The following is a 57,671-nucleotide window of genomic DNA, read 5'->3' on the forward strand; positions in this document are numbered from 1 at the left end:
TAGAAATTACTTTCAAAAATCAAAAAGGAAATTTTAATTTAGTTGGTAAAGCGATAGAAAGCAAAACGAGAACTGCTTTTAATGACGTGTTTGAAGTCAATGAAACTTTCTTTGAAAAGAAAGGTCAAGTCCGACAAGAAATTTCGATAACAAATCCGAAATTAACTGAAATTAAAGTTGATTTTAATTATCAGGTTTGTAAGGAGGTTTGTATAAATATAGAAAAAAATTTCACTTTCAAAGTTCCAGCTTTAACAATTACAGCTGCTGAAACGGTTGCTCCAACTGATGTTGCAGCTGCAAAAGTAGATTCCCTAGAAACAGATACTGTAGCTGTTTCAACTGAAGTTAGTCCTCAATCAGTTGATCCAAAAACAGTTGCTCCACTTGACAATAAACAAGCAGAGAAAAAAGGATTATGGTCTATCTTTTTTATTGCTTTTCTATCTGGATTTGCAGCATTGCTAACGCCATGTGTATTCCCGATGATTCCTATGACAGTTAGTTTTTTTACAAAACAAAGCAAAACAAAAGCCAAAGGAATTCGTAATGCTATTATTTACGGAATTTCGATAATAGCAATATACCTTATTTTAGGACTTGTTGTGACTGGTATTTTTGGGGCCGATGCGTTGAATGCGTTATCTACTAATGTTTGGTTTAATATTATTTTCTTTATCATATTAGTAACTTTCGCAGCGTCGTTTTTAGGAGCTTTCGAAATTATGTTACCTAATTCTTGGGCAAATAAAGTAGATAGTCAGGCTGATAGAGGAGGAATGATTGGTATTCTATTCATGGCCTTAGCTTTAGCTATTGTATCTTTTTCTTGTACGGGACCTATCGTAGGAACGCTTTTAGTTGAAGCTGCTTCTAAAGGAGGAATTGCACCTATTGTTGGTATGTTTGGATTTTCTTTAGCTTTAGCACTTCCATTTATGTTGTTTGCAATGTTCCCAGGTTGGTTGAATTCATTACCAAAATCAGGTGGTTGGTTAAATACTGTGAAAGTAGTTTTAGGATTTTTAGAATTAGCTTTGGCATTCAAATTTTTGTCGAATGCGGATCTAGTTTTACAACTGCATTTCTTAGAAAGAGAAATTTTTCTAGCCATTTGGATTGCAATTTTCGGAACATTAGCATTTTATTTATTTGGGAAAATTACACTTCCTCATGATAGTCCACTGACTCATATTTCAGTGGGTAGATTGTCATTTGGATTAGTCGTTTTATCTTTTACCATATATTTAATTCCGGGTCTTTGGGGAGCACCACTAAAATTAATTTCTGGTTTTCCACCACCAATGACTTATAGCGAAAGCCCGTACGGTGTTTCTGGCTACAAAGGAGGTTCAAATGCAGTAGCACAAGTTTTACCAGATGGAGCTCATTTAGGTCCTCATGATTTGATTGCTTTTGACGATTATGAAAAAGGTGTAGCGTATGCTAAATCTATAAATAAGCCTATTTTACTTGATTTTACAGGTTATGCTTGTGTAAATTGTAGAAAAATGGAAGACTACGTTTGGTCAGAAGCTACTATTCTTAAAATCTTGCAAAACGAAATTGTTTTGATTTCTCTTTATGTAGATGATAAAAAAGAATTACCTAAAAATGAACAATATGTATCTAAAGAAACGGGTAAAGAAATTACAAGTATTGGAAATAAATGGAGTGATTTCCAAATCACAAAATTTAAAGCAAATGCACAACCATATTACATTATTTTAGATACTGATGGCAATATGCTGTCAGACAAGCCAGAAAGTTATAATTCAAATATTGAATCATATAAAGGATGGCTGAGAGAAGGAATTGATCGTTATAAAAAGGCCGAATAAGTAGAACGATTAGATATCACTTATAAAAGAATTGCACTAAAATCCACTTATTTATTTGTGGTGTTTAGTGCAATTTTTCTTTTTATCGAATACTGTATTAAGAGTTACAAATTTCTTTATTCAATTATTTTTTCAATATAATCAGAGCTTAGAAGATATAAAGCGCCCATGTATCTTATTTTGAAAGCCACAAGATCACCAATTTTGTAATTCTTTTTAGAATCGGATATATCAATTACTAGCATGTCTGAACTGGCGTCAACAATTGTAATATCAACATCATCGGATTCTATATATTGAGGTTGCATATCTAATAAACCAATATCTAAAATTGCTCTTAATGAAGTAAGTCCTAAATCCTCTACATCATTCATAGAAAAGGAATTTCCTGCCACATTTTCGCCTAATTCACCTGTTGGTGTATTGGGTTTTTCTGTAATTTCTATTATCTCTGCAAATAATTTGAAAACATCATTGTGCATTCCTTCAATAGTGTGTCCAGTAAATAGATCTTTTCCAAAAAAGAGTGCTTCTCCTATTCGAAAATGATTTACAGCCAATGGATTTGCATTTTTAAGTATTAGCGGAATGGCTACGGAAGTTCCACCAGAGACGAATGGAATACTAATGTTAAACTTAGATTCAATTAATTGTTTGTATAAACTCAATTGAATTAGTTTATCCTGAGTTGGCATTACACCACTAAGGCAATTTAAATTAGTTCCAATTCCTGAAATTTCTATGTTTGGCATCTGTAATATTGTACCATAAAAAGCAATTAATTCTTCGCCCATGACGCCTTCACGAAGATCACCCATTTCAATCATTATGATGATTTTATGAACTTTATTTTGTTTAACAGCTTCGTCAGAAAGTAGTTGTATGGTGTAAACTTCAGTGTTGAAACTAATGTCTGCATAACGTACAATGCTTTCGATACTTCTTTTTGCGGGTGGTTTGATATAAACCGTTTGAATATCAGGATCGAGCGCTTTTATCTTTTTTAAGTTGCTTACTCTGGAGTCATGAATTTCACGAACTCCTAACGCGATAATTTCTTTTAAATAGATTTTATTACCACATAAAAGTTTTGAGACAACGCCCCATTCAATATTTCTTGATTTAAAGATATGATCTAAAAAAGTATAATTCTCCTCAAGCTTTTTTCGATATAATTTTATAAATGCCATTAGTTGCTGATTAAAAAAAGTTATTAAATGAGATTTTTATTTGATCAATCTCATTTCCAGATATTTATTGGTAAAGCCTAAACTTTCATATAATTTTTTAGCTGGATTATCAGGTTCTACATGTAATGCAATGTTCCCTTCTGCAATTGATATGGCTTTTTGCATTAGTTGTTTTCCATAGCCTTTTCCACGCATGCTGTTATCTACCGCGATATAGACTAGAATGTTTTCAGGAATAAAATCTTTCATTCCCGTGTTGTTTAAGATTACAACTCCTACTACTTTTTGTTCATCAATTCCCACAATTATATTTCCTCCTTTGTTAGGATTCATTACATAGTCCATACATTTTGTAATATCTTCAATAGTATCACCATATTGCTCTAAATGGGTATAAAGAAATTGAGCTATAATTTTGTTAGTATAAAGTGTATCTTCTCCAGTAGTGCTGTTAATTTGTTTGAATTCCATTTTTATGTGATTTATTTTTAAAATATAAGTAACATTTAAACGATGACTTTCAGTAATTGAATGTCAAGTGATATTACTTATTTTTGATTATTTATTAGCCTATATATGGAATTTTTCCAAAGGCAAAAGGTGCGGTAAAACGCAAAAATTATAAGATTTTTTTTTAGGAATTATTCCGAAATAAGAAATCTTAGTTTTGAATTAAAAATTTCGTAAAAGGAACGTAATTTAATTGCAAAACATAATTAGGTGTTTTACAAAGATAGGCTAATTATCTGCTTTTTGGTCTATTAGCATGTTTTGTTACTCTTTTTTTGTGCCATTGAGATTATTTTTTAGGGCTGCTATGTTTTGAAGTAACTATGTATTGTGTTGTTGTTGAATGGTTTATGTTTCGTTTCTGGTTTTTAAATTTTAAAATAAAGTCGCTGATTAAAAAAGGCAATAAAAAAAGATAATTTTCTTTAAAAGGAATATATGAGTGTCTTTTTAATTATAATTTGCCACTAAAGTTTTATTCGAGAGTAAGTTTTTTTTGTATTAAAATAATGACTTTTAGGAGCTGTTCTATTTTTGTTTTTGCTTTGAAATGTAATTTTTCGATTTCAAAAAAACAAAAACAATTCTCAGTATATTCGAACAGTTTTTTTATCTTTAAAAACTATTTTAACTCAAAAAACTTTATGAAAAAACTACTAAGTATTCTTCTACTATTTGTAGGAGTTATCCTTTTTGCACAAGAAAAAGCTGCTAATTACGTAGCTGAAAATTATACTAAAAAAGAAGTTCATATTAAGATGCGTGATGGTGCAGAATTATTTACTGCCATTTATACACCTAAAGATATTTCTAAAAAATATCCAATTATAATGCAAAGAACGCCTTATAATTCAGGTCCTTATGGTGAAGGACAATTAAAAAGAAGTATCTCTCCAAGTGAAACCATGATGGAAGAAGGTTATATTGTGGTATATCAAGATGTTCGAGGTCGGTTCATGAGTGATGGTTTGTACGACAATATGCGTGCTTTTGTTCCAAATAAAAAAGGAAAGAATGCTACTGATGAAGCTTCAGATTCTTATGATACTATCGATTGGTTGGTGAAAAACGTTGCGAATAATAATGGTAATGTGGGAACTTGGGGAATTTCTTATCCTGGATTTTATGCCACTTATTCTCTATTGAGTAACCATCCGGCTTTGAAAGCAGTTTCTCCACAAGCGAGTATTGCTGATTTCTTTTTTGATGATTTTCACCACAATGGCGCTTATTTATTAAGTTATTGGAAATTAACACCATTATTTGGTCCTCAAAAAGCAGAACGTACTACAAAAGATTGGTATAAATTTCCAACGATTGGTACAAATGATGATTATCAATTTTTCCTAGATGCGGGGCCATTGTCTAATTTAGATAAATATTTTACAAAAGACAATGAATTTTGGCAACAGCTAAAAGATCATTCAAGTTATGATGATTTCTGGCAAAAACGTGGCATTTTACAACATTTGAAAAATATAAAACCAGCTGTAATGACTGTAGGAGGCTGGTTTGATGCTGAAGATCTATACGGACCATTGAACACTTATTCAACAATTGAAAAAAGTAGCAAAAACTATAATACACTTGTTATGGGGCCATGGAGTCACGGTGATTGGGCTCGAAATTCGGCTAAGCAAGTAATTGGTAATATTAATTTTGGAGATAGTATTTCTGGATTTTATCAGAAGAATATTGAGGCTAATTTCTTTCGTCACTTTTTGAAAAATAATGGAAAGGGAGAAAATAAACTACCAGAAGCCTATGTTTTTGATTCGGGTTCTAAAGAATGGAAAACCTACGATGCTTGGCCTCCAAAAAATGCTGTGAAGCAAGATTTCTTTTTGCAAGAAAATCAATTGACTATAATGGCAAAGAAAAACATCGCTTTTGAAGAGTTTGTAAGTGATCCTAAGAAACCAGTTCCTTATTCAGAAGATATTAAGCAACAAGGCTTGACACCAAGAAAATACATGACAGATGATCAGCGTTTTGCGGCGAGACGTCCAGATGTAATCGTTTTTGAAACTGATGTTTTACAAGACGATACTACTTTAGCAGGTGAGATTTTAGCTAAACTGCAAGTGTCTACTACTGGAACTGATGCCGATTGGATTGTAAAAGTGATTGATGTTTTTCCAAATGATGAACCAGAGACTAAAGAAGTTGCTCCGTATTTAAAGATGAGTAATTACCATATGATGGTAAGGAGTGAAGTAATGAGAGGTCGTTTTAGAAATAGTTTCTCAAAACCAGAGCCATTTGTAGCTAATGAGAAAACTGCAGTAAATATCAAATTGCAAGATGTTTTTCATACTTTCAAAAAAGGACATAAAATCCAAATTCAAGTGCAGAGCACCTGGTTTCCTTTGATCGATTTGAATCCGCAAACATTTGTCGATAATATTTTCTACGCTAAGTCAGAAGATTTCCAGAAACAAACACACAGAATTTACAATGATTCGAAAATTGAGTTTACAATTTTAAAATAATAGTTAGGTTCATTTTAAGTTGAAAAAAGCGTTCTAAATTGAAATTTAGAACGCTTTTTTTGTTTTAATAATTGAATTATAAAAATTCACCATGTTGAGAAATATCTAAACCTAAAACTTCTTTCTCTTCACTAACTCGAAGTGGAGTTATTTTGTTGACTATGAAAAAAAGGAAATAGGAAGCAGAAAAAGCAAATATTGAAACAATAATTAAGGCAGTTAACTGAGTTAAAAATAATGTTGCATCACCAAAAATAAGTCCTTGATTTTCTCCAACCGCTGGATTTACGGTGTTTGAAGCAAAAACACCTGTTAACAACATACCAACCATTCCGCCTATGCCGTGGCATGCAAAAACATCTAAAGCATCATCAATTTTGCTTTTATGAAAACATCTAACCATAATGTTACTCACAATACTGGCAAAAACGCCAATAAACATTGCGTGTGGAATGCTTACAAAACCAGCAGAAGGTGTTATTGCAACTAATCCTACTACGACTCCAATACAAGCTCCCATAGCAGATAATTTATGCCCGAGAATTTTATCAAGAAATACCCATGCCATTCCAGCGGCTGCGGCTGCAATAGTTGTAGTGCCAAGTGCTTGTACTGCAATTCCGTTAGCGCCCAATGCAGAACCTGAGTTAAAGCCAAACCAGCCAAACCACAATAAACCAGTACCTAGTAATACATAAGTGATTCGTGCTGGATTGGGTTTTTCTGCTTTTCTTTTGCCTAAAAAAATTGCTCCAGCTAATGCAGCCCAGCCCGCACTCATATGAACTACCGTTCCTCCAGCAAAATCTAGTACTCCCATTTTAAAAAAGATTCCTTCTGGATGCCAAGTCATGTGTGCTAGTGGTGTGTATATGAAAAGTATAAAAAGAACCATAAATAGTAAGTAGGCCCAAAATCGAATTCTTTCAGCAAAAGCTCCTGTAATTAGGGCAGGGGTAATAATTGCAAATTTAGCCTGAAATAAAGCAAACAACATAAAAGGAATTGTAGGAGCAAAAGGCCAAGCCGTATTTGTATCAACACCTCTAAAAAATAGATTAGGCATGGGGTTGCCTATTATTCCACCTATTGATGGGCCAAAACACAGTCCGAAAGCAATAATAATCCATAACACTGTAACAATTATCATAGCCATATAACTCTGTAACATGGTGCTTATCACATTTTTCTTTCCTACCATTCCTCCATAAAAGAAGCCTAAACCTGGTGTCATGATAAGTACAAATGCTGTTGCCACTATCATCCACGCGGTATCGCCGGTGTCAAATTTGATAATTTCATCTGGAGCAGGGCTTTCAATAAAGAAATAATTTGAAAAAAGGCTTAATACTAGAATGGTAATTAACAGTACACTTAAAATAACTTTTCGCATCGTTTTTAGAGTTTAATTTTTTATAAAAATATAAAAATCACAAATACACCCTATAAAAAAAGTGTGTTTGATGGTTAATTTTGCAAATTATTGTTAATTACCCCTTATTTTTTATAGGTGCATCCGTAATTCAAGTTAAATTTTATCAATTTGTAAAATGTGTTGACTATAAATTCATTTGAAAGCGAGCAATTATTTCTGGAAATAACTGAATTTAATACTGCTTTAAGTCTGGAATAAAATAGTATTTTAAAAAAAAATGCACCAATTGAATGGTTCAATTGGTGCAATGATTAGAATATTGTAGAAAAGTCTTATTTCAAAGTGTGTTGACTTAAAATTTTATACACTTCATTAATATTGTTTCCGCCTTTGCCAAATTGTTTGACAATTGGAGCATTATCATGGTTCAGCCAAATCTTTAGTTCGGCATCCATATCTAGTATTCCGGCACTTTCTTTTGAGAATTTCTTTATACTCGAATACGGAATTGTCATGTACTCTACTTTAGTTCCTACCAATTGTTTTTCGGCAAGAATTAGCCTTTTATTAGTGAAAATGAACATATCTCTAATTAGCTTATAAGCCTTTTCAATTGTTTCCCCATCGATTAAAAGAGGCTCAAATTCTTTAGCAACATTTTCAATTGTAACTTCAGAGGCGTTGCCTAATATGGCATTAAATAGTCCCATTTTATTGTTTTATTTTTGATTGTATTTTGTTTTATATCTATCGTTCAGCTTTGTTTGATGTGTTTCTAAACTAATCATTCTGCCTTGAATAAAGGCGTTAGTTAATTTATTTGTTCTCATGTCTAGCGCATCCCCTTCGGAAATAAATAGTGTGGCATCTTTTCCTTGCTCTAAGGTACCACATTGCGCATCAATTCCTAGTAATTTAGCCGTATTTGATGTGATTAATTTCAAAGCTTCTTCTTTATCAAGACCGTAAGCGGCACATGTTCCAGCTAAGAAAGGTAAGTTTCTAGTATTCATTCTTTCGTGCGCACCGCTATTTTCTAAACCTACTATAACGCCTTTATCAGTCAATAATTTAGCAGATTTATATGGTAAATCAATATCGTCATCGTCATTTTCTGGCATTTCATGTACACGTCTAAGCATCACACCTATATTATTTTTTTGCAATAGCTCACCAACTTTATAGGCTTCATAGCCACCTACAATTACCATTTTTTTAATGCCGTTTTCTTTTGCAAATTGTACTGCATCTGTGATTTGCTTTTCCTCATTGGCATTGATAAATAGAGTTTGACTTCCGTCGAATAAACCTTTAGTAGATTCTAAGATTAAATTTCTTTCTTTCGAAGCAGCTCCTAAATATGCTTTTGCATCGGATAGAAAAGAAGTTAATTCAGCAATTTGTTTAGTATAATCCTTATTTGCTTCAATTCCTCCTGGTTCAAACCATGAACCACTTCTTTTAAAAGTAGAAGGGAAGTTTAAGTGAATGCCATCATTTTCTTTTATTAAAGCATCTTTCCAATTCCATGCATCAAGCTGAACAATTGATGAGGTACCTGAAATTCTGCCTTCACGAGGTGTAATTTGCGCCATCAAAATACCGTTTGGTCGCACTGTTTCTATTACTTTTGAATCCGCTGTATAGGCAATGATACTTCTGACATGTGGTTTCATTTGGCCTATTTCTCCTTCATCATCGGATGATTTTACGGCATCAATTTCGACTAAACCTAATGTGGAATTAGGGGCTATAAATCCAGGGTAAACGTGTTTGCCACTTGCGTCAATTGTAATGTCGTAAGCATCTTTAGGTAAACGAATTAAAGTTGCATCAGCTACTAAATTAATTTTTCCGTTTACAAATCCTATAGCGCTATTTTCAATTACTTTTCCATTTCCTAAATGGGCAGTAGCGTTGATAATCAATACTGATTTTGATTGAGCGCTGGCTGGTGTTTGTTGGGCTTTAATTAGTGTTGATATACTAAACACCAATAGTAAAAGATATATTTTTTTATTCATCATATTTGTTTTTTTACAATTGCTTCATTGTTTTTTTAAAGGGCTAATTCTGAAATTTAGTTCAGTATTTACTCTTCCATCGTATCACAATGATATTCTACTTTTTGTGTTTTTTTAGGTTGCTGAGTAATCATGCCTTTGTTCTTTTCTTGCAATAATTGACCTATTAATTCATTTCGTTCTTTTGCAATAGCGACTCTGTTTTCCTCATCCTTCTTGATGTCGTAATATACAACGCCTTCGATCATAGTTTTTTCAGCTTTTGCATAAATTGATAACGGATTAGTATTCCACAATACTACATCGGCATCTTTACCTACTTTTATACTTCCTACTTTATTATCAATATGCAATAATTTAGCTGGATTTAGCGTGACAAATTTCCATGCTTCTTCTTCAGATATATTACCGTATTTTACCGCTTTGGCTGCTTCTTGGTTCAATCTTCTTGACATTTCAGCATCATCAGAGTTGTATGCAACTACAAGTCCAGCATTGTGCATTATTGGACCATTAAAAGGAATTGCATCGTTTACTTCAAACTTATAAGCCCACCAGTCTGAGAAAGTAGAAGCTCCTACGCCATGCTCTTTCATTTTATCAGCTACTTTATACCCTTCTAGAATGTGGGTAAAAGTGTTTACTCTAAAGTTGAATTTTTCCGCTACATTCATCAACATCAAAATCTCCGATTGTACATAGGAGTGACATGAAATAAAGCGCTCACTATTTATAATTTCGGCTATTGTCTGTAATTCTAAATCAACTCTTGGCGCTTTATCTTTTCCTTTTTTACCACCTGAATTGTATTTTTTCCAAGCTAAGTCATATTCTTTTGCACGTTGGAAATAATCTGTAAAAACTTGTTCGACTCCCATTCTGGTTTGCGGAAAACGAGTTGGATTTGTAATTCCCCAATTCGCTTGTTTTACATTTTCACCTAAAGCAAATTTGATAAATCCAGGTTGGTCTTTATAAAGCATTTCTTCTGCAGAAGCACCCCATTTCCATTTTACAATGGCAGAACGACCACCAATAGGGTTTGCTGAACCATGCAATAACTGCGAAGTAGTAACTCCACCAGCTAGATCGCGGTATATGTTAATGTCTTCAGAGTTAACTACATCTTGAATAGTCACTTCTGCACTTGAATTGTGTCCGCCTTCATTTACTCCATTCGAAATAGCGATATGAGAATGCTCATCAATGATTCCACTTGTTAAATGTTTTCCTTTAGCATCGACAACAGTTGCTGACGCGTCCGATATGTTTTTCCCGATAGAAGCAATTTTTCCGTTTTTAACTAATACATCAGTTTCTTCCAGAATTCCTTCTTTTTCATTGGTCCAAACCGTCGCATTCTTGAAAAGTATCGTTTCTGTTTCAGGTTTCTTTAAATTACCATAAGCAACATTCGGGAATGTGATTGGCATAATTCTATTGTTCTTTTCTGCTTTAGTTGAGTCAATAGCTTTTACAAAAGGAGACGTTTTAATAGCTGACCATTTCACTTCAGTACCATTAAATAAAACAGCTTTGCCAGAAAGATCTTGTGTGCTTTCAATGTATCCTATAAGTCTTGCAAAATTGGTTTTGGTCGTGTCATCCGGTTTTATAACTGTAGAAAGCCAATTGTTCGATAACGTAAGTTTCGATTTTATTTTTTTAGAATCAGCAGAGGTAATTTCAGATTTTGGTGCAGCAACTTCGCCGTCAATTTTCCATTTGAATTTTTCATTATCAATAGTCAAATTATAATTACCACGAATATCTTTAGTGGTCATATCATTTATCACGAATTTATTTCCTTGAACCCAGTTTTCGTATAGCGTCGTTTTTTCGTCGAAAATTTCTCCTGAAGTAATTACAAAATTGGCTAAACTTCCTGTTTTCAAGCTTCCTATTTCACTGCTTTTGCCTAAAATAGAAGCAGGAATAGTGGTCAATGCTTCTAGTGCTTTAGTTTTATCAAAACCGTATTTTATAGCTTTTAAAAGATTTGGTCTAAAATCTTCTGCTTTCTTCAGTTTGTCAGTGGTTAACGCAAATACAATTCCATTATCTGATAGCACTTTTAGGTTACTAGGTGCTTGGTTCCAGAAACGCAAGTCTTTTAACTCCATTTGGTCAGCTAGATTTGGATCTGCAACATCATAAGCAGCTGGAAAATCGATTGGAATAATAAATTTAGAATTCGTTTTCTTAATTTCTTGAATTCGTTCAAATTCATTACCACTTCCTTTTAACACAAAATTCAGCCCAAACTCTTTTGCTATTTTAGCAGCTCGTAAGCTGTTCAATTTGTCTTCAGAAGTAAATACTTGAACTAGTTTTTCATTATTAGACATTGCTTCCAGCGTTAAGTCTTTGTTAGTAGCATTTCCTTTTTTGTACCAGTCTAAGTCATAGTACATTTGGCGCAATAATGCCATCATTCCCATCAAAGAACTTGGGTAGGCTTGATTTGTTGTTACACTTTTAGTAAAAGCAAAATGATTTGAAATTTTGTCTGATAGTAGTTGATTGCTTTTGTCAAAGTTGTTCAATGCGATTAAACTACCAGTCCCACGAGCGATACCATCTTGCATATGTGTTCCAACTACGCCAAAACCTGCTTTCAGTAATTCATCGGCTTTGGTATGGTCATAATTAAAATTTTCATAACCATTTACTTCAGAGCGGATACTTTCGTTCCAGTAATAGCCAATTCTTTTTGTGTCGTATAACGGGTTTCTTTCGGTGTTTCTTTTAGGTTTTTCGATGCCAAAACTGGTGTACATATCAATAAACGATGGATAAATTGATTTTCCATCCAAATTAATTGTTGTACAATTTTTAGGAATTTCAACTTTAGTTCCTGTAGCAATAACTTTCCCGTTTTGAATGAGCAGCGTACCTTTTTCTATAATTTGCGTTGGAGTGACGTAAATTTTTGCATTGGTGAAAGCAGTGAAATTCATAGTTTTGTTTGGAACACCTTCATTGTTAGGGAAATATTCCTGAGCGTAGATTTTTGGCAGTAAAAAACTGAAAATTAGTAGGAGTACGGTTTTTTTCATAATAGCGTTTTGTAATTAATTTCTAAAAGTATTAAAATGTTGATTTATTACCAATTAATTTTAGGATTTAGTGCTAAATTTTATTTAACAATGAGTATAGTGTAATTATTATCTGCATTTCTATACGTATTTTACGAAATTGCAGATAGAATCAAGTTTTGGCTTTTGTCAAAATATCCCTTCTTTTTCTCCAATTTTTAAATATTGAATGATAAGTACTAATAATTAGAAATGTTTCTCTAATTTTAGAATTAAATAACATAGTATGCTAGTTAAAGTTTTTGGAAGTGCTGTTTTTGGGGTGGAAGCCACCACAATAACTGTCGAGGTAAATATTGATAAAGGTATTGGTTATCATTTAGTTGGTTTGCCTGATAACGCTATCAAAGAGAGTAGCTATCGTATTGCAGCCGCGCTAAAAAATAACGGCTACGCTATGCCAGGAAAAAAGATTACTATCAATATGGCTCCTGCTGATTTACGCAAAGAAGGCTCGGCTTATGATCTGACATTAACAATAGGCATACTGGTAGCGTCTGGACAAATAAAAGCGGAGGAGGTTGATAAATACATTATTATGGGAGAGCTTTCCCTAGATGGAAGTTTACAACCCATTAGAGGCGCTTTACCTATTGCCATAAAAGCAAAAGAGGAGGGTTTTAAAGGTTTTTTTCTTCCAAAGCAAAATGTAAAAGAAGCAGCTATTGTAGCAGGACTTGATGTTTATGGTGTTGAAAATGTTCAAGAAGTGATTGATTTTCTTGAAGGGAAAGGCAACTTAGAGCCAATAACGATTGATACGCGTGCTGAATTTTATAAAACATTAGATTTTCCAGAATTTGATTTTTCCGATGTAAAAGGGCAAGAAAGTATAAAACGTTGTATGGAAATCGCCGCGGCTGGTGGTCATAACATTATATTGATTGGTCCACCTGGAGCAGGAAAAACGATGCTTGCCAAGCGTTTGCCAAGTATTTTGCCTCCTATGACCTTACGGGAAGCACTAGAAACTACTAAAATTCACAGCGTCGCTGGAAAACTTAAGGAAGTAGGATTGATGAATCAAAGGCCGTTTAGAAGTCCACATCATACCATTTCGAATGTCGCACTTGTCGGGGGAGGAAGTTATCCGCAACCGGGTGAAATTTCTATGGCTCACAATGGGGTTTTATTTTTAGATGAATTACCAGAATTTAAACGCGATGTTTTGGAGGTAATGCGTCAACCCTTAGAAGATCGTGAAGTAACAATTTCGAGAGCTAAATTTACCGTTACTTATCCGTCGTCATTTATGCTGGTGGCGAGTATGAATCCGAGTCCGAGTGGCTTTTTTAATGATCCTGATTCGCCACAAACCTCTTCGCCGCACGAAATGCAGCGCTATTTAAGTAAAATTTCAGGGCCTTTATTGGATAGAATTGACATTCACATTGAAGTAACTCCAGTTCCTTTCGAGAAATTATCCGATGACCAAAAAGCAGAAAGCAGTGTTGACATTCGTAAAAGAGTGACAGCGGCTCGAGAAATTCAAACGGCACGTTTTGAACAAATGGAGCACATTCATTATAATGCGCAAATGAATACCAAACACATTCGGGAATATTGTGCACTTGATGAGGTTTCTAAACAATTGCTAAAAACAGCGATGGAACGATTGAATCTTTCTGCTAGAGCGTATGATCGAATTCTAAAAGTAGCCAGAACGATCGCTGATCTTGATGGAGCGCCAACAGTTATTTCTAGCCATATTGCAGAAGCTATTCAATATCGTAGTTTAGATAGAGATGGTTGGTTGGGTTAGTTCATGAGAAACGATATTTTCTATAAATATTTAAAACCTTGTAAGTGTTTTTTTAATATTTAGTATAACTACAAGATTTTTTTTTTGCTCTTGTAGGAGCAATAATGTCATTTGTATTTCTGGTTGGAATGGGTACAGTTTGCAAAACTGCGCTAGCGATTGTGGAATATTAGCGAGATCGGAGTAAAAAACTACTTAATTTCAATTCTTTCTTTTGGTAACAACTCACGATACCACTTATCTAATTTTTGATTATTAAAAACAAATAAATAAAATTCGTCATTTTTATAATAGTCCCTATAAGATAAAACTTCTATTTCATTGTTGCCTTCTAGTCGCTTTTCTGCTATTGTATAGTTACTTCCTAATATCTGAGTAACTTGTTCTTTCGACATACCAAGTTCAAGCTTATTCATATTAGAACTTGTCATATGAGATACCTGTAAGGAAGAACAGGAATGAAATAATAATAGTAGAAAAGCTGAAAGAATAAAATTTTTAATTTTTTTCATATGTATAATTTTTTTGGAGTATTGTTAATATGATTGAGTCATTTAATTTTAATGATTTGTCCATAATCTAGTCCTATATTCTCCCTTGCTATTGTACACTTGCCCATAACTTATATATCGCCGAAACAAACCTTCCTTTATTAATCCCTATTTGGGTAGACTGGCGAAGGTTAGTTTCGCTTTTAACTTTTATCAAATATATTGATTTTTTCTTACAAATAATTAGTGCATTTTAAATTTGGAGGACAAATTAAAAAAACACTGTTTTGAAAATAAAAAGCACTTTATAGCCCCGATTGCAGTGGAAATCCTTTTTTTAATCTTCCAGCCTTGCAAAGGCTGGAAGATTAAAAAAAAAGATTGTAGCGTAAAGCGGGAAAATACGTTCTTAAGAAGGGAAAATCATATTGCTCCTAAAAAATAACAAACAACAATTATCTATTTGAACGTCGGTCATTATTTTGACTCGGACGTCTTGGACCAAAGCTGTTATTACTTCTAGTTGTGTTTTCTGTTTTAGCAGTATTTGTAGACTTTGGAGTTCTAGGAGTTGAATTACGTTGCACTCTTCCTTGCCCTTGTTTGATAGGTTCTTTTGAAGCATTAGGATCTGGTTCAAATCCTACAATTTGCTCTTTGGGCAATTTTAATCCGATTAGTTTTTCTATATCTCGTAAAAAAACAGTTTCGTCTGGACTGAATAAAGAAATAGCTTCTCCACTTGCTCCGGCTCTTCCTGTTCTTCCGATACGGTGAACGTAATCTTCGGGAATATTTGGCAATTCAAAATTGACCACATGGGGTAATAATGGTATATCTAAACCCCGAGCAGCAATATCTGTCGCTACTAATGCGGTTAAACTTCCGTCTTTGAAACCCGCTAATGCTCTGGTTCGAGCACCTTGTCCTTTATTGCCGTGTATAGCTGCGGCTTTGATTCCGGCACTAATCATGCTTTCCGTTAGTTTATTAGCACCTTGTTTGGTACGGGTAAAAACTAATATTTGTTTCCAATTTCCTTCGGTAATCAATTTGATTATTAAGTCTGTTTTTTTCTCTTTGGCAACAGGATAAACTTTTTGGATAATAGCATCAACAGTTGTGTTTTCTGGAGTAGCTTCTACTTGTACCGGATGGTGCAAAATACCCATTGCTAATTGCTTGATATCTCTTGAAAAAGTTGCGGAGAATAGTAAATTTTGTCTTTTTGAAGGTAAAATTTTCAAAATACGTTCAATATCTCTTAAAAATCCCATGTCTAGCATTCTGTCCGCTTCATCTAAAACTAAGATTTCAACTTTGGCTAGTGATATTAAACCTTGATTTTGTAAATCGATCAAACGACCTGGAGTTGCCACTAAAATATCGACACCTTGGCGCAATTGCGTCACTTGTGGATTTTGGTTTACACCTCCAAAAATAACGGTACTTTTTAAGTCTAAAAAGGTACTGTATTCTTTTATATTGGCTAATATTTGTGCTGCTAATTCTCTTGTTGGAGTTAGTATTAACGCACGAATAGGTCTTTGTCTTAATTGTTGACCTTGCGATAATAATTGTAAAATAGGTAATGTAAAACCTGCTGTTTTTCCTGTTCCTGTTTGTGCAGATGCTAATACATCTTTACCTTCTAAAATAGGTGGAATTGCTTTTTGTTGTATTGGTGAAGGGGTTGTGTATCCTTTTTCGCTGATTGCTTTAAGTAAAGCATCAGATAATCCTAATGAGCTAAATGACATAAATGGTGTTTATGAAGCAAAAATAATTAGTTGGTTTGCTTCTTTAATTTAGCGCAAAGGTAGTGCTAATTTTCCGATGTGTTTTTGATTGCTATTTTTTGTTTGATTTTGGTGCAAATAGATTTTGTGGTCTTATGGTATATTTGAATTACAATAGTAGAGTAACTCAATTTCCGCTTTAGTTTAAACCAAAAAAAATCGGGCGATTTTGCCCGATTTTATAATTTTTTACCTTTACTAATAATTTATCTAATCTCTGCAAAAGTATCGCCTTGATTAATATCACCTGTTTTGTATCCTTTCATAAACCAAGCTTTGCGCTGCGCTGAAGTTCCATGAGTGAATGATTCAGGAACGATGCGTCCTTGGATTTTCGATTGTATAGCATCATCACCTACAGCGTGTGCTGCACTCAATGCTTCGTCGATATCACCATCCTCTAAAAAGTTATTCATTTGTTGGTTGTAATGTGTCCAAACTCCAGCATAAAAGTCAGCTTGCAGTTCTAATGCTACTGATAATTTATTGGCTTCTGCTTGGCTTTTACCTTCCTGCATTTGTCTCATTTTAGTGGAAGTTCCTAATAAGGTTTGTACATGATGTCCTATTTCGTGCGCAATTACATACGCTGTTGCAAAATCGCCACCTTGAGCGCCAAATTTAGTTTTTAGCTCTTCAAAAAAGGCTAAATCCATATACACTTTTTGATCACCAGGACAATAAAAAGGTCCTGAGGCAGAGGTAGCGTTACCACAGGCAGTTTCGACACCGCCAGTAAACAGAACTAATTTTGGATTTTTATATTGCAAGTTGTTTTCTTGAAATATTTTTGACCAAACATCTTCATTATCTGCCAATAATGTTTTTATAAATGCTTGTTCTTCTAGTTCTTGTGCGGTTAAGTCTCTTTGTTCAGTGGGTGTACTTTGTCCCTGATTCATTTGTTCTAATATTGGAGTTAGCATTTGAGCGTTTTCTCCACCAAAAACATTCAACAATAGAATAACGATACCTATTATTCCTCCACCTACAATTGTTTTTCCTCCTGAAGACATTCCTCTTCGATCTTCTACATTATCACTTTGACGTCTACCGCTCCATTTCATACCTTAACTTTTTTGTTTGAATACATGTTTAGTATTATAAAAATACGTATTTTAAAAGAATAATTGACAGTTTTTATTTGTCTTAATAAACCCATTTTAAAATTACTTCCTCAATAACTCCTTTAATAATTGGTTTAGGAATATAATCATTCATGCCAGCAGTAAGACACTTATCTTTTTCCTCTTTTTCAGTACCTGCGGTTATCGCAATTATAGGTACATTTTGACCGGATTTTAGATTCCTAATTATTTTAGTGGCTTCATATCCATTCATCACTGGCATTTGGATGTCCATGAAAATAATATCTGGTTGAATTAATTCAAAATTATCCACAGCTTCCTTACCATTTACAACTTCGTGAACAATAGTTTTAACAAATAAATTTTTAAGAATTGTTTTTAGTAACAACATATTTACTCTATTGTCTTCGACAATTAAAACAGTAATTTTTTTATCTGTATCTATTATTTTGTTGGATGTATTTGTGATGGCTTCGAAATTATTTTGTTTTATTTTCTCAGTATTACCAGACTCATCACTCGATTGCAGTTCTAAGTCAAAATAGAAAGTACTTCCTTGTCCTACAGTGCTCTCTAATTCTAAATGGCTGTTCATCAAACTCAATAATTGGTTTGAAATTGTAAGTCCAAGTCCAGTTCCTCCAAATTTTCTTGTTGTTGAACTGTCCTCTTGCGAGAATGCTTTAAATATTTTCTTTTTACTCTCTTCAACTATTCCAATTCCAGTATCAATAACTGAAAACCGAACTACATTAGTACTATCATTTAATTTTTCTATTATTTTAATTTCTAATTTAATGGAGCCTTTTTCAGTAAATTTTACGGCGTTAGATAACAGATTAACTAGAATTTGTTTTAATCGTACACTATCGATCCAAAAATATTTAGGAATATTAGGCGCGATATTAAGCTCTAAATCGATTTTTTTCTGATTCGATTCGTAAAAAATTAAATCAATTACTTGTGTTAATTGTTCATTGATGTCAAGTTTTTCTATATACAAGTCTAATTTTCCGGCTTCAATTTTTGAAAAGTCAAGAATGTCATTAACAATATCCAAGAGCGAATGTGCGGATTGGCTAATTGTTGTCATGTATTTTTCTTGAATTTCTCCTAGATTTGTGCTCATCAATAAATCAGTAAAGCCAATTATACCGTTTAAAGGAGTTCTGATTTCGTGGCTCATGTTAGCCAGAAATTCCGATTTAGATTTATTAGCTGCTTCTGCTAGTTCTTTTTCTAGAAGCATTGTTTCAGCGCGCTTTCTTTCAGTAACATCGATAAAAATACCTTCAAGGAATGCTATTTTACCATCTTTGTAAATTGTATCTCCAAATTCTTCTACCCAAACAATATAATTGTCCTTATGAATAATTCTATAGGTTAAATGTATGGGAGTCTTACTAATTATGGCTTCTTTTTGTGCGGCAATAGCTCCTAATTTATCTTCTGGATGAATTAAGTCGATGAATGATATTTCGTTACTGATGAACTTTGATTTGGGATAGCCAGTAAGCTTTTCAATCTTATCGTTGATGTAAATCTTTGTATTATTTTCATTGTAATTGAAAAGGTATACGGAACCAGGAATATTATTGGCTAACAATCTAAATTTTTCTTCACTCTCATAGATCGCAGCTTCAGTAATAATTCGCTCAATAGATGAAGCTATTTTTTTAGCTAAGGTTTGCAAAATATTAACCTCATCTTCGGTCAAATGTTTTTCTTGCTCTGTATTATCAAATCCTAAAAAGCCATGAAATTTATTTTTTACAAAAATTGGAAAAAGAATTAATGATGCGACGTCTAAATTCTCTAATTTGCTTTTGAGAGAAGGATTTTCAATTTTCGAAATTATAGTTTCGAAAATTTTATTGTTTAAAAGTGGCAATAGTAACTCTTCAAAATATTCGTGTGGTAGATTTTGAAGTGCACTATTAATCTCAGTCAATTTATCGTTGTGATTTATCCAGCGGTATTTTTGACTTATTGTTGAGTCTGTGGGATTATTTTCATAGTAATAAGCTCTATGTGATTTAGTTGCTTTACCCATAATAACAAGTACATCAGAGAAAATATCGTTGATATCATTGCTATTTAGAAATTTTTCGGTGCAAAGTGTCATTGCAGATAAAAGTTCACTTTTGTATTGTAGCTTTTTCTCTGATTCGTAACGGCCATGAGAGATAACTGTTAACGAAATTAAATCAGCTATTGTTCTAGCAAAAATGATGTCATCATTATCCCAGTTTTTTTGTTTTCCTATGGTTTCAAAGCAGATAACACCTGACAATTCTCCATTAATGAAAATTGGAATATCAAGTACTGATTCAATTTTCAACTGTAGAAAATAGTTTTCGACAAATTCTGATAATTCTTTATTGTTGTAGGCGTCTGATGCGCTAATTTGATTGTTGTTTTTTATAGCATCAAAATAAATGGGATACTCCTCTTTATTTATTGTAGGTCCTTTACTAAATGAATTGTTGTCAAAACTATATAAGTTCTCACAAGTAATCACGTCTGTGGTGTATTTCCAGTAGCTAACTAGATTACAATAAGTTGCTTCTGCTGCTAATTCAATTATTTGCATTACACTAACATCTAAGTTTCGGTCACTACTAAAGTTAGTCGATGATATTTTTTTTACCGTCTCGTTATAACGTTCTATTTTTACCTGACGTTCGTTATTTTCAATTTCAATTTCTTTAAATTTTGTGATGTCTCTTGCAATTCCTGAATATGCAATTACTTTTCCAAGTTCATTTCTACGAATAATTACTTTTACTGATATCCATAAAGTCTCTCCATTTTTTTTTACCAATGGGTATTCTATTGTGGGAAAAAAGTCGATGTTTTCTGTAAAATTGTTATAAAATTCAATTATCCTTTCGACATAATCTTCTCTTACAAATCTGGAGTAATTCTTACCAATAATCTCGTCGTTTTCATATCCTAACGATTTTAAAGTGAATTCATTTACAAAGGTAAAATTGCCTTCGATGTCAACTTCATAAATAATGTCAATAGCATTCTCAATTAAATCTTTATATTGATTTTGTATTTTTATTTGAGTGGTTACATCTTGTCCAATTCCTATAAGTAAATCATCTGAGAATCGTTTATTGTTCCACTGAATGTACTTGTATTTGCCATTACTACACTTAACTTTGCGAATAAATAAGCCGTCATTAGTATCTTTTGAATCATAGTTTTCACCGTAGAAATTAGTTTCCTCTGAAATATCATAGTATCCTTGACCTAAAACTTCATCCACACTATAACCCAAAATTGCTTCTACATTTTCACTACAGAATACGATTTCACCTTTTTTATCAGTAGCCAAGATCAAAGAATTCCCCTTATTAATTATTTGATCATTGAATTTAGATTTATTATTTCTATTAAGCTGTAATACATAATGAATATAATTCATCGTAGAAATTATCGCAGTACAGATTATTAATAGCAAACTTATTTTTAATGGAACTATATCAAAAATAAAGAGGGTAAACAAATAAATAAAAACTATAATTACAAAATACAAATACAATTTTGTAGGCCTTATAAGTGTATAGCAGAAGAAAAAAATTATTGTAAATGTTAAAATAAGCACTATATCAGTGGGCGAACTTATAATATTTCCTGAGAGTGAAATAAAATAAATCAATAGGCAAACTAGATATATTCGTTGGATATTACTAAAAACGAGTTTAGAAATAGTACTAACAAGGTATAATATTATAAAAAAAATGGATAAGATAACATTTTGAATCAAAAAGCTTTTAGGTCTTATATTTAAGTATTCAAAAACAATTTCGATAGCTAAAAGTATAACACCACTCAATAAAAGATAAGTCTGAGATTCTTTTCTTTTTATAGTTGCTCGGCTATTTTTTTCTAATAAATTACTCTTTAGTCCGCTTTTTAATTTAATTATTTTAAAAAGCATCAAAACAATTAAAAACAAAATTACCGCATAGAACAACAGATTTACTATCATTAAATTAGGTGTATGTAAAAAAATCATTTCTATGGTTGGACAGTACAAAGGATTACAGTGTAATACCATTAATTATGTTTGCTTAGGTTTTAAGAAATAGATCTGGGATTCTATATTTTTAGGGACAATTTAGGGAATTATATTAAATAAAAACACCAAAATAGAAGCTTATTCTATTTTGGTGTTTTCTGATAATTTTTAAAATCTTTCTTCTAATTCATTGTCGGTGGTGACTCCTATTATTTCATTATATATCGCATAGTACAGCGAATACATAAATGGAATTGTAAATAGTACTCCAATACAACATCCTATAAAGCCAACCATTGAAGCAATAGATCCAACTACAATTAAACCTAACAAAACCAGCGGTTGTTTAGATACAATCATAATACTTGTCTCAATAGCTTCAAGCGCTTTTAGTTTTCCGAAAATGATAAGTGGAATCATCATAATGGTAAATAATGAAAACGCGACAGTAATCACAAATCCAAGTAATGGTATTTGAAAATAATTGATTGCACTCGAAAGTACGCCATTCACTAGAGATACTATAAATGTAGCCAGAAAAAGTTCTTTGAAATAAGGAGCAGTATAAAATTCGAACATTGTTGATACGTGAAATTCTTCATCCTTTTCAGCGCAATGTGCCATTTTTATTAAGCCTGCAGTAATTGGACTAAGCAATGATCCTACGACAATAGATACACCCGAGATGGTTAATAATGTGGTTACTCCTAGATTTTCTACTTTTAAATTTTCTGGTTTGAAAAAATCTAAAATGGCTGGACTTCCAACAGTAGCAACTAAAGCTCCCGCTCCGGCAATAGTAAGAAGTACAAAAAACACAAAAATCATTAAACCTGCATACAAAGCGATTTTTTTATAATTTTCGAAAGCATGGTTAAATATCTTTCCAAAATCTATATTGTATCCTTGATTCCTTATTAGTTCGATTCGTTCTTGTGTCGATTTGTCCATTTAGTTTTTTGTTTTGAAGTTTATAATTTCTGAGTTATTTTTAGTTCTAGAATTGACAGTTTTTTAAATTCTGCAAAAGCGCGCAAATGTATTAATTAATTACAAAGTAGCCTCTTTTTGCAAATTGATTTTCTAATGATTAAATCCATTTCAGTACTTTCCGAATAGTTTTTAATTTGTCTCCATAAGGAGCATATCGCAATGGTAAATCAAGCCAAGTTCCTCTTTTAACAATTGATTTTTTATGAGAGAAAATATCAAAACTTAGTTTACCGTGATAAGCACCCATTCCTGAATTTCCCACGCCGCCAAAAGGTAAATTATTGTTCACTAAGTGAATCACCGTGTCATTAATACAACCACCTCCAAAAGAATATTTTTTTAAGACTTCATCGATAAAAAAATTATTTTGCGAGAATAAGTATAAAGCTAATGGCTTGTCAAAACTAGAAATTATTTTATCAATCTCCTCTTTTGATTTATACGAAAGTATAGGAAGTATTGGTCCAAAAACTTCTTCTTTCATTACCAGACTATCCATTTTTGGTTCATCAAGAAGAGTAGGAGATAGGTATAAGGAATCTTGGGACGCTTGACCTCCGTAAAGTATTTTTTGATTTTCAAGTAAACTTAATTGACGCTGCCAGTTTTTTAGATTGATTATTCTTGCATAATCAGGAGATTCTTCTGGATTTTGTCCTAATGCCTTTTCTATTTCTTGAATTAAGAATTTCACGAAAGTATCTTTCATTTCATGGTGTACCAAAATATAATCAGGAGCGACACAAGTTTGTCCGGCATTTATGATTTTCCCCCATACGATACGGCGAGCACTTAGCTCTAAATTAGCAGTTTCATCAACAATACAAGGACTTTTTCCTCCTAGTTCTAGTGTAACAGGAGTTAGGTTCTCTGCTGCCGCTTTTGCGACTATTTTCCCAACGCCTACACTTCCTGTAAAAAAGATATAATCCCAACGTTTTTTTAATAAATCTGCTGCAATTGTTGCATCTCCTGTAACGACTACAACATCTTTTACAGGAAAAGTTTCGCTTATTATTTTTGCAATTATTGCACATGTATGAGGAGTTAACTCGGATGGTTTTAGTGTAACTTTATTTCCCGCCGCCACCGCCGCCACTAGTGGACATAAAGCCAATTGAAAAGGATAGTTCCAAGGTGAAAGAATTAAGACGTTACCGTACGGTTCGCTGTAAATATAATCGGAGGAAGGGAAGTTTAATAATGAGGACCACACTTTCTTTGGCTTTGCCCAAGAATTAATATTTTTTATAGTCTGTTTTAAGTCCCCAATTACATAATTAGTTTCCGTTAAAACAGCTTCAAAAGCAGGTTTTTTAAAATCGCTGTACAAAGCATTAATTATTGCCTCTTCGTTTTGAGTGATGACATGCAATAATTTTTTTAGAGACTCTTTTCTGTATTTTATATCGGTTTTTTGATTCATTAGAATGATTTTAATCTTAAAAATACATATTATTACTTTAATCCAAGTTGGTATTTGAAATAATAATATAAAACAGGAAAATATATTCCTGTTTTATAGTAGATGAGTCTGTGAGGTACTGTTTTAGTTACAGTAGAAGTCGATTTAAATTGCATTCCAAATCACATCTTCCGGTGTAGGAGCTGTAATTGTTATATTTTCTTTAGAAACTGGATGTACAAAAACTAATTTTCGAGCATGTAAATGAATTCCTCCATCAGGATTACTGCGATCAAAACCATATTTTAAATCCCCTTTTATTGGACATTCAATTGCTGAAAGTTGTGCCCTAATTTGATGGTGCCTTCCTGTATGCAGATTTACTTCTAAAGCAAAATAGTTGTTGAGTTCTTTTATAATAGTATAATCTAAAATGGCTAGTTTACTTTCAGGAACTTCTTTGAGATGCGCTTTTGAGCTATTGTTTTTTTCGTTTCTTTTTAAGTAATGTACTAGTTTGTCATGCGCTTTTGCAGGTTTGTTTTTGACAATACACCAATAGGTTTTTTGAGTTTCGCGGTTACTAAATAATTCATTCATCCTAGTCAGCGCTTTACTAGTGCGGGCAAAAACTACTATTCCCGTGGTAGGACGATCTAATCTATGGACAACGCCTAGAAAAACTTCACCTGGTTTGTTGTATTTATCTTTTATGTATTCCTTAACTATATCAGATAATGGTTTGTCACCCGTTTTATCACCTTGCACAATATCACCTACACGCTTATTGACCACAATTAAGTGATTGTCTTCATAGATAACTTGCAGATTTGATTTATTCGAAACAATCTTCATATAAATTTCCCTTTTTAGGACCTAAATAGCTTAATATTGCTCGGTAGCATTAGGGAAATCACTTGATTTTACATCGGCAACATACTGACCTATCGCAGTTGTCATTCCGTCGTATAAATCCATGTATCTTCTCAAGAAACGTGGACTAAATTCATTATTCATTCCTAACATATCGTGAATAACTAATACTTGACCATCAACTCCGCCACCAGCACCAATACCTATTACTGGAATAGAAATGCTTTTAGCTACTTTCTCCGCTAAATGCGCTGGTATTTTCTCTAAAACTAATGCGAAACAACCTAAATTTTCGAGTAATTTAGCATCCTCAATTAATTTGTCAGCTTCTTCATCTTCTTTAGCACGAACAGTGTAAGTCCCAAATTTATATATCGATTGTGGGGTTAAACCCAAATGTCCCATTACTGGAATCCCTGCGTTTAATATTTTTTTTATAGAATCTTTTATTTCTTTTCCACCTTCTAATTTTACCGCATGACCGCCACTTTCTTTCATAATTCTAATTGAAGAACGCAATGCTTCTTTAGGATCAGATTGATAGCTTCCGAAAGGTAAATCGACAACCACTAATGCTCTTTCTATTGCTCTAACAACAGATGAAGCATGGTAAATCATTTGATCTAAGGTAATAGGCAACGTAGTTTCATGACCAGCCATCACATTTGAAGCTGAATCACCCACTAAAATTACGTCGATTCCAGCACTATCAACAATTTTTGCCATGGTATAATCGTATGCCGTAAGCATAGCTATTTTTTGGCCATTAGCTTTCATTTCGATAAGCGACTTGGTAGTAATTCTTTTGTAATCTTTTTTTGCGACAGACATAGTTCCTATTTTAAGGCTGTAAAGGTAATGAAATGTATATTTTAAGGGGGAAAATGTGTAAGTAATATTGATTTTAAAATAAATTAGGTGAAAAATAATTTATGATGGAATGGAGAGTTGCTATTTGATGTCTTTTTAAACGAAAATATAAGAGCTTTTTCTATAGCTAATAAGCATGGTATTTAAAATGCAATTTAAATCATATGTAATATCATTTTCATATGTCTAGACTAAAAATGTAAAGTAAGATTGTTTTTGTTGCGTATTAAGTCTTTTTTTTAAACCTAAGTGCTAGATTGTAAGTAAAAAAAATAGCTTTAATCTGTGTTTTAGTGCTTTTTCGTTCATTCAAAACTGGATATTTTTATTCTAATTCTTTTGAGAGATTATTACGGGAGAATGCTGCTGTTAAATTATTCTAAATTATTTATCCTAAAAATACAGTTTTATATGTTTTTAATTATGTTTGCAGCATGAAAATTAGTAGAAAAAATATATTGAATAGCATATTGCTCGTAGTGGGCATGTTCTTATGCTATTCTGTTTTTTTTCAAGAAAGTTCTACTTCCACAGCTATCGAAATAAGCGCCGAGAATAATTTAATCTCTATAGATTTTGATGGTGATTTCGAAGTCAGTGAAGAAGAACTGGTTTTTTATACAACTGAATTTGAATCAGTTTTCGAAAAAGTTAGTGATACCAATCATTATCATTTTAACAGTCTGGTTTCTCAACCTTTCCTACCTGTTTGGCAACCGCCAAAGCTTAGTTAATATCCTATAACTACTTATTTATTGACTGAAGATTATTCAGCCAAGTAAGCTGCATTACACTTTGTATTGTTGAAAAATTAAGTTTATTAACTAAAATATTTCCCAATGGATTTTGATAATTTTTACAAAAAGAAAAATAAATATCAAAAAAAACAATCAATTCACAAGTATCAGCAACATCATAATTACGAAAAGAAATTCTATTCTAAGAGTCATGGCAATTTTGACCCTGTTGCCCTGCTTGAAAGTTTAAAGAATAATAGAAAGCTTAAGGTTGTTTTGATTATTACTTTGATCTTAGTTTTAGCATTACTTATTGGTTTAATAGCTCTTATACTGCCGTTAATTGGTTCAGTAATTAGCTATGTTTCTGAAAACGGATTAGAGGGTTTATTTAATGAGGCTATCAAATTTTTAAATTCTTTATGGAATGGTACAAAATAGTAAGGTAATGGATACTTCTATGGCACTTAAAAAACTGCAATTACTGAATAGATATTACAGAATCACTCAGTTTTATTCTTTTTTGAAGAAGGTAGCAATCAAAGGAGGCATAGCACTCCTCGTTTTTGCATCTGTTTTGCTTTTTTTGGAATATTTTTTTTTAGATTTTGATTATTTGCTAAATACACTTGTTGCAAGTCATTCAGCTACGGTAGTTATTTCTTTTTTTCTGTTATCAGAAACGGTTTTAGGTTTAGTACCGCCCGAGCTATTTATTGCATGGGCTTCAAAATCAGCAACGCCGTGGTTTTTCCTATTTGTTCTAGCAACGATGTCTTATCTAGGAGGCTTAATCGCTTATTTCATAGGGAGTCAATTGTTTTTGATACCTGCGGTTAAAAATCATATCGAGAACAGAATAGCACAACATATTAATAATTTAAGAAAGTGGGGAGGATTTTTTGTTTTTATCGGTGCCATGTTACCGTTGCCACATTCTATTGTCAGTTTAGCTTGTGGCTTAATCAAATATGACATCAAGCATTATTTACTGTGGGCATTATTTAGATACTTACGTTTTGTTATTTATGCATTAATTATTTTTCAAATTTTTTAGGTTTATGAGTTGGTTTAGAAATTTATACAATTGGGTGTTAAGTTGGGCTCAAACAAAGTATGGTGGCAGTTTTCTTTTTGTTTTAGCATTCACTGAATCAGTGTTTTTTCCTATACCACCTGACATTTTATTAATTGCACTAGCATTAGGAGCATCTCAAAAAGCATTCAAATATGCATTGATTTGTACTTTGGGTTCTGTCTCAGGGGCTTTTGTAGGTTATGCAATTGGTAATTATGCTTGGTTGACTGACAGTGGCGAATTTTCGGCCTTTGCCAATTTCTTTTTTGATACAATTCCAGGCTTTAGTATTGGATTGTATGAAAGCATTAGGAGTTTATTTGTCGAATGGGATTTTTGGGTAATTTTTACGGCTGGTTTTACACCAATTCCCTATAAAGTATTCACTGTTACCGCAGGAGCGTTTGATATTAATTTGGCGATGTTCGCTTTAGCCTCTATTGTTAGTCGTGGTGCTCGTTTTTTCCTTATCGCTTGGCTAATCTGGAAATATGGTCCAAGTATTAAAGTTTTCATTGAAAAGTATTTTAATCTTTTGGCGCTCTCAGCCACAGTCGTATTGATCGGCGGCTTTGTTTTAATTAAATATATAATTTAGAAATTATGATTGTAGATGGTTTTGTATGGACCTGTTTTATAGGTTTTGTTTTAGTAATGTTAGCTTTAGATTTAGGTGTATTCCATCGTAAATCGCACGAAATTAAAATTAAGGAAGCACTTATTTGGAGTGCTGTTTGGATTAGTCTTGCATTAGCTTTCAATTACGGTATATATGTTTTTATGGGTAAGGAAAAGGCGATCGAGTTCCTTACGGGTTATGTAATTGAAAAATCATTAAGTATCGACAATTTGTTTGTCTTTATTATGTTGTTTACCTATTTTAATGTGAATACTAAGTACCAACATAAAGTTTTATTTTGGGGTATTTTAGGCGCATTAGTAATGCGTGCAATTTTCATTTTTGCAGGTGTTGCTTTGATTAACAAATTTCACTGGATTATTTATGTATTTGGTGTTTTACTTGTTTTTACTGGAATCAAAATGCTTTTCCATAAGGATGAAAAAATCGATCCTGATAAAAACCCGCTAGTACGTTTATTTAAAAAATTCTTTCCCGTTACCGATAAGGAGCATGGAGGTAAGTTTTTTGTAAAAATGAATGGACGAACTTTTGCTACACCGTTATTCATTGTACTACTTATAGTGGAATTTACCGATTTAATTTTTGCAGTTGATTCCATACCGGCAATACTTGCAATTACTAATGATACATTTATCATCTTTACCTCAAACGTATTTGCGATCTTAGGATTAAGAGCTTTATATTTTGCTCTGGCGGGAATCACAAAATATTTTTATTATATAAAATACGGTCTGTCTGCAATACTTGTATTTGTAGGTATAAAAATGACTATTGTTGATTTTTATAAAATTCCTATTTTATATTCATTATTCACTATCGGAACCATTCTACTTATTTCGGTACTAGTTTCGCTCGTGTTTCCTAAAAAAACAGATTTAATAAACCACTAAAAATTAATATTATGAATTGTCCCACCTGTATTGTTCCACTTGTTATGTCTGATAGACAAGGAATTGAAATTGATTATTGTCCACAATGTCGCGGAATCTGGCTTGACAGAGGTGAACTTGATAAAATTATAGAAAGATCTGCTGCTGATGCTCCAACTAGTTTGCCACCAACTCAGCAGCCTTATTTTGGTAATCAGCCACAACAAGGTCATTATAAAGAGCATAGAAAAAAACACTGGCTTAATGAATTGTTTGACTAGTAAACTGTAGTCTTATTATTGAGACCGCATTATTTTTTAATAGTGCGGTTTTTTTATAATTTGATTATTTTAGATACTTGATCGTTGTGTAGTGCGGCAATAAGAGAATATACTGGAAACAAAACTAGCTTTTATACTGTCTATTTTTCTCTTTTTTTATATTTTGACCAATGTCTCTACAGGTGAAATAACCCTTTTGCTGAGAAGTTTACTTTTTAGGATTTTAGAATTTTCTGATAGATTTTTACGAATACATAATTATTTAATCTCTTTAATTTTTTTTCTACTTAAAAAACATTCTACTTCAGTGTAATAATCTTCGCCATAATATTTCATGAATTCTCCGTCAGGTTTAAGAATGAAAAAATCCTTGCAATTTTCATGTAAGGTAAAAACTTTATTATGAAAGAAACCTTTGTCCAATATAAATTGCTCTCGTGTTGACAAAATCGCATTATTGTAAGAGTCTTTGGTAAAAACAAAAAAGTCAATCGCGTTGTTTTTAGCAGAAATTTCATTTGAAATTCTTAACCCATTATCAGTAACTATTGACATATTTTTTTACTATTCCCTTCATAAATACAGTTTGGTGCATTTTGGACGTAATTTATTAAAATAGTTTTGCCTTCAGTCAGTTTCGTTTTCAACTCTAATTCAAGAGCAGTTTTTATTTCTATATATTGTTCTGGATTTAATTTTCCCAGAAATGATTTTTTGCTTGCAATGTACTCCTTGTTAAATTTAGTGTTAACTGCTGAAGTTTTGCGAGATGCATTTTTTGAAGCACACGAAGCAATGAGGACGGTAACTAGTGCACAAATGAAATGTCTTGAATAAATCATAGAGGATTATTTGTGTTTAAATTTGAAAGTTAGTTATTTTTTATTTCCCATTTAAAATCTTTAAAATTTAAGGACCTTTATTTTTTGCGGATTGATAGTGGATTACAATAATATTTTAATAATCTAGAATTTTTGTAAGTACATAATTTAATCCGCAAGAAGGTTTTAAATAAAAAAATCCGCCTCATTACTAAAATGAGACGGATAACTATAAACTGTGAGTTTTACTTTTATGCCAATAAAAACAAGAAAATTAATGGGAATATAATTCCAGCTAGAGCTAATTTCCAACCGCGTTCTTTGAAGCTGAACTTGCCCGCTTTTACCATTATTGTTCCTGTTAAAGCAATAACAATTAAGCTGATGGCAAATATATCTGAATAGTAAATCCAGAAATTTGAAGTACTCTTATGTAATTGCATCGTTTGGCTGATAATTGGTGTTTTTACAAAAGTTACTATTTCACCTTTTCCAGTTTTCATATCAATTTCTACATCATTCTTTTCGTACGAAATTTTAAAAACTCCTTTCTTAACGCTATGTCTTCTAAATTTATCATCTATACCTAACTTTTTTCCTAAACTCTCTGCAAATTTTTCGTTGATTTGATCTTCTTCAGGTAATTGTACTGCTATAGATTTTGTTTCGGTAGTGTACTTTTCAGGATGCCAAGAATCTCTATGATTCATCATTAAACCTGATGCGGCAAAGGAAATGATTAAGCCAATATAGAAATAACCTAAATCTCGGTGTAAATTGCGGAAGGTTTTCTTTTTCATTAAATTTTATAGTTTAGAAAGTGCGAAAATAATCTATTTTATGATAAAAAATAAAGACTTTTTTCTGAATAAATATATTGTATAGCTCAGAAAAAAGTCTTTAAAAACAGTAGGTTCAATTAGAACTTGTATTTTAATGCTGTCATTACTTGGCGTGGAGCAATTGGATTCACACTATAGTTTTCGTGAACAGTGTAATTCAATTCATTTGTAATATTCGAAAGTTTACACAAAATCGAGAATTTACCCCACTCATATCCTGCTGAAACGTCAACTGTAGCGTAATCTTCTAAGGGAATTCCTCTATCAAATATTCCAGTTGGTTCTGCTGCTCTATATTGGTTGTTCCATCCTCCAACACGTTTACCTATATAATTTGCTGATGAACCTACAGAGAAACCTTTTAATAATCCTGATTGTAAAGTGTAAAAGAAACTTAAATTTGCTGTATTTGTAGGCGTTCTAGTCAAGCGATCTCCTACAATAAAACTTCCTTCTAATCCTGATGTTTTAGTGTAACGCATATCATTGTAGCTATATCCCGCAATAATACTTAAACCTGTTGTCGGTCTTGCAGTAATATCAACTTCTACACCTTTACTTTTTGTAGCGCCACTTAAGGTTTTTATACTAGAATCGGTATTGGCAGAACCATCCGCTTTAAACTCTGCAGTTTGTGCTAAGTTGCTATTTTCAATTTGGTACAAAGTTACATTAGTACTCAAAGCTCCTCTCCAAAAATCTTTTTTGATTCCTAATTCATACTGATCTATTAAAGAAGGTTTTATTACTTTTAGATCAACTGTTGTTCCTGTATTTGGAGTAAACGAGTTAGAGTAGCTTGCGAACAAAGACATGTCTTTAGTAGGTTGAAAAACTAAACCTACTTTAGGAGTAAACGCTTGATCAATACGTTTTACATCATCCTTAGAAACCACCGGAGTTTTAGTTAAATCTTGCGTATTTGCCTGTGATTCTTGCCAAGACCAACGGATTCCCGCTAATACTTTGAACTTATCAGTAAGTGAAATTAAATCTTGTGCATAGATTCCAAAACGGTTGGTGTCTGTTTTTACGATTTTAGTGTTTTTACCTTCAGGTATTGCGCCACCTTGATCAAAATTTGCAAAGTCGAAAATGTTACCGCTACCATAAGTATTTGGAGCAAATGTAAAAGTGTACGCTTGTAGAAAAGAGTTTTCAAAATCAATTCCTGTGAATAATTGATGTTTTACTTTTCCTGTATTAAAATTACCTTGTAGGCTTACTTGTTCTCCTATTACTTGTTCCAAGTTTCTGTTTTGACCTAAAGGACGTTTCCAATCACCGTTAGCAGCTGGTTGTATACGTTCTGTTCCTTTTGAGGTTCTTTCGAAGTTTTGAAACGAACTATTAAAGTTTAGTTTCCAGTTGTCATTAAAATCATGTTTTATTAATCCAGAAACACTAGCTTGTCTTGTTTGACCGTTTGACCAAGTTGCCCCTAAGTAGGTATTTCTTGGCAAATCAACAATTGTTTTTCCTATGATTCCTGTTCCAAAATCTGGTGTCCAATCGTCATGCAAATAATCTCCTTGTAATACAATTTCAGTTTTGTCACTAGCTTTAAAAAGAACCGATGGATTGATGTAATAGCGCTCTTTTTTTACAACATCTCTAAAACTTTCTGAGTTCTCGTATGAACCTGTAAAACGGTAAGCGATGTTTTTGTCTAAAGGACCGTAAATATCAACCGATGGTTTGTAGAAAGCATTGCTTCCCATTTGCATAGTAATTTCACCACCGCTCTTGAAAGAGGGTTTTTTAGTAACCATATTCAAGATTCCTCCTGGCGCTACATTACCAAATAATAAGGCTGCGCTTCCTTTAAGTACTTCAACTCGCTCCAGTGAAGAAACCTCAGGCATAGAACCATTGTTAAAACGGAAACCATTTTTAAACATGTTATTAGTTGACATATCATAACCTCTAGACCAAAATGATTCCTGCGCACCACCACGGGCTGAACCTACATAAACACCATTTATGTTTTTGATAACATCGCTCATCCTTACGGCTTGTTGCTGCTCGATAACATGATGTCCTACGATTTGGATACTTTGTGGCAAGTCCATTGGTTTAATGCTTAAACCAGAAAGAACTGTTTCTTTTTTCTTATTAGGAGTTTGCTTAATTTTAATTACTAATTCTTTAAGAGTTGTAATGTCTTCAACTAATTTGAATTCTACATAATTAGTTTCGTCTGCAATAACTTTAATCTCTTGTGATTGCTTTTTCATACCGCTACCTTCTAGAGTAATAGTGTGGTATCCGGTAGGGAAATTATTGAAACTAAACTCACCATTCGAGTTTGTTTCCGTAGATTTTGCCACTTTTCCTAATTTGATTGCTATACCAGGTAGAGGAAATCCATCCGCTGAAATGATTTTTCCTTTGATGATACCTGTTTCTTGCGCTTGTATAAAAAGTGATGTAAATAATAAGATAAATAAGATTCTAATTTGATTGCTCATAATTTTTATTTGGAATGATTAAAAATAATGATGCAAATATAAAACCTGATTTTGAATTCACAAAGCTTATTTAGATTAAATATCAATAATAATTTTAACTTTTTATTAGTTAATTGAAAATCAATATTTTAAAATTAAAATTTAACTATTGTTGCACGTAGGATGTTATTATATTGGATAAATCTAGCTCTGAAAATGAATAATATCGGACTAAATTTAGTGGCGAAATAACTCAATTTTAAATGTTACTGACTGTTTTTGAGTATTTTATAAACGAGATCTTTAGTTGGTTTCTGATCTTTCAATTTTTCTCGAACAATATCAAAAGGTACTTTAAAATTGCAACCTTCTTTATAATTGCTGCATCCATAAGCAGTTTTCCCTTTTAAAACAGTTCCTTTTTGACACTTTGGACAAGCCAATACTTCCGAAGTAGTTTTAATTTCGACCGTTGGAGTAGGAGTAGTAGTTTTTTTAGGTTCAAATTTGAGTATAAAGTTTTCGTCAAAGCGAAGTAAGCCTTCTACAGTTCCAGCATCCGTTTTAAAGTCTTTTAAATTTACAGTCGAACCTTTCTGTAGTAATCGCAAGTATTGATTCTCCGATATTTTTTTATCTGCAAAAACATAAGGTAATAAAAAGGTGCAACCTTGTTTGTAGTCGCTACAACCATACGCTGACTTTCCTTTAATAATAGTACCCTTTTTACATTTCGGACAAGCTTCCGCCAAGATTCCTGCGGCTTTCTTTTTTTCTACTTTAACCACTTCTTTTTGAACAGTTCCAACATGCGAAATAGTAGCGTGTCGCTTTTCACTACGGACTTCATCTACTAAAACTTCAATCATGCGCTTCATATTATTGATAAACGAACCAGCGGTATAGGTTCCTTTTTCAATATCTTTCAGTTGCTTTTCCCAAGAGCCTGTCAACTCAGCCGATTTTACGAGTTCATTTTGAATAGTATCAATCAGTTGAATTCCTGTTGGAGTAGGTAATACTTGCTTTTTGTTTCTTACAATATATTGTCTTCTAAAAAGTGTCTCTATAATATTAGCACGAGTCGATGGTCGGCCAATGCCGTTTTCTTTCATTAATTCACGTAAATCTTCATCATCAACTTGTTTACCGGCAGTTTCCATGGCACGTAATAAAGTCGCCTCTGTAAACTGATTAGGTGGTTTCGTTTCCTTTTCTAAAAACGATGGTTGGTGCGGCCCTTTTTCGCCCACTATAAAACTCGGTAATAAATCAGCTTCTTTTTCTTTGTTATTCGGATCTTCAAAAACAACGCGAAATCCCTTCTTCAAGATTTCTTTTCCAGTGGTTTTAAAAACGACATCAGCTGCTTTTCCTAAAACTGTTGTATTGGCAACCAAGCAATCATCATAGAAAACGGCAATAAAGCGCTTTGTAATAATATCATACACTTGTTGCTGATTGTATTGCAATTTATTTTGAACTCCCGTTGGTATAATAGCGTGGTGATCTGTTACTTTTTTATCATTAAAAACTTTAGGTGATTTTTTAATCTTTTTGCCTAAAAGCGGTTCGGTCAACGCTGCATAATTAGTTAAATTTTGCAAAATACCAGCTACTTTTGGATAGATGTCATTTGGTAAAAAGGCAGTGTCCACTCTGGGATAAGTCACTACTTTTTGTTCGTATAAAGTTTGGACAATTTTTAAGGTTTCGTCAGCTGAGAAACCAAACTTCGTATTACAATATACTTGTAAACCTGTTAAGTCAAAAAGTTTGGGCGCAAATTCATTTCCGTTCTTTTTTTCGACAGAAATAATTTCGAACTCACTTTCCTTCACTTTATTGGCCAAAAGTTCTCCATCATCCTTTTTTAGAAAACGTCCTTCTTCATAACTAAATAGAATATCTCTATAAAGCGTTTGCAATTCCCAATAGGGTTGCGGTTTGAAATTCTCAATTTCCTTCCAGCGGTCGACAACCATCGCTAAGGTTGGCGTTTGTACTCGACCAATTGACAAAACTTGTTTGTATCCGCCATGTTTTACGGTATACAAGCGCGTCGCATTCATACCGAGCAACCAGTCGCCAATAGCTCTGGAAAATCCGGCATAATATAAATTATCGTAATTAGCTGATGGTTTTAGATTTTGAAAGCCCTCTTTTATCGCTTCAGTAGTTAAGGATGAAATCCATAAACGCTGCACTTCGCCTTTGTATTGCGCTTCGTTCATCACCCAGCGTTGTATGAGCTCTCCTTCTTGTCCAGCATCCCCGCAGTTGATGACTAAGGAGGCTTTGTCAAACAAAGATTTTATTATCTTAAACTGCTTTTGAATTCCTGAATTCTCCACTACTTTGGTTTCGAATTTTTCAGGAAGCATAGGCAAATTATTCAAATCCCAACTTTTCCAATGCGGTTTGTAATCGTTCGGTTCTTTTAAGGTGCATAAGTGTCCAAAGGTGTACGTAACCGCATAACCATTACCTTCATAATAGCCATCGTGTTTAGTATTCGCTCCTAAAACGGATGCGATTTCTCTTGCTACACTTGGTTTTTCGGCAATACAGACCTTCATTTTTTCCTTATTATTTGAGGGCGCAAATTAGGAATTTAGAATTTGGTATTAAAAAGAAATCCGAACGAGTTATGAACGAATAAGCAAGTTGAAGTTTTTTTAGGAGCAGAACGACTAGCTTTTTCAAGTACTAGCAGGGCTATAATGGCGAATCCTTTTCATACTAATGAGAGTGCTATAAGTTTATATACTCTTGTAGAAAAAAAACTTAAATGTTTTCTATTTAATTTTAGCCATTAGGTATTTCTCTGTGCTTGATTTTCCGTGCTGTATTCCAGAAATTTCAGCAATAATGCTGTCTTTTGAAATTTGAGAATAAGTGATTTTTTGAGGATAATCATGTTTTGTATTTTCAAAAACCAATTGTTTTTCTGTAGATGTCGTTAGGTTAAAAGCAACTGGTTTGTCCTCGTTTTGACCTTTTATTGTTGCAGTATATGTTAGCGCTTCACCTTTTTGTTGCAAATTAATGGATTCAAAATGCAAGGTGTCTTTCCCCTTTGTAAAATAAGAAGTCGCCTTATAGGTACTGTCATTTACCTTTTCCCAATTTTCAGTAAGTGATCCCTCCACTGATTTATTTTCCCAATTGCCCAATAGCCAATGTGCTAATTTGATTTTGTCTTTCTCAGTTCCTTCTGAATTTGAATTTTTACAAGCGGTAAAAGCTAAAAGTAATACGAGTATGGTGATTTTGTTTTTCATGTCAAATTATAGTTAAAAGTTAATAGAGTTAACTATACAAAAATATGAAAAAGACAGTAACTAGCCTAGATAATAAATGGAGGGAGAAATTGGACTTTTTGTTATCAGTTTAGATCTTTAATCAGTTTTTAAATAATGTATTAAAGTCTGAAAAAGTATCCGCTAAATTGTAACTACCATTTTGCGTTTTCAAAGAATAATTAAATTTTCAGTCAAGATAATGATGGGAAGTTATCTCTATTACCTTTTAAAAAATTATTGTTCACATGGAAGATAAATGTCAAATTGAGCACCGTGATTTAGTTTTCCTGTACCAGTAATTATTCCATTATGATTCTCAACTATCTTTCTTGCAATCGTCAGTCCTATTCCTGTTCCAGAATATTCTTTTCTATCATTTAAGCGCTGGAATATGTCAAAAATCTTGTCTTTATATTGCGGTTCAAACCCAATACCATTGTCAATAATGCTGATGTGGTGATGATCTGTGTTTAAATTAAAATCTATACTACTCGATTCGTCGTATTTTATAAAATCACAACTAATGGTAATGTGAGGTTTTTGTCCGGGAATAGAAAATTTAAGGGAATTGCTAACTAAGTTTTGAATTAATTGTCGGAATTGAAATGGAATTATGTTTACTTCACATAAGTTCTGAATTTCGATAATGGCATCTCGATCTTGTACCTCTTCTTTCAGCATTTCCAGAGCTTCTTTCACCACTTGGTTTAAATCACTATTTACAAATTTTCGTTGCGTTGTATTTGTTCTTGAATAAGCAAGCAAATCATTTATCAATGTTTGCATGTGCAATGCAGAAAGTTTAGTCCGTTCTACATAATACTTACCCATTGCAGATAAATTGTCGTATTCCTCGACAAAAATTCTACCAGAAAAAGATTGAATTTTTCGTAAAGGTTCTTGTAAATCATGACTCGAGATATATGTAAATGACTCAATTTCCTTATTTGCAATAAGCAATTCGTTTGCCCGTTTTTCTTTTTCTTTATTCTGAAACTCTAACTCTTGATTGGCTATAACTAACTCGTTAGCTCGGTTTTGCTTTTCTTGATTTTGGAATGCTAATTCTTGATTCGCAATAATTAATTCAGCCGCGCGATTTTCCTTTTCTTGATTTTGAAATTCAAGTTCAGTATTGGCGACAATTAATTCATCTGCTCTTTTTTGTTTTTCTTGATTTTGGAATGCTAATTCTTGATTCGCAATAATTAATTCGGCAGCACGGTTTTCTTTTTCTTCATTCTGAAATTTAAGCTCAGTGTTAGCTACAATTAATTCTTCAGCGCGTTTTTCTTTTTCTTGATTCTGATATATTAATTCTTGATTGGCAATGATTAATTCAGCTACAAGGATCTTGTTTTCTTTGTTTTGAAAAATAAGTTCAGCGTTAGCTTTACTTAATTGATTTTCAAGTTTTTTTATTTCAATAATTTGCAGTTCTAAATTTTTATTAGCTAGTAATAATGTATTAGAATACGCATTGTCACTCTCCTCTTCACCACTAATTTTCTTTGACATACAAACTATTTTTTACTCCATTATTCTTTTAAAGCGCCTCAAAGGTAATGTAAGATGTTGTGTAATTTTCACTTTACTAATTAAGTTTGAGTAAATTAGTAATAAGTGTCAAAAAAACGGGATAGACTTTAGTGATTTTAGAAGCGCAAGCAGAGGAAATAATAACAAATGCCACTATGATTATACTGCAAAAAAAAGAGGCGTTTTAGCCTCTAGTAATCGATTAACCAACTTTACGATAATTCCATAGTGTTGACGGCATGTAATCGGTTCCGTTCAATTCAGCTTTCATCGTTCGTGCTGCGCACGAAACGAATCTAGCTGTTGGGTTTCTTCAGCAAAATTTTTCTGTAATTCTTAGAATTCTTGTTTGTTCATTTTCTATTTATGCCAAAATTACAGTTAACTCATTTGTATCTGTGAGAAAATCACATAAAGCCAACCAATTATGACTGGCTATGTGGTATAGCAATCACACATTATTTATCTTCAAATATATTGTTTTTTTTCTTGCAAACTAGAGTCTATTTTAAATTTAGAAGAGAATTCTAAAACATAGTATTTAGCACAAAACCCATAGCCCTGATAGTAGCGGCATCCTTTTCCTTGCTGGTTTCAGCAAGGAAAAGATAGAGCGGATAGCAGGAAACAGCTCCTAAAAAAACTTGGAACTTTAAACATTATACTTTAAACAAAAATTTTGTATTTTTGCACTCCAATAAAAGGATTAAGTATATGTTAGATAGACTTCAAATAGTAAAACAACGTTTCGATGAGATTTCGGATTTAATCATTCAGCCAGATGTAATCTCGGATCAGAAGCGTTATGTGCAATTGAATCAAGAGTATAAAAGTTTAAAAGCTTTAGCTGAAAAACGCGATGAATACGTAGTGTTGATGGCGAATATCGATGAAGCAAACGAAATAATTGCGGATAATAGTGATGCGGATATGACCGAAATGGCCAAAATGCAACTAGACGAAGCAAAAGAGAGATTACCAGCGCTGGAAGAGGAAATCAAATTTATGTTGATCCCTAAAGATGCAGAGGATGCTAAAAATGTAATGGTGGAGATTCGTGCTGGAACGGGTGGAGATGAAGCGAGTATTTTTGCAGGTGATTTATTTCGTATGTACACAAAATACTGTGAAAACAGGGGTTGGAGAACTTCGGTTGTGGATATGAATGAAGGAACATCTGGCGGTTTCAAAGAGGTGATTTTTGAAGTTAGCGGTGAAGATGTTTACGGAACTTTAAAGTTTGAAGCGGGTGTTCATCGTGTGCAACGTGTACCACAAACGGAAACGCAAGGTCGTGTGCATACATCAGCAGCTACGGTTATGGTGCTTCCAGAAGCGGAAGAGTTTGACGTGCAAATTGATATGAATGATGTGCGTGTTGACTTTTTCTGTTCGTCAGGACCAGGAGGACAATCGGTAAATACTACAAAATCTGCCGTACGTTTGACACACATTCCTACTGGATTAGTAGCACAATGTCAGGATCAAAAATCGCAACATAAGAATAAGGATAAAGCTTTTGGTGTTTTACGTTCTCGTTTGTACGAACAAGAATTAGCTAAAAAGCAAGCTGAGGATGCTACAAAACGTACTTCGCAAGTAAGTTCAGGTGACCGTTCTGCAAAGATTCGTACCTATAATTATTCACAAGGACGTGTAACGGATCACCGAATTGGAATGGACGTTTTTGATATGGATGGTGTAATGAACGGAAAAATCCAGAAACTAATTGACGAATTACAATTAGTTAACAACATGGAAAAATTAAAAGAGGCTAGTGAAGTATTCTAAATTTTAGAACGGCTTAATTTTAAATAAAAAACCAGCAAAAAGTACTTTTTTTGCTGGTTTTTATGCTTAATGTCAAAAAACTAACCAATTCATTTATTTGCATTAAACATTTGTCTGTTTTCTGTTTTCTTTTGAAATGCTAGATTACTCAGCGCTTCATACTTTTCTGTTGCGGGATTGATTTTATCATCGAAAATTGTGATGTCCTCTAATTTGTCAATTTCAGTATTTAGTTCTTTCGACTTTTCTTCAAAATCTTTAGAGATTTCGTTCCAATTCTTAGTAATATTGGTAGTTTCTTGACTAGCAATGGAATCTACAAACTTTACATAATTTTTAGTTATGAGTTCCGCTTTTTTTTGCTGATCACTTTTACACGAGGAGAAAGTAATCAGGATTGTAAAAAAGCTTAATAGCGCTGCTATAGTTTTCATGTTGATTTTATTATATTTAAAATACTCAGGCTACTTCAAATGAAGTTGTACTAGAACCTTTGTATAGGACTAATTTTAATATGCAAAGTTCCTATTTTGAGTAGGATTAGGTGTTATAGGAATTTGAAAATATATTATAAAATTTAAAGGTGGGGTAGTTTTATAATATGATTTTTCTGCTGTAACGTTTGGTTTCTCTACACGACTCTATTTTGTCTATTGAAAATGTACAGCCATTACTAATAGATTGCAAGTAGTGATGCTTTTTACGCTACAGGAAGGTAAATAATAAATGTTGAGCCTTCGCCAAGGACTCCTTTTGCGAAAATAAATCCTTTGTGGTTGTCTATAATTTTTTTGCAAATAGCAAGACCAATTCCGGTTCCATCATATTCGTTCTTATTATGTAGCCTATTAAAGAGTATGAAGATTTTTTTAGCATATTCTTGCTCAAAACCTATTCCGTTATCATCAAAGGTTATCTTGTGGTATTTGTTATTATTCTTAGGTAAAAACTCTTCATCAACATCAATAATTTGAGAATAGTTTATGTTGATAATTGGAGCAATGTCTGCTTTGCTGTATTTTAATGAATTGCCTATCAAATTTATAAATAACTGCTGTATCTGAAAAGGTATGACCGCTAAAGTTGGTAAATGATTGCTTTCTATAATTGCTTTTTTATCCTCAATAATCTGTACTAATTCTTGTTTTGCGTTTTCAAGTAAACAATTTAGGTCCTTTTCTTCAAAGATATTTTCAATTTTTTTAGTTCTAGAAAATTGCAATAAATCTTCAATCAGAATTCGCATTCTATTTGTTGATTTCTGTATGCTTCCCACATATTGCTGACCAGCAGTCGATAAATTCGCAAAATCTTTAGTTATTAATCTAGAAAGAAAAGTTTCTATTTTACGTAAAGGCTCTTGTAAATCATGACTAGCAATATAATTGAAAGCAGTTAATTCTTTATTGTTGCTTTCTAATTCTCTGTTGCGTTCCTCAATTAATATTTTAGACTTAACTTCCTCGGTTATATCTCTGGTCGTACCTACATAGGTTTTGTTTTCATCAGACGTATGAACCACTTGCCCCATTCCTTTAAAGTAGCGTATCACACCATCTTTTCTCACAACTCTATAGGTAAATGGGGGTAGATTACTGTCGTGAACAGCATTCTTGGTGCTCTCAATAACAAAGTCTAAATCGTCTGGATGAACAAATTTCAAATATTCCTCCTTACTGGCTTTAAATGATTGAGGTTCGCAGCCCAGTAGCCTATATTCATTATCAGAAAAAGTATATTCGTTGGTTTCGAGATTTAATTGCCAGCTTCCAAAACTCCCTACTATTTCCGATAGCTTACTAGCCTCAATTGCTATAGAAAGTGTGCGAATAGTTTCTTTTAGTACTACTAAATCCCTATTCATCTTGATAAATGCAATAGTAATTAGTATTAGCGTTACTATTAGCGTTAAATAGATAAATATTGGGGTATAATTCATTGTGGCAGTATAATCGATCTGCCTATTTTTTAAGAGGTTATTTTGTGTAATAATCATTTCTTCCATTTTAAATCGAATGGAATCCATGGTTTGTTTACCAATGATTAAATTAGTCCGAAACGTTTTTTCATCAAACTCATTACGCTTCATCAGGTGAAGCGATTTAGAAAGATAATTTTGTCTTTTGTTGATAAAATAGCGAAGCTTTTTTAAATTGCTTTGCTGTGTTCTACTGCCAGAAGTTAAAAATTCTACTCTTTTATAAGATTCTTTTATTAATGCAGTAGAATTATAATACGGTTTTAGAAACTCATCGTCATTGGACAAGAGGTAGCCTCTTTGCCCAGTTTCAGCATCTTTTATGTAAGAAATTAAACGTTCTAATTCAATATTTACTTCATAACTATTATTTACATACGTTGCCGATTTTTTTAAAACTGTTATATGCTTGAATGTAATACCACCTATAAAAAATATAATCGCTACCGAAATGACGAAAGTTATTTTTAGGAATAATGGTGATTTATGAACCTGGAATTGTTTCATTTTACATTCTCATTAAGAAATTTTCTTTGTTTAAGCCAGAAGTGTGGTATTGCCAATTGATGGTTACTATTTCTGAAAGAATCTTTTTTAATTTTTCAAAATCATTTGGTTTTTTTATGTAAATATTCGCACCATTTATAAAAGTTTCTTCTATATGGTCCTCTGAAGAAGAAGTCGAATAAATTGCTATTGCTATATCATTTAACTTTTCATTTTGTTTGATTTCCAATAAACATTCAACACCATTCTTTCTAGGCATGTTTAAATCCAGAAAAAGTACATTTGGCAAAATAGAATCGTCATCGTTTAAATAATCCATTAAGGCTACACCATCATTGAAAGTTTGCACTTTAGTATTTATTCTTAATTCATCGAAAGCTTCTGTAAAAAACAATCTATCATCTTCATCATCGTCTGCAAGGCAAATGTTTATGTATTCGGTAGTCATATTGGTAACGGTTTAGCTATTGTTTTTTATTTGATAACTCTCTTCTTTTTGCTATTATTCGCTGAAAAGCAGACGGAGTCATTCCTGTTGTATGTTTAAATTGTGTGCTCAAATGGGCTACACTAGAATAATTTAATTGAATTGATATTTCAGTTAGATTAAGCGGCGTATTGATCATTAACTGTTTCGCCAGCTCGATTTTTTGAATAATAATAAAGTTTTCAATAGAAGTATAGGTTACTTCCGAGAAAACATTAGATAAATAAGCATAACTAAGATTTATTTTATCCGCTATATACACGGAGCTTTTTATGTTTAATGGTCGGTCACTGTGAACCATTTCAACGATGGTGTCTTTTATTTTCTGAACCAAAACACTTTTTTGATTCTCAACTATCTCTATGCCATATTCGCTAAAAGCACTAGTCAGTTCCGCAATTTTTGCAGAAGGCACTTTTTCTAGGAAATTGAATTCACCAAAACCAACAATATTATATTTAAATCCTAGTTCAGATAGCTTTTCCTGAACAATTTTTTTGGTGAGTTGCACATAGTCAAACTTCAAATATACTTTCATAAACCTTTGTTTAAAAGTAAAGATATAAAAATGTTCCATTTAAATGCATTTTCATAAATAGTAGGTGAACTAATTTTTGCGAGTTGTATTCGTATTGCAATCTGTTTATTGAGCCGTTTCTATTTATTTGGACTTATTGTTTATTGATTATAAGGCGTTTAGTTTGTGTATTGTGCGTTCGGTTTCTTCCTTTTTTTAATTAGACAGTTGTTAATTTTATTTTTTTTTAACATTAATTTTACTTTAACATTCGCTAATTTTTCACAAAAAGTACTATTTTTTGTAAGCAGAAATATTTTTGTAATTTACAATATTGTCGATTGGAATAGGATTAGATTTTGCTATAATAATTCTATTGTTTTTTTTGATCCAAATTAAATTATTGATTACTGATGATGCCAATTCATATTCAGAAATCGTAGATTTCATTATTATAGTACAACTGCTATAATTTTATTTGAAAATTTCAAGGGTTATCGAGAGTATGTTTGTAATTTTGCCGCACAACTACATAAACATGACAACACAACAACTAATTGAGCAAATCAAAATCAAAAAATCATTCCTAACTGTAGGATTAGATGTTGATTTAAGTAAAATCCCTACGCATTTATTAGCAGTAGAAGATCCTATTTTCGAATTCAATAAAGCAATAATTGATGCAACGCATGATTTGTGCGTTTCTTACAAGCCTAATACCGCTTTCTATGAAGCCTACGGTATAAAAGGCTGGATTTCACTGCAGAAAACAATCAATTACATCAACGATAATTATCCTGAAATATTCACCATTGCTGATGCAAAACGCGGTGATATTGGCAATACTTCTTCTATGTATGCCAAAGCTTTTTTTGAAGATTTAAATTTTGATAGCGTAACGGTTGCGCCATATATGGGTAAGGATTCTGTGGAGCCTTTTCTAGCTTTCGAAAATAAACATACCATTATGTTAGCATTGACTTCTAATGAAGGCGCCTTCGATTTCCAGACTTTAAATGTGGATGGAAAAGAAATGTACAAGCAAGTGCTGGAAACTTCTAAAACGTGGAAAAACTCAGAAAACTTGATGTATGTGGTAGGAGCAACTAAAGCTGAATATTTTACTGAAATCCGTAAAATTGTACCCAATAGTTTCTTACTAGTTCCAGGTGTTGGAGCACAGGGAGGAAGCCTTTCAGAAGTATGTAAATACGGAATGAATACTAATGTTGGATTGTTGATTAACTCTTCTAGAGGAATTATATACGCTTCAAATGGTACTGATTTTGCTGAAAAAGCAAGAGAAGAAGCCATGAAAATTCAACAAGAAATGGAGCAAATTTTATCTAAAGTTTAAATTTTGCACTAACTTTTAAACTTTGTGTCTAAGCGACTTTGCGGCAAGAAGCAATGTGTTTAAAAACTAATAAAAATTGAAAGTGAAAACGGTAGTAGATCAAATAGGCACTTCGCATTCCTTTGAAACTTCGCCCAAGCGAATCATTTCGCTTGTTCCATCTCAAACGGAATTGCTTTATGATTTAGGTTTAGAAGATATGATTGTTGGAATTACTAAATTTTGCGTGCATCCATATCACTTTAAATCAACCAAAAAAAGAGTTGGTGGAACTAAAAAAGTGCATTATGAAAAAATCAGATTGTTACAACCTGATATAATTATTTGTAATAAAGAAGAAAACACACAAGAAATAGTTGAAGAATTGCGCAAGATCTGCACGGTTTGGGTAACTGATATTATTACAATTGAGGATAATTTTAAAATGATTACCGACTTTGGTCAAATCTTTAATTGCAGAACTGAAGCTCAAAAGTGGAACGACAAATTAGCTTTTGGATTAGAGGACTTTAGAAATTTTATCAAAAATAAGAGTGAATCCAGGTGGAAAAAAGTCGCCTATTTTATTTGGAAAGATCCTTATATGGTAGCTGGAAATGACAATTTTATAAATGAATTATTAAAATTAAATCATTTTATAAATAGCTATCAAGACAAAGGAAGGTATCCGGAAATTGAGCTCGAAAATTTGAAATTAGAAAAGGATCTTGATTTGATTTTTCTTTCTTCAGAACCGTTTCCTTTTACGGAAGAGCATGCTTTAGAAATTAAAAAGTATGCTCTTCATGGTAAAACGTTTCTCGTTGATGGCGAAATGTTTTCTTGGTATGGAAGCAGGTTGCTAAAAGCGTTTTTGTACTTTAAAAAACTGCATCAAGAACTATAATTCACAATCTTCAAGAACTAATTCCTCTTGTTTAAGAGTTGTTTCTTGCACTTCGAAATTTACTTCTGCAAGCTTTTGGTATTCTCTTTTCAATTTTTCTATTTCACTTTCCTCTTTCAATAATCCTTTCATGGTGTAATTTTTTTGCAAATTTACGTTTTACAATTATAAAACAATCTTTATTTTTTGTTAAGATTGGCTTTTAGATTTAAAGTTATATTTTTACAAAAAAAAAGACGTGATTAATTATTCCATTTATGAAAATAAAAACAGTGATCAATGGGTAACATTTGTTCACGGTGCTGGTGGTAGCTCGTCTATTTGGTTCAAACAAATTCGGGATTTCAAAAAGCAGTACAATGTTTTGCTACTCGATTTACGCGGTCATGGTGAATCAAAAACTTCACTGAAAACAGCTTTCAAACAAAAATATACGTTCTCGGCTTTGGCCAATGATATTCTAGAAGTACTTGATTTTCTAAAAATAGAAAAATCGCACTTTGTAGGTATTTCGCTAGGCACGATTCTAATACGACAGTTAGCTGAAATGTATCCTAGTCGAGTTCAGAGCATGATTATGGGTGGCGCGATCCTAAAAATGAATTTTAGATCACAAGTCTTAATGCGATTGGGGAATATGTTCAAATATGTATTACCATACTTAGTTTTATACAAATTTTTTGCATTTGTAATTATGCCTAAAAAAAGTCATAAACAATCGCGATTGCTATTTATAAATGAGGCTAAAAAATTGTACCAGAAAGAATTTATAAAATGGTTCAAACTTACGGCTGAAATAAATCCAGTGCTAAAATGGTTTCGCCAAGTGGAATTAAATATTCCTACTTTATATGTAATGGGAGAAGAAGACTATATGTTCCTGCCATCAGTACGAAAAGTAGTGGAAAATCATTATAAATCATCACAATTATTTGTAATAGAAAATTGCGGCCACGTTGTAAATGTGGAACAACCTAATGCTTTTAATGCTGCGGTTCTTTCCTTTATAAATACTACTAAATAAAAAAATGCCCACATTTAAAAAATGCGGGCAATTCTTTAACTAACCAAAACCAAAATAATAAATAACCAGTTTATTACTCTGCAAAGGTCAGACATAAGTCGGCATTTTGATGTTAATAATATGTTATTACTTTGTTGCACATAAGTTAAGTTTTTTTAACAAAATTGTACTATGCTTGTTGAGTGGTTTTTAGCAGTGAGACAATCTCAAATTTTGATCAAGGTTATTTGTTTAAATTTTCTAAAATTGGAATTTTGTAAGTGAAAACAAGTTTTCCAGCTAAAAGAAAGCGTAGCTACTAGTAAAAAGGAAATGGTACTGTCATATATTTAATAAAACACCACAGTTTTATTGTCATAGACCATTACTTTTCTTTCAGAGTGTAATTTTATTGCTCTTGCTAAAACGGTTCGTTCTAGATCCCTTCCTTTCATTATAAAATCATCAACTGAATTGATATGTGAAACTCTAGCGATATCTTGTTCGATTATTGGGCCTTCATCTAGTTCTTCGGTAACATAATGGCTCGTCGCACCAATGATTTTTACGCCCCGCTTAAATGCTGAATGATACGGTTTTGCTCCTGGAAAAGCGGGCAAAAACGAATGGTGAATATTGATTATTTTATTCTTGTATAGTGAAATCAAATTTGGCGTAATGATTTGCATATAACGGGCTAATACAATAAAGTTAATTCCGTATTTTTTTAATAATTCGGTTTGTTGTTTTTCGCCTACATCTTTGCAATCCTTTGTAAAAGGAACATGATAAAACGGAATGTTAAATTGATCAGCAATAGGTTTTAAGTCCATATGATTGCTTATAATCAACGTGATTTCTATATTTAATTCACCAGCACTTTGACGTCCTAAAATATCGTACAAACAGTGATTGTATTTAGATACAAACAAGGCCATTTTTGCTTTTATTTCTTTGTCGTAAAAGTTCCAAGTCATACCAAAATCTTTAGCGATGGTTTGCTCAAAATCGGTTTTTATGGAGTCTAAAGAAATAGCGTTATTTGTAAATTCGCTTTCTAGACGCATAAAAAATACATTTTGCTCTATGTCAACATGCTGGTCGATGTAAGTAATATTTCCTTCTACCTTTGAAATGTAATTTGTAACTGCGGCAATAATCCCTTTTTGATCTTTACAGTGGATAAGTAGCGTAATTTTTTGCATTTTAGTTGGTTGTTATTTGCGATAAATAAATGAGATATCTATTTATCCTGCATTGCGAAAACTTTTTGCAGCAGCACCGAAGTTCTGGCATTTATATTAGTTCTGATGTTTTTTTCCTCTACTGCGACCATTTTAAAAACGCCATTCATCGCTTGATTGGTAACATAATCCGTCAAATCCGGATTCACTTTATTCACTAATGGAATGCTATTGTATTTAGTAATAATATTGGCCCAAACTTTATCAGCACCCACTTTGGTAAATGAATTTTTAATCACAGGATTAAATTTTCCGTACAAAGCGGTCGAAGTGCTATTTTGTAAATAGCTAGTCGCTGAGTTTTGACTTCCCATCAAAATACCTCTCGCATCTGCAAATGACATGTTTCTCACCGCATCGACAAATATGGGAGTTGCTTCTTTTACAGCATCTTCTGCGGCACGATTCAACACTTTCAGACCTTCATCAGCTAATGAATTTAGGCCTAGTTTTCTCAATCCTGAATCTACTTTTCGTAATTCTTCAGGCAATAAAATTTTCACTAATTCATTTCGATAAAAACCGTCGGTAGTGGTCAATTTAGTTACTTGTTTCGAAATTCCATTATTCAGGGCTTCCTTTAGCCCTCCAGCAATATCAACACCGCCAATTCCTTGCGTCTGTGGAAATTGATTCATTACTTGTTGCATTTCTGCACAACCAGATAGAGAAACAGCCACCATTAACATCAAAACCTTTTTCATCGTAATTTGTTTTATTATTAGTTCGCCTTTTGGCATTTGTAAAAACACTGCTTATTCAAAAACGAAGCCATAGTTTTTTTAGGAGCAGAAATCTTGTCTTTTTCATCACTTTTACTCCCGCTTTCAGCTGTATTCTCGCTGAAAAGGCAAGGGATGCCGCTACAATCAGGGCTAAATAACAAAAATCTTTGGTATTTATGAACAAGCAGTCAAAAGTTCAAATAATTTTTAAAATAAAATTGTAAATTGCACACTTAAATTATCATATTCATAAAATGGAACAACAAAAACCATATATCCCTATTAATAAAGTAAGAATTGTAACCGCAGCAGCCTTGTTTGATGGCCACGATGCCGCAATTAATATCATGCGTCGAATTATTCAATCTACTGGTGTCGAAGTCATTCATCTAGGGCACGATCGCAGTGTAGAGGAAGTAGTTAATACGGCTATTCAGGAAGATGCTAATGCGATTGCAATCACTTCATATCAAGGTGGACATAATGAATATTTTAAATACATGTATGACCTGCTTCAAGAAAAAGGAGCGCCACAAATAAAAATATTTGGAGGTGGAGGTGGAGTAATTCTGCCTTCAGAAATTGCTGAATTGCAAGCCTACGGAATTACTCGTATTTACGCACCAGATGATGGGCGTGCTATGGGATTGCAAGGAATGATCAATGATTTAGTGCAAAAATCTGATTTTCCTACCGGCGATAAATTAAATAATGAGGTCGACGAACTAGCATCAAAGAATCCTACAGCAATTGCACGAATTATATCTGCGGCAGAGAATTTCCCAGAGATAGCAAAGCCTGCTTTAGAAGCCATTCAGAAAATAAATGAAAATTGCTCTATACCAGTACTTGGAATCACGGGAACAGGTGGGGCTGGAAAATCTTCATTGGTAGATGAATTAGTGCGTCGTTTTCTGATTGATTTTCCAGAAAAAACAATCGGTTTAATTTCTGTAGATCCATCAAAGCGTAAAACGGGAGGAGCATTATTAGGTGACAGAATCCGAATGAATGCAATCAATAATCCTAGAGTTTATATGCGTTCGTTGGCAACACGTCAATCAAATTTAGCTTTGTCAAAATATGTTGCTGATGCCATACAAGTAATCAAAGCAGCGAAGTATGATATTATAATTCTTGAAACTTCAGGTATTGGTCAATCTGATACCGAAATTATGGACCATTCGGATGTTTCTTTATATGTGATGACACCTGAATTTGGTGCCGCAACACAATTGGAGAAAATCGATATGCTTGATTTTGCTGATTTAGTAGCATTAAATAAATTTGATAAACGAGGTGCTTTAGATGCCATTCGAGATGTCAAAAAGCAATACCAACGCAATCATAACCTTTGGGATGTAAATCCAGATGAAATGCCTGTTTTTGGAACAATTGCTTCGCAATTCAATGATCCAGGAATGAATACGCTTTACAAAGCGATTATGGATAAAGTCCATGAGAAAACAAATTCTGATTTGAAATCTACAATCCAAATCACGCGTGAAATGAGCGAGAAAATTTATGTTATTCCGCCACACAGAACTCGTTATTTGTCAGAAATTGCCGAAAGTAATCGAAAATATGATGATACTGCGGTAAGTCAAGAACAAGTTGCTCAAAAATTATATGGAATTTTCAAAACACTAGAAACGGTTTCTGGTAAAGTACCTACAATAAATAAAACCGGAATTGATGATGATTCGGTTTTGCCAAGTGCTCTAGAATTAGAAAAACAGGGCGCTACTGAAAATAAAATTTTCCTTAATCTTTTACTGAATCAATTCGAAAAAGTAAAAATGGATTTAGATCCTTACAATTGGGAAATCATATTGACTTGGAATGAGAAAGTAAATAAATATAAGAATCCGGTTTATACCTTTAAAGTTCGTGATCGCGAAATAAAGATGGCGACGCATACTGAATCGCTTTCGCATTCTCAAATTCCAAAAATTGCTTTACCAAAGTACCAGGCTTGGGGCGATATTTTGCGATGGTGTCTACAGGAAAATGTTCCTGGAGAATTTCCTTTTACCGCAGGTTTGTATCCTTTTAAGCGTGAAGGCGAAGATCCTTCTCGCATGTTTGCGGGTGAAGGTGGACCAGAACGAACCAACAAGCGTTTTCATTATGTAAGTGCTGGATTACCGGCAAAACGATTGTCAACAGCTTTTGATAGTGTTACTTTATACGGAAATGATCCACATATTCGTCCTGATATTTACGGGAAAATAGGTAATGCTGGAGTTTCTATCTGTTGTTTAGATGATGCGAAAAAGCTATATTCCGGTTTCGATCTGGTTCATGCGATGACTTCGGTTTCGATGACAATTAATGGACCAGCGCCTATGTTGCTTGGATTTTTTATGAATGCGGCGATAGACCAACAATGTGAATATTACATTAAAGAAAACAATTTAGAAAAAGAGGTTGAACTTAAAATCAACAAAATATACAAAGAAAAAGGGGTAGAGAGACCACATTATCAAGGGGATTTACCAGCAGGAAATAATGGTCTAGGTTTGTTTCTTTTAGGAGTCACGGGAGATCAGGTTTTACCTTTGGAAGTGTATAATGAAATAAAAGCAAGAACCTTATCGCAAGTTCGTGGTACTGTTCAGGCGGATATTCTAAAAGAAGATCAAGCACAAAATACCTGTATTTTCTCCACTGAATTCGCGTTGCGATTGATGGGAGATGTACAGGAATATTTTATTGCTAAGAACGTTAGAAATTTCTACTCAGTTTCAATCTCTGGTTATCATATTGCCGAGGCAGGAGCAAATCCAATTACACAGTTAGCTTTCACACTTTCTAATGGTTTTACTTATGTGGAATATTATTTGAGTCGTGGAATGAGCATCAATGATTTCGGACCTAATTTATCATTCTTTTTCTCAAATGGTGTAGATCCTGAATATGCTGTAATTGGTCGTGTGGCGCGTAAAATTTGGGCGAAAGCCATGAAGAATAAATATGGCGCCAATGAAAGAGCGCAGATGTTGAAATACCATATTCAAACATCGGGACGTTCTTTGCACGCACAAGAAATTGATTTCAATGACATTCGTACCACTTTACAGGCTTTATACGCCATTTATGACAACTGTAATTCTTTGCATACCAATGCGTATGACGAAGCGATTACTACTCCTACAGAAGAGTCAGTACGTCGTGCTATGGCGATTCAGTTGATTATTAATAAAGAATTAGGTTTAGCCAAAAACGAAAACCCAATTCAAGGTGCTTTTATCATCGAAGAATTGACTGATTTAGTTGAAGCAGCTGTTTTAGCAGAATTTGATCGAATTACAGAACGTGGTGGTGTACTTGGGGCAATGGAAACCATGTATCAAAGAAGTAAAATTCAAGAGGAAAGTTTGTATTATGAAACTTTGAAACATACCGGTGAATTTCCTATAATAGGAGTGAATACTTTCTTGAGTTCTAAAGGTTCTCCAACAGTGATTCCAGCCGAAGTAATTCGTGCTACAGAAGAAGAAAAACAATACCAAATCACGATGTTAGATCATTTGCATAAAGCAAATCAGGATAAAGTGGACGAACAATTGAAAATCATTCAAGAAGCTGCTATTAAAAATGAGAACCTATTTGATCATTTAATGGAAGCAACTAAAATTTGTTCTTTGGGGCAAATAACTTCTGCTTTATTTGAAGTAGGTGGCCAGTATAGAAGGAATATGTAAGCGATTCACTCATTTTTGAGAGATCTTTTTCAGGGAATTACTAATTTAAGTAACCAAAAATAAAAAGCTAAAACGACCTTATTAAATAGGATGTTTTAGCTTTTATTTTATGATAAATCTAGTTTTAAATAGTAGTAGTAAACGCTAGTGTGAAGGACTGTTTTTGCGTAAGGGATAGCAGCGAAAATCCCACGCTTTTGGGCGTGGATTGCAGCGAATAGCCTGACCCCGCTGAAACGCTAGTGAAAGCGGGGATACGCCATGATGATTTAAGATTTTTGAGTACTGATTTTAGATTGCAGATTTAAAACTTAAGATATAAGATTTAAAATTGTAGCATTAAGATTTAGGAATTTGCAGCTGCTGAAATGAGTTTATCCTTAACAATCAGCCATGTTTACCGCTATTGCAAGTCCGCCTTCGGAAGTTTCTTTGTATTTGTTATTCATATCCTTAGCGGTTTGCCACATGGTATCTACTACCTTATCTAATGGGACTTTGGCGTTTTTAGGATCGGTTTCAAGGGCTAGTTCGGCAGCATTGATGGCTTTTATCGCGCCCATCGTATTGCGTTCGATACAAGGAATTTGAACCAGACCGCCTATAGGATCACAAGTCAAACCTAAGTGATGTTCCATGGCAATTTCGGCAGCCATTAAAACCTGTTCTGGAGTTCCGCCCATTAGTTCGCACAATGCGGCAGCAGCCATAGAAGAGGAAACGCCTATTTCGGCCTGACAACCGCCCATCGCTGCTGAGATGGTTGAGCCTTTTTTGAAAATACTACCTATTTCTCCAGCAACCATCAGGAATTGTTTAATTTCTTTAGGTCCTGCAGCGTGGTTTTCAATCACTAAATAGTACATTAAAACAGATGGAATTACACCAGCGCTTCCGTTTGTAGGTGCAGTAACCACTCGCCCTAAAGCAGCGTTTACTTCATTGACCGCAAGGGCAAAACAAGAAACCCATTTTAGGATTTGGCGAAATTTGACTTCTGTTTTTCTAATTTCTTCGAGCCAAGTTTGTGGCGAATTGTAATTGGATAAACCGATAAGGTTTTGGTGCATATCAAATGCTCTGCGGCGGACATTTAATCCGCCAGGAAGAATCCCTTCGGAATGACAACCGATGTACATGCACTCGAGCATGGTGTTCCAAATGCGCATCAATTCATGATCAATTACAGCATCAGTGCGCATTGATCTTTCGTTTTCTAAGACGATTTCTGATATGGATTTATTTTCTTTTTTGCAATACTCTAATAGCTCAGCCGCCTTATCAATAGGATAAGGAAAAGCACATTTTATTTGGATTTTTTGTTTCGCATTTGCTCGTTCTTCTTTGATTACAAATCCACCCCCAATAGAATAAAAAGTAGATACATACTGGCTATTGTCAAGCATGTGTGCTGTAAATGTCAGTCCATTAGCATGATAAGCAAGAAAGTTTTTGTTGAAAACAATATCTTGAAGAAAATGGAAAGGAATGATCTTCTCGTTTCCTAAATTGATTTCGTTTTTAGATTGGATAGTTTTTATGATCGAATCAATATTTTCAATAGGAATGTATTCTGGATCTTGACCACTCAAACCTAGCATAACGGCTAGATCTGTGGCATGTCCTTTTCCAGTCAACGATAGCGAACCATACAGGTCTATTTGCACTCTTTTTACTTTTTGAAGTAAATTTTCATTTCTTAATTCTTCCAGAAAGCCTTCAGCGGCTCTCCAAGGGCCAAGTGTGTGCGAACTTGAAGGTCCAACACCAATTTTTAGCATGTCAAAAACTGAAATACATTCTTCCATTTGTAGGGTAATTTTATTATCCGCAAATATAGTAGAATGTTATTAGGATACGAATTCTCAAGTGATAATATTACTTATTTAATAATTAATATTGCTTATTTTTTGTGATTCCTCAATAATGAAGAATTGTTAAATAGGTGATTATAGTATAATTAATTAGTATTAAAGTAGTCTATTCCTTGTGCGATAGTTACCAAAATACTATTTTTGAAGCGTAACTAACTTATATGACTATGAAAAAAATCATTTACTCTTTTTGTTTAATGCTTGCTATGGTATCTAGTACTCAGGCACAAGTACAAAGTCCTTCGGAATTTTTGCCTTCCTATGGTAAACAGATCACTTACTACCATCAAGTAGAAGATTATTTCAAACAGCTTACTGAAAAATCTACTTTTATTAAACAACAAAAATATGGAGTGACTCCTGAACAAAGGGGTTTGAATGTTTTTTTTATTTCGACTCCGGAGAACTTAGCCAATCTAGAGCAAATTAGAAATAACAACTTAGCCGCCATTGGTTTATCTAAAAATGGAAGTCAAATGATAGGCGATAAGTTGATTGTTTGGTTGAGTTTTAATGTTCATGGAAATGAATTTGCTGGAACTGAAAGCGCTATGACTGTGGCTTATGAATTAGTGAATCCTTCGAATGCAGAAACTAAAAAATGGTTGGAGAACACAATTGTTATTTTGGATCCTTGTATGAATCCGGATGGATATTCCAGGTATGGGAATTGGTTAAGAGAGATTTCAGGTAAAAAAACACATCCAGGTTTATATGATAGAGAGCACATGGAAGTTTGGCCAGGTGGAAGATATAATCATTATATTTTTGATTTAAATAGAGATTGGGCTTGGCAAACACAACCAGAAAGTCAGCAACGTATCGCCTTGTATAACCAGTGGATGCCACAAGTACATACTGATGTGCACGAAATGGGATATGAATCACCTTATTTTTTTCCGCCCTCAGCTGAACCTATTCATGAGTTTATAGAGAAGTACCAAAAAGATTTTCACAATGTGTTAGGTAAAAATATGTCTCAGAAATTTGATGCGCAAAACTGGATGTACAATACTAGTGAGCGATTTGATTTGTTTTATCCAAGTTATGGTGATACCTATCCTGCTTATAATGGAGCGGTGGGAATGACTTTAGAACAAGGAGGAATAGGAGCGGGCAGAGCTGTAATGATGAGTAACGGGAATATTGTGACTATCCAAGATCGATTGACACATCATGCTACCGCCGTACTTACTGTTGTAGAGTCGGCTTCAGCTCAAGCAGATGTTTTATTGAAAGGTTTTAGAGGTTTTATGAATAATTCTCGAAAAACGGTGAAGGGGAATTACAAAATGTATGTCATGAAAAACAATCCAAAGCTAATTCAGCTGGCGGATTTGTTAAAAAAGAATAATATAGAATTCAGTTATGCCGATGCTAGCTTAAAAGCTTCAGGATACAATTATAGTGCGAAATCAGATAAAGGTTTTACTATAGAACCAAACGATTTGATTGTAAAAGTAGACCAGCCTAAAGCTGTTTTTACGCAAGTATTATTTGAACCAAACCAGAAATTAAATGATAGTTTATCATACGACATTACCGCTTGGGCGTTGCCATTAGCGTATGGAGTGGAAGGATATGCTTTAAAAAATAGTTTGGGTTTTAAAACCAAGGCAACAATCGAAGTGAATGAAAAAACGGTTCCGCAAAAGGTGTATGCTTTTCATGTTCCTTGGAATAATAGAATTTCAGCTCAGGTTTTGTCTTTATTGCACCAAAATAATATCAAAGTACGCTCTGCAATGAACAAGGCTATTTTTGGCGATGTAACTGTAGAGCCGGGTGGATTATTAGTAACAAAAGCGGATAATCCCAATGTGGTTGATTTTGAAAAAACCATATCAGATTTAGTAAAGATAAAAACAGATTACAATTACATCAATACGGGCTTTTCATCGAATGCTAAAGATGTAGGAAGCGAAAATTTTAATTTGTTGAAAGTGCCTAAAGTGGTTTTGTTGTCTGGAAAAGGGGTTTCTTCAACTGAGTTTGGAGCGGCATGGTTTTATATGCAAGAAACGATTGATTATCCAGTAAGTGTGGTTGAAGTAAATAATTTTAATAGATTGAAATTAATGGATTACAACACCTTAATTTTAGCGGATGGCGATTATACTTTTTCTGAAGAGCAACAGAAGAAAATAGGTGAGTGGATCAAAAATGGAGGAAAAGTAATTGCAATGAACGGAGCACTTTCTCTTTTTGATGGAAAAGAAGGCTATGCTTTAAGTCCTTTTGCAAGCGATGAAGATAAATTGAATTCAGAGAAGGAAAATGATTCAATAGCGTTAAAAGAACGTTTTTTAGATTTTCACGATTCAGAACGAAGAGAAATTTCAAAATCGATTCCGGGCGCAATAATAGAAAACGTACTGAATAAAACCCATCCATTGTCTTTTGGGTTAGGAGATAAATATTTCAGTCTAAAGACGGATAGCAATCATTATTCTTTGTTGAAAAATGCTGTAAATGTGGCCTATGTACCAAAAGATTATAAAAGTTACGGTTTTATAGGTAATCAAGTAAAAAAGAAACTTAACAATACAGTGAGTTTTGCTGTGGAGCACAAAGGTGATGGGACTATTGTTTATATGATCGATAATCCATTGTTTAGAGGCTTCTGGGAAAATGGAAACGTATTATTTAGTAATGCACTTTTCTTGGTGAACTAATAAAATGAGTTTAAACCAATAAAAAAGAGCACGAAATCGTGCTCTTTTTTTTTGGTTTCAAACGGCAATTCAAAATTGTATTTATTTTTAACCATTAAGTAAGTTATGACTTAACTTTATTAATGATTTAGAGAAGTTTAATAGTGACGTACTAAACACTTTTTTATAAAAATGATTGGTATAAACTTGCCATTTATTTTTTCCCAGAAACTTTGCTGATAATAAAAATAATTACTGCGATAATAGCAACAACTATAAAGATACCAACACCCATTCCGGCTTTAAATATTCCTTCAATTACAGAGCAGCTTGAAAATGAAAATAATACTACAAAAAGCATTAAGATTCGAGTTATTTGTTTTTGCATGATTTCTAAGTTTAGGTTGAAATGTAAAATTACTCCAAGTGTATATTTACGTTGTTACAAAATTTTATCGTTTTATTATGTAATTTGGTTCCGTTTGATTTTCAATACATTTTTTTTGAAATGGAATTTAGATGAGATTGAAAA

Annotated in this window: 46 protein-coding genes (1 of these 46 cut by a window edge); 15 read left to right on the forward strand and 31 right to left on the reverse strand. The window is 33.1% G+C overall.

What is annotated here, in order from left to right:
- A protein-coding gene (locus LNP27_RS08680) for a protein-disulfide reductase DsbD family protein (RefSeq protein ID WP_229941250.1) crosses the window boundary here: on the forward strand, positions 1-1,841 show its 3' portion. The gene continues 196 nt to the left of window position 1, outside the view; 1,841 of the gene's 2,037 nt are visible here — the last part of the coding sequence; its start codon lies off the left edge, out of view; the stop codon is at positions 1,839-1,841.
- 116 nt (positions 1,842-1,957) lie between these two features.
- Here the strand turns inward: LNP27_RS08680 and LNP27_RS08685 are convergent, their stop codons facing one another.
- Both LNP27_RS08685 and LNP27_RS08690 read right to left on the reverse strand, forming a co-directional pair.
- Positions 1,958-3,031 carry an alanine/ornithine racemase family PLP-dependent enzyme gene (locus LNP27_RS08685; RefSeq protein ID WP_229941251.1) on the reverse strand — a complete coding sequence of 358 codons (1,074 nt, stop codon included), beginning with the start codon at positions 3,029-3,031 and terminating at the stop codon, positions 1,958-1,960.
- 36 nt (positions 3,032-3,067) lie between these two features.
- On the reverse strand, positions 3,068-3,502 hold the full coding sequence (locus tag LNP27_RS08690; RefSeq protein ID WP_229941252.1) for a GNAT family N-acetyltransferase: 435 nt from the start codon (positions 3,500-3,502) through the stop codon (positions 3,068-3,070).
- 683 nt (positions 3,503-4,185) lie between these two features.
- On the opposite strand from LNP27_RS08690, the gene LNP27_RS08695 reads away from it, so the two are divergent.
- Positions 4,186-6,033, forward strand: coding sequence for a CocE/NonD family hydrolase (locus LNP27_RS08695; RefSeq protein WP_229941253.1), 1,848 nt, complete (start codon positions 4,186-4,188; stop codon positions 6,031-6,033).
- A 76-nt stretch (positions 6,034-6,109) separates the two neighbouring features.
- Here the strand turns inward: LNP27_RS08695 and LNP27_RS08700 are convergent, their stop codons facing one another.
- The 4 genes from LNP27_RS08700 to LNP27_RS08715 form a co-directional block, all read right to left on the reverse strand.
- On the reverse strand, positions 6,110-7,426 hold the full coding sequence (locus tag LNP27_RS08700) for an ammonium transporter (RefSeq protein WP_229941254.1): 1,317 nt from the start codon (positions 7,424-7,426) through the stop codon (positions 6,110-6,112).
- 314 nt (positions 7,427-7,740) lie between these two features.
- Complete coding sequence (locus LNP27_RS08705) at positions 7,741-8,118, reverse strand: PH domain-containing protein (RefSeq protein WP_229941255.1); 378 nt, start codon at positions 8,116-8,118, stop codon at positions 7,741-7,743.
- A 9-nt stretch (positions 8,119-8,127) separates the two neighbouring features.
- Positions 8,128-9,435, reverse strand: a complete 1,308-nt coding sequence (locus tag LNP27_RS08710; RefSeq protein WP_428978997.1) for an amidohydrolase family protein — start codon at positions 9,433-9,435, stop codon at positions 8,128-8,130.
- Positions 9,436-9,500: 65 nt separating this feature from the next.
- Entirely contained in the window at positions 9,501-12,491 is a 2,991-nt protein-coding gene (locus LNP27_RS08715) for an amidohydrolase family protein (protein WP_229941257.1), read from the reverse strand.
- 265 nt (positions 12,492-12,756) lie between these two features.
- On the opposite strand from LNP27_RS08715, the gene LNP27_RS08720 reads away from it, so the two are divergent.
- Entirely contained in the window at positions 12,757-14,292 is a 1,536-nt protein-coding gene (locus LNP27_RS08720; RefSeq protein WP_229941258.1) for a YifB family Mg chelatase-like AAA ATPase, read from the forward strand.
- 191 nt (positions 14,293-14,483) lie between these two features.
- On the opposite strand, the gene LNP27_RS08725 is transcribed toward LNP27_RS08720, so the two are convergent.
- The 8 genes from LNP27_RS08725 to panB all read right to left on the reverse strand — a co-directional run bounded on the left by LNP27_RS08725 (position 14,484) and on the right by panB (position 25,805).
- Positions 14,484-14,804: a hypothetical protein gene (locus LNP27_RS08725; RefSeq protein WP_229941259.1), complete on the reverse strand. Its 321-nt coding sequence runs from the start codon at positions 14,802-14,804 to the stop codon at positions 14,484-14,486.
- Between the two features lie 434 nt (positions 14,805-15,238).
- Positions 15,239-16,543 (reverse strand): DEAD/DEAH box helicase, encoded by a 1,305-nt coding sequence (locus tag LNP27_RS08730; RefSeq protein ID WP_229941260.1) that lies wholly within the window; start codon positions 16,541-16,543, stop codon positions 15,239-15,241.
- Between the two features lie 245 nt (positions 16,544-16,788).
- On the reverse strand, positions 16,789-17,649 hold the full coding sequence (gene ypfJ, locus LNP27_RS08735; RefSeq protein WP_229941261.1) for a KPN_02809 family neutral zinc metallopeptidase: 861 nt from the start codon (positions 17,647-17,649) through the stop codon (positions 16,789-16,791).
- 82 nt (positions 17,650-17,731) lie between these two features.
- A complete protein-coding gene (locus LNP27_RS08740; RefSeq protein WP_229941262.1) occupies positions 17,732-21,106 on the reverse strand; it encodes a PAS domain S-box protein in 3,375 nt (1,124 codons plus the stop codon).
- A gap of 765 nt (positions 21,107-21,871) precedes the next feature.
- Positions 21,872-22,654, reverse strand: coding sequence for a DUF2189 domain-containing protein (locus tag LNP27_RS08745; RefSeq protein ID WP_229941263.1), 783 nt, complete (start codon positions 22,652-22,654; stop codon positions 21,872-21,874).
- A 139-nt stretch (positions 22,655-22,793) separates the two neighbouring features.
- Complete coding sequence (locus LNP27_RS08750; RefSeq protein ID WP_229941264.1) at positions 22,794-24,122, reverse strand: aldehyde dehydrogenase; 1,329 nt, start codon at positions 24,120-24,122, stop codon at positions 22,794-22,796.
- A gap of 144 nt (positions 24,123-24,266) precedes the next feature.
- Positions 24,267-24,956, reverse strand: a complete 690-nt coding sequence (locus LNP27_RS08755; protein ID WP_229941265.1) for an RluA family pseudouridine synthase — start codon at positions 24,954-24,956, stop codon at positions 24,267-24,269.
- 30 nt (positions 24,957-24,986) lie between these two features.
- Positions 24,987-25,805: a 3-methyl-2-oxobutanoate hydroxymethyltransferase gene (gene panB, locus LNP27_RS08760; protein WP_229941266.1), complete on the reverse strand. Its 819-nt coding sequence runs from the start codon at positions 25,803-25,805 to the stop codon at positions 24,987-24,989.
- Positions 25,806-26,278: 473 nt separating this feature from the next.
- Between panB and LNP27_RS08765 the strand changes: the two genes are divergently transcribed.
- The 6 genes from LNP27_RS08765 to LNP27_RS08790 all read left to right on the forward strand — a co-directional run bounded on the left by LNP27_RS08765 (position 26,279) and on the right by LNP27_RS08790 (position 29,452).
- On the forward strand, positions 26,279-26,578 hold the full coding sequence (locus LNP27_RS08765; RefSeq protein WP_229941267.1) for a hypothetical protein: 300 nt from the start codon (positions 26,279-26,281) through the stop codon (positions 26,576-26,578).
- Between the two features lie 105 nt (positions 26,579-26,683).
- Positions 26,684-27,022 carry a hypothetical protein gene (locus tag LNP27_RS08770; protein ID WP_229941268.1) on the forward strand — a complete coding sequence of 113 codons (339 nt, stop codon included), beginning with the start codon at positions 26,684-26,686 and terminating at the stop codon, positions 27,020-27,022.
- Entirely contained in the window at positions 27,009-27,638 is a 630-nt protein-coding gene (locus LNP27_RS08775) for a YqaA family protein (protein WP_229941269.1), read from the forward strand. The genes LNP27_RS08770 and LNP27_RS08775 overlap by 14 nt, the downstream gene beginning before the upstream one ends.
- Positions 27,639-27,642: 4 nt before the next feature.
- On the forward strand, positions 27,643-28,257 hold the full coding sequence (locus tag LNP27_RS08780) for a YqaA family protein (protein ID WP_229941270.1): 615 nt from the start codon (positions 27,643-27,645) through the stop codon (positions 28,255-28,257).
- Between the two features lie 5 nt (positions 28,258-28,262).
- Positions 28,263-29,192: a TerC family protein gene (locus LNP27_RS08785; protein WP_229941271.1), complete on the forward strand. Its 930-nt coding sequence runs from the start codon at positions 28,263-28,265 to the stop codon at positions 29,190-29,192.
- 11 nt (positions 29,193-29,203) lie between these two features.
- Complete coding sequence (locus tag LNP27_RS08790) at positions 29,204-29,452, forward strand: TFIIB-type zinc ribbon-containing protein (RefSeq protein WP_229941272.1); 249 nt, start codon at positions 29,204-29,206, stop codon at positions 29,450-29,452.
- Positions 29,453-29,710: 258 nt separating this feature from the next.
- On the opposite strand, the gene LNP27_RS08795 is transcribed toward LNP27_RS08790, so the two are convergent.
- The 7 genes from LNP27_RS08795 to LNP27_RS08825 all read right to left on the reverse strand — a co-directional run bounded on the left by LNP27_RS08795 (position 29,711) and on the right by LNP27_RS08825 (position 38,388).
- Positions 29,711-30,007, reverse strand: a complete 297-nt coding sequence (locus LNP27_RS08795) for a hypothetical protein (RefSeq protein ID WP_229941273.1) — start codon at positions 30,005-30,007, stop codon at positions 29,711-29,713.
- On the reverse strand, positions 29,998-30,294 hold the full coding sequence (locus LNP27_RS08800; RefSeq protein WP_229941274.1) for a hypothetical protein: 297 nt from the start codon (positions 30,292-30,294) through the stop codon (positions 29,998-30,000). Before LNP27_RS08800 ends, LNP27_RS08795 begins: the two co-directional genes overlap by 10 nt.
- Positions 30,295-30,524: 230 nt before the next feature.
- On the reverse strand, positions 30,525-31,073 hold the full coding sequence (locus LNP27_RS08805) for a PepSY-associated TM helix domain-containing protein (RefSeq protein WP_229941275.1): 549 nt from the start codon (positions 31,071-31,073) through the stop codon (positions 30,525-30,527).
- 119 nt (positions 31,074-31,192) lie between these two features.
- Positions 31,193-33,586 (reverse strand): TonB-dependent siderophore receptor, encoded by a 2,394-nt coding sequence (locus tag LNP27_RS08810; RefSeq protein WP_229941276.1) that lies wholly within the window; start codon positions 33,584-33,586, stop codon positions 31,193-31,195.
- Positions 33,587-33,831: 245 nt separating this feature from the next.
- Complete coding sequence (locus LNP27_RS08815) at positions 33,832-36,144, reverse strand: type IA DNA topoisomerase (RefSeq protein WP_229941277.1); 2,313 nt, start codon at positions 36,142-36,144, stop codon at positions 33,832-33,834.
- Positions 36,145-36,363: 219 nt separating this feature from the next.
- Positions 36,364-36,849 carry a DUF6265 family protein gene (locus tag LNP27_RS08820; RefSeq protein WP_229941278.1) on the reverse strand — a complete coding sequence of 162 codons (486 nt, stop codon included), beginning with the start codon at positions 36,847-36,849 and terminating at the stop codon, positions 36,364-36,366.
- 255 nt (positions 36,850-37,104) lie between these two features.
- Positions 37,105-38,388, reverse strand: a complete 1,284-nt coding sequence (locus tag LNP27_RS08825; RefSeq protein ID WP_229941279.1) for a sensor histidine kinase — start codon at positions 38,386-38,388, stop codon at positions 37,105-37,107.
- A 735-nt stretch (positions 38,389-39,123) separates the two neighbouring features.
- Here LNP27_RS08825 and prfA point away from each other — a divergent pair.
- A complete protein-coding gene (gene prfA / locus LNP27_RS08830) occupies positions 39,124-40,200 on the forward strand; it encodes a peptide chain release factor 1 (RefSeq protein WP_229941280.1) in 1,077 nt (358 codons plus the stop codon).
- An 89-nt stretch (positions 40,201-40,289) separates the two neighbouring features.
- Here prfA and LNP27_RS08835 read toward each other — a convergent pair whose 3' ends face one another.
- From LNP27_RS08835 to LNP27_RS08855, 5 genes are all read right to left on the reverse strand, one after another.
- Positions 40,290-40,634: a hypothetical protein gene (locus LNP27_RS08835; protein WP_229941281.1), complete on the reverse strand. Its 345-nt coding sequence runs from the start codon at positions 40,632-40,634 to the stop codon at positions 40,290-40,292.
- Positions 40,635-40,900: 266 nt separating this feature from the next.
- Positions 40,901-42,685, reverse strand: coding sequence for a sensor histidine kinase (locus LNP27_RS08840; protein ID WP_229941282.1), 1,785 nt, complete (start codon positions 42,683-42,685; stop codon positions 40,901-40,903).
- Between the two features lies 1 nt (position 42,686).
- The gene (locus tag LNP27_RS08845; protein WP_229941283.1) at positions 42,687-43,133 is read right to left on the reverse strand and encodes a response regulator; all 447 of its coding nucleotides are present in this window, start codon (positions 43,131-43,133) and stop codon (positions 42,687-42,689) included.
- Between the two features lie 16 nt (positions 43,134-43,149).
- On the reverse strand, positions 43,150-43,710 hold the full coding sequence (locus LNP27_RS08850) for a helix-turn-helix domain-containing protein (RefSeq protein WP_229941284.1): 561 nt from the start codon (positions 43,708-43,710) through the stop codon (positions 43,150-43,152).
- A 273-nt stretch (positions 43,711-43,983) separates the two neighbouring features.
- Positions 43,984-44,139 (reverse strand): hypothetical protein, encoded by a 156-nt coding sequence (locus tag LNP27_RS08855; RefSeq protein WP_229941285.1) that lies wholly within the window; start codon positions 44,137-44,139, stop codon positions 43,984-43,986.
- Between the two features lie 88 nt (positions 44,140-44,227).
- Here LNP27_RS08855 and pyrF point away from each other — a divergent pair, with 88 nt between their 5' ends.
- Complete coding sequence (gene pyrF / locus LNP27_RS08860) at positions 44,228-45,046, forward strand: orotidine-5'-phosphate decarboxylase (RefSeq protein WP_229941286.1); 819 nt, start codon at positions 44,228-44,230, stop codon at positions 45,044-45,046.
- Between the two features lie 82 nt (positions 45,047-45,128).
- Positions 45,129-45,932, forward strand: coding sequence for an ABC transporter substrate-binding protein (locus tag LNP27_RS08865; protein ID WP_229944055.1), 804 nt, complete (start codon positions 45,129-45,131; stop codon positions 45,930-45,932).
- Here the strand turns inward: LNP27_RS08865 and LNP27_RS08870 are convergent.
- Entirely contained in the window at positions 45,927-46,064 is a 138-nt protein-coding gene (locus LNP27_RS08870; RefSeq protein ID WP_229941287.1) for a hypothetical protein, read from the reverse strand. The two genes, LNP27_RS08865 and LNP27_RS08870, sit on opposite strands and share 6 nt — an antisense overlap.
- Positions 46,065-46,170: 106 nt before the next feature.
- Between LNP27_RS08870 and LNP27_RS08875 the strand changes: the two genes are divergently transcribed.
- Positions 46,171-46,956, forward strand: coding sequence for an alpha/beta fold hydrolase (locus tag LNP27_RS08875; RefSeq protein ID WP_229941288.1), 786 nt, complete (start codon positions 46,171-46,173; stop codon positions 46,954-46,956).
- Between the two features lie 329 nt (positions 46,957-47,285).
- Here LNP27_RS08875 and purU read toward each other — a convergent pair whose 3' ends face one another.
- Together purU and LNP27_RS08885 are read right to left on the reverse strand one after the other, a co-directional pair.
- Positions 47,286-48,140: a formyltetrahydrofolate deformylase gene (gene purU / locus LNP27_RS08880; RefSeq protein WP_229941289.1), complete on the reverse strand. Its 855-nt coding sequence runs from the start codon at positions 48,138-48,140 to the stop codon at positions 47,286-47,288.
- Positions 48,141-48,178: 38 nt separating this feature from the next.
- The gene (locus LNP27_RS08885; protein ID WP_229941290.1) at positions 48,179-48,883 is read right to left on the reverse strand and encodes a DUF4197 domain-containing protein; all 705 of its coding nucleotides are present in this window, start codon (positions 48,881-48,883) and stop codon (positions 48,179-48,181) included.
- Between the two features lie 275 nt (positions 48,884-49,158).
- Between LNP27_RS08885 and LNP27_RS08890 the strand changes: the two genes are divergently transcribed.
- Complete coding sequence (locus tag LNP27_RS08890) at positions 49,159-52,611, forward strand: methylmalonyl-CoA mutase family protein (protein WP_229941291.1); 3,453 nt, start codon at positions 49,159-49,161, stop codon at positions 52,609-52,611.
- Positions 52,612-52,991: 380 nt separating this feature from the next.
- On the opposite strand, the gene LNP27_RS08895 is transcribed toward LNP27_RS08890, so the two are convergent.
- The gene (locus tag LNP27_RS08895) at positions 52,992-54,419 is read right to left on the reverse strand and encodes an L-serine ammonia-lyase (RefSeq protein WP_229941292.1); all 1,428 of its coding nucleotides are present in this window, start codon (positions 54,417-54,419) and stop codon (positions 52,992-52,994) included.
- 233 nt (positions 54,420-54,652) lie between these two features.
- Between LNP27_RS08895 and LNP27_RS08900 the strand changes: the two genes are divergently transcribed.
- Positions 54,653-57,160, forward strand: a complete 2,508-nt coding sequence (locus LNP27_RS08900) for a M14 family zinc carboxypeptidase (protein ID WP_229941293.1) — start codon at positions 54,653-54,655, stop codon at positions 57,158-57,160.
- Between the two features lie 193 nt (positions 57,161-57,353).
- Here the strand turns inward: LNP27_RS08900 and LNP27_RS08905 are convergent, their stop codons facing one another.
- Positions 57,354-57,527 carry a hypothetical protein gene (locus tag LNP27_RS08905; RefSeq protein WP_229941294.1) on the reverse strand — a complete coding sequence of 58 codons (174 nt, stop codon included), beginning with the start codon at positions 57,525-57,527 and terminating at the stop codon, positions 57,354-57,356.
- Positions 57,528-57,671: the final 144 nt, after the last annotated feature.

This window comes from Flavobacterium galactosidilyticum (assembly GCF_020911945.1).
Taxonomy (GTDB): domain Bacteria; phylum Bacteroidota; class Bacteroidia; order Flavobacteriales; family Flavobacteriaceae; genus Flavobacterium; species Flavobacterium galactosidilyticum.

Excerpts from the sequence above, each read along its gene's own strand:
- LNP27_RS08685 (WP_229941251.1), bottom strand. The coding sequence starts at position 3,031 with ATGGCATTTATAAAATTATATCGAAAAAAGCTTGAGGAGAATTATACT.
- LNP27_RS08690 (WP_229941252.1), bottom strand. The coding sequence starts at position 3,502 with ATGGAATTCAAACAAATTAACAGCACTACTGGAGAAGATACACTTTAT.
- LNP27_RS08695 (WP_229941253.1), top strand. The coding sequence starts at position 4,186 with ATGAAAAAACTACTAAGTATTCTTCTACTATTTGTAGGAGTTATCCTT.
- LNP27_RS08700 (WP_229941254.1), bottom strand. The coding sequence starts at position 7,426 with ATGCGAAAAGTTATTTTAAGTGTACTGTTAATTACCATTCTAGTATTA.
- LNP27_RS08705 (WP_229941255.1), bottom strand. The coding sequence starts at position 8,118 with ATGGGACTATTTAATGCCATATTAGGCAACGCCTCTGAAGTTACAATT.
- LNP27_RS08710 (WP_428978997.1), bottom strand. The coding sequence starts at position 9,435 with ATGATGAATAAAAAAATATATCTTTTACTATTGGTGTTTAGTATATCA.
- LNP27_RS08715 (WP_229941257.1), bottom strand. The coding sequence starts at position 12,491 with ATGAAAAAAACCGTACTCCTACTAATTTTCAGTTTTTTACTGCCAAAA.
- LNP27_RS08720 (WP_229941258.1), top strand. The coding sequence starts at position 12,757 with ATGCTAGTTAAAGTTTTTGGAAGTGCTGTTTTTGGGGTGGAAGCCACC.
- LNP27_RS08725 (WP_229941259.1), bottom strand. The coding sequence starts at position 14,804 with ATGAAAAAAATTAAAAATTTTATTCTTTCAGCTTTTCTACTATTATTA.
- LNP27_RS08730 (WP_229941260.1), bottom strand. The coding sequence starts at position 16,543 with ATGTCATTTAGCTCATTAGGATTATCTGATGCTTTACTTAAAGCAATC.
- ypfJ (WP_229941261.1), bottom strand. The coding sequence starts at position 17,649 with ATGAAATGGAGCGGTAGACGTCAAAGTGATAATGTAGAAGATCGAAGA.
- LNP27_RS08740 (WP_229941262.1), bottom strand. The coding sequence starts at position 21,106 with ATGAATTATATTCATTATGTATTACAGCTTAATAGAAATAATAAATCT.
- LNP27_RS08745 (WP_229941263.1), bottom strand. The coding sequence starts at position 22,654 with ATGGACAAATCGACACAAGAACGAATCGAACTAATAAGGAATCAAGGA.
- LNP27_RS08750 (WP_229941264.1), bottom strand. The coding sequence starts at position 24,122 with ATGAATCAAAAAACCGATATAAAATACAGAAAAGAGTCTCTAAAAAAA.
- LNP27_RS08755 (WP_229941265.1), bottom strand. The coding sequence starts at position 24,956 with ATGAAGATTGTTTCGAATAAATCAAATCTGCAAGTTATCTATGAAGAC.
- panB (WP_229941266.1), bottom strand. The coding sequence starts at position 25,805 with ATGTCTGTCGCAAAAAAAGATTACAAAAGAATTACTACCAAGTCGCTT.
- LNP27_RS08765 (WP_229941267.1), top strand. The coding sequence starts at position 26,279 with ATGAAAATTAGTAGAAAAAATATATTGAATAGCATATTGCTCGTAGTG.
- LNP27_RS08770 (WP_229941268.1), top strand. The coding sequence starts at position 26,684 with ATGGATTTTGATAATTTTTACAAAAAGAAAAATAAATATCAAAAAAAA.
- LNP27_RS08775 (WP_229941269.1), top strand. The coding sequence starts at position 27,009 with ATGGTACAAAATAGTAAGGTAATGGATACTTCTATGGCACTTAAAAAA.
- LNP27_RS08780 (WP_229941270.1), top strand. The coding sequence starts at position 27,643 with ATGAGTTGGTTTAGAAATTTATACAATTGGGTGTTAAGTTGGGCTCAA.
- LNP27_RS08785 (WP_229941271.1), top strand. The coding sequence starts at position 28,263 with ATGATTGTAGATGGTTTTGTATGGACCTGTTTTATAGGTTTTGTTTTA.
- LNP27_RS08790 (WP_229941272.1), top strand. The coding sequence starts at position 29,204 with ATGAATTGTCCCACCTGTATTGTTCCACTTGTTATGTCTGATAGACAA.
- LNP27_RS08795 (WP_229941273.1), bottom strand. The coding sequence starts at position 30,007 with ATGTCAATAGTTACTGATAATGGGTTAAGAATTTCAAATGAAATTTCT.
- LNP27_RS08800 (WP_229941274.1), bottom strand. The coding sequence starts at position 30,294 with ATGATTTATTCAAGACATTTCATTTGTGCACTAGTTACCGTCCTCATT.
- LNP27_RS08805 (WP_229941275.1), bottom strand. The coding sequence starts at position 31,073 with ATGAAAAAGAAAACCTTCCGCAATTTACACCGAGATTTAGGTTATTTC.
- LNP27_RS08810 (WP_229941276.1), bottom strand. The coding sequence starts at position 33,586 with ATGAGCAATCAAATTAGAATCTTATTTATCTTATTATTTACATCACTT.
- LNP27_RS08815 (WP_229941277.1), bottom strand. The coding sequence starts at position 36,144 with ATGAAGGTCTGTATTGCCGAAAAACCAAGTGTAGCAAGAGAAATCGCA.
- LNP27_RS08820 (WP_229941278.1), bottom strand. The coding sequence starts at position 36,849 with ATGAAAAACAAAATCACCATACTCGTATTACTTTTAGCTTTTACCGCT.
- LNP27_RS08825 (WP_229941279.1), bottom strand. The coding sequence starts at position 38,388 with ATGTCAAAGAAAATTAGTGGTGAAGAGGAGAGTGACAATGCGTATTCT.
- prfA (WP_229941280.1), top strand. The coding sequence starts at position 39,124 with ATGTTAGATAGACTTCAAATAGTAAAACAACGTTTCGATGAGATTTCG.
- LNP27_RS08835 (WP_229941281.1), bottom strand. The coding sequence starts at position 40,634 with ATGAAAACTATAGCAGCGCTATTAAGCTTTTTTACAATCCTGATTACT.
- LNP27_RS08840 (WP_229941282.1), bottom strand. The coding sequence starts at position 42,685 with ATGAAACAATTCCAGGTTCATAAATCACCATTATTCCTAAAAATAACT.
- LNP27_RS08845 (WP_229941283.1), bottom strand. The coding sequence starts at position 43,133 with ATGACTACCGAATACATAAACATTTGCCTTGCAGACGATGATGAAGAT.
- LNP27_RS08850 (WP_229941284.1), bottom strand. The coding sequence starts at position 43,710 with ATGAAAGTATATTTGAAGTTTGACTATGTGCAACTCACCAAAAAAATT.
- LNP27_RS08855 (WP_229941285.1), bottom strand. The coding sequence starts at position 44,139 with ATGAAATCTACGATTTCTGAATATGAATTGGCATCATCAGTAATCAAT.
- pyrF (WP_229941286.1), top strand. The coding sequence starts at position 44,228 with ATGACAACACAACAACTAATTGAGCAAATCAAAATCAAAAAATCATTC.
- LNP27_RS08870 (WP_229941287.1), bottom strand. The coding sequence starts at position 46,064 with ATGAAAGGATTATTGAAAGAGGAAAGTGAAATAGAAAAATTGAAAAGA.
- purU (WP_229941289.1), bottom strand. The coding sequence starts at position 48,140 with ATGCAAAAAATTACGCTACTTATCCACTGTAAAGATCAAAAAGGGATT.
- LNP27_RS08885 (WP_229941290.1), bottom strand. The coding sequence starts at position 48,883 with ATGAAAAAGGTTTTGATGTTAATGGTGGCTGTTTCTCTATCTGGTTGT.
- LNP27_RS08890 (WP_229941291.1), top strand. The coding sequence starts at position 49,159 with ATGGAACAACAAAAACCATATATCCCTATTAATAAAGTAAGAATTGTA.
- LNP27_RS08895 (WP_229941292.1), bottom strand. The coding sequence starts at position 54,419 with ATGGAAGAATGTATTTCAGTTTTTGACATGCTAAAAATTGGTGTTGGA.
- LNP27_RS08900 (WP_229941293.1), top strand. The coding sequence starts at position 54,653 with ATGAAAAAAATCATTTACTCTTTTTGTTTAATGCTTGCTATGGTATCT.
- LNP27_RS08905 (WP_229941294.1), bottom strand. The coding sequence starts at position 57,527 with ATGCAAAAACAAATAACTCGAATCTTAATGCTTTTTGTAGTATTATTT.